32 protein-coding genes and 1 pseudogene (1 of these 33 running past the window's edge) are annotated in these 57,671 nt (G+C 69.8%); 12 read left to right on the top strand and 21 right to left on the bottom strand.

The annotated features are described in order from the left end of the window. On the top strand, positions 1–982 hold the 3' portion of the coding sequence (locus ACJ8AN_RS32875) for a M4 family metallopeptidase (RefSeq protein WP_407759500.1). 1,229 nt of this gene lie to the left of the window's left edge; only the last 982 of its 2,211 coding nucleotides appear in the window; the start codon falls outside the window, past its left edge; the stop codon is at positions 980–982. A 75-nt stretch (positions 983–1,057) separates the two neighbouring features. On the opposite strand, the gene ACJ8AN_RS32870 is transcribed toward ACJ8AN_RS32875, so the two are convergent. Next, positions 1,058–2,020 (bottom strand): hypothetical protein, encoded by a 963-nt coding sequence (locus ACJ8AN_RS32870; RefSeq protein ID WP_407759499.1) that lies wholly within the window; start codon positions 2,018–2,020, stop codon positions 1,058–1,060. A 114-nt stretch (positions 2,021–2,134) separates the two neighbouring features. Continuing rightward, positions 2,135–2,899 (bottom strand): thioesterase II family protein, encoded by a 765-nt coding sequence (locus ACJ8AN_RS32865; RefSeq protein ID WP_407759498.1) that lies wholly within the window; start codon positions 2,897–2,899, stop codon positions 2,135–2,137. Between the two features lie 160 nt (positions 2,900–3,059). On the opposite strand from ACJ8AN_RS32865, the gene ACJ8AN_RS32860 reads away from it, so the two are divergent. Continuing rightward, a complete protein-coding gene (locus ACJ8AN_RS32860; protein WP_407759497.1) occupies positions 3,060–3,239 on the top strand; it encodes an SDR family NAD(P)-dependent oxidoreductase in 180 nt (59 codons plus the stop codon). Positions 3,240–3,328: 89 nt separating this feature from the next. On the opposite strand, the gene ACJ8AN_RS32855 is transcribed toward ACJ8AN_RS32860, so the two are convergent. From ACJ8AN_RS32855 to ACJ8AN_RS32835, 5 genes are all read right to left on the bottom strand, one after another. Beyond that, complete coding sequence (locus ACJ8AN_RS32855; RefSeq protein ID WP_407759496.1) at positions 3,329–4,063, bottom strand: hypothetical protein; 735 nt, start codon at positions 4,061–4,063, stop codon at positions 3,329–3,331. Positions 4,064–4,351: 288 nt separating this feature from the next. Continuing rightward, the gene (pbpC, locus tag ACJ8AN_RS32850; RefSeq protein ID WP_407759495.1) at positions 4,352–6,715 is read right to left on the bottom strand and encodes a penicillin-binding protein 1C; all 2,364 of its coding nucleotides are present in this window, start codon (positions 6,713–6,715) and stop codon (positions 4,352–4,354) included. Further along, positions 6,705–12,446, bottom strand: a complete 5,742-nt coding sequence (locus ACJ8AN_RS32845) for an alpha-2-macroglobulin (RefSeq protein WP_407759494.1) — start codon at positions 12,444–12,446, stop codon at positions 6,705–6,707. The genes pbpC and ACJ8AN_RS32845 overlap by 11 nt, the downstream gene beginning before the upstream one ends. An 8-nt stretch (positions 12,447–12,454) precedes the next feature. Further along, positions 12,455–17,785, bottom strand: coding sequence for a hypothetical protein (locus ACJ8AN_RS32840; protein ID WP_407759493.1), 5,331 nt, complete (start codon positions 17,783–17,785; stop codon positions 12,455–12,457). Between the two features lie 176 nt (positions 17,786–17,961). Next, a complete protein-coding gene (locus tag ACJ8AN_RS32835) occupies positions 17,962–18,978 on the bottom strand; it encodes a zinc-binding alcohol dehydrogenase family protein (RefSeq protein WP_407759492.1) in 1,017 nt (338 codons plus the stop codon). 266 nt (positions 18,979–19,244) lie between these two features. Here ACJ8AN_RS32835 and ACJ8AN_RS32830 point away from each other — a divergent pair, with 266 nt between their 5' ends. Continuing rightward, a complete protein-coding gene (locus ACJ8AN_RS32830) occupies positions 19,245–19,931 on the top strand; it encodes an HAD family hydrolase (RefSeq protein WP_407759491.1) in 687 nt (228 codons plus the stop codon). Between the two features lie 6 nt (positions 19,932–19,937). On the opposite strand, the gene ACJ8AN_RS32825 is transcribed toward ACJ8AN_RS32830, so the two are convergent. The 3 genes from ACJ8AN_RS32825 to ACJ8AN_RS32815 form a co-directional block, all read right to left on the bottom strand. Continuing rightward, positions 19,938–20,921, bottom strand: a complete 984-nt coding sequence (locus ACJ8AN_RS32825; protein WP_407759490.1) for a hypothetical protein — start codon at positions 20,919–20,921, stop codon at positions 19,938–19,940. Position 20,922: 1 nt separating this feature from the next. Beyond that, positions 20,923–21,918 (bottom strand): fatty acid desaturase, encoded by a 996-nt coding sequence (locus ACJ8AN_RS32820; protein WP_407759489.1) that lies wholly within the window; start codon positions 21,916–21,918, stop codon positions 20,923–20,925. A gap of 86 nt (positions 21,919–22,004) precedes the next feature. Then, complete coding sequence (locus ACJ8AN_RS32815; protein ID WP_407759488.1) at positions 22,005–23,186, bottom strand: vWA domain-containing protein; 1,182 nt, start codon at positions 23,184–23,186, stop codon at positions 22,005–22,007. 57 nt (positions 23,187–23,243) lie between these two features. On the opposite strand from ACJ8AN_RS32815, the gene ACJ8AN_RS32810 reads away from it, so the two are divergent. The 5 genes from ACJ8AN_RS32810 to ACJ8AN_RS32790 all read left to right on the top strand — a co-directional run bounded on the left by ACJ8AN_RS32810 (position 23,244) and on the right by ACJ8AN_RS32790 (position 28,851). Then, positions 23,244–24,305, top strand: coding sequence for a patatin-like phospholipase family protein (locus ACJ8AN_RS32810; RefSeq protein ID WP_407759487.1), 1,062 nt, complete (start codon positions 23,244–23,246; stop codon positions 24,303–24,305). Positions 24,306–24,487: 182 nt separating this feature from the next. Beyond that, positions 24,488–25,840, top strand: coding sequence for an SPFH domain-containing protein (locus ACJ8AN_RS32805; RefSeq protein ID WP_407759486.1), 1,353 nt, complete (start codon positions 24,488–24,490; stop codon positions 25,838–25,840). A 3-nt stretch (positions 25,841–25,843) separates the two neighbouring features. Further along, on the top strand, positions 25,844–27,247 hold the full coding sequence (locus ACJ8AN_RS32800) for a hypothetical protein (RefSeq protein WP_407759485.1): 1,404 nt from the start codon (positions 25,844–25,846) through the stop codon (positions 27,245–27,247). Positions 27,248–27,361: 114 nt separating this feature from the next. Then, positions 27,362–28,003 (top strand): type IV pilin protein, encoded by a 642-nt coding sequence (locus tag ACJ8AN_RS32795; RefSeq protein ID WP_407759484.1) that lies wholly within the window; start codon positions 27,362–27,364, stop codon positions 28,001–28,003. Beyond that, complete coding sequence (locus ACJ8AN_RS32790; RefSeq protein WP_407759483.1) at positions 28,000–28,851, top strand: hypothetical protein; 852 nt, start codon at positions 28,000–28,002, stop codon at positions 28,849–28,851. The genes ACJ8AN_RS32795 and ACJ8AN_RS32790 overlap by 4 nt, the downstream gene beginning before the upstream one ends. A gap of 7 nt (positions 28,852–28,858) precedes the next feature. On the opposite strand, the gene ACJ8AN_RS32785 is transcribed toward ACJ8AN_RS32790, so the two are convergent. After that, complete coding sequence (locus ACJ8AN_RS32785) at positions 28,859–39,355, bottom strand: amino acid adenylation domain-containing protein (RefSeq protein WP_407759482.1); 10,497 nt, start codon at positions 39,353–39,355, stop codon at positions 28,859–28,861. A 161-nt stretch (positions 39,356–39,516) separates the two neighbouring features. Between ACJ8AN_RS32785 and ACJ8AN_RS32780 the strand changes: the two genes are divergently transcribed. Both ACJ8AN_RS32780 and ACJ8AN_RS32775 read left to right on the top strand, forming a co-directional pair. Then, a complete protein-coding gene (locus tag ACJ8AN_RS32780) occupies positions 39,517–40,875 on the top strand; it encodes an MFS transporter (protein WP_407759481.1) in 1,359 nt (452 codons plus the stop codon). Positions 40,876–41,112: 237 nt separating this feature from the next. After that, positions 41,113–41,709 carry a dihydrofolate reductase family protein gene (locus tag ACJ8AN_RS32775; protein ID WP_407759480.1) on the top strand — a complete coding sequence of 199 codons (597 nt, stop codon included), beginning with the start codon at positions 41,113–41,115 and terminating at the stop codon, positions 41,707–41,709. Positions 41,710–41,966: 257 nt separating this feature from the next. Here ACJ8AN_RS32775 and ACJ8AN_RS32770 read toward each other — a convergent pair whose 3' ends face one another. The 8 genes from ACJ8AN_RS32770 to ACJ8AN_RS32735 form a co-directional block, all read right to left on the bottom strand. Then, positions 41,967–42,722 (bottom strand): DUF5953 family protein, encoded by a 756-nt coding sequence (locus ACJ8AN_RS32770; protein ID WP_407759479.1) that lies wholly within the window; start codon positions 42,720–42,722, stop codon positions 41,967–41,969. After that, positions 42,719–43,627 carry a DUF6310 domain-containing protein gene (locus ACJ8AN_RS32765; protein WP_407759478.1) on the bottom strand — a complete coding sequence of 303 codons (909 nt, stop codon included), beginning with the start codon at positions 43,625–43,627 and terminating at the stop codon, positions 42,719–42,721. The genes ACJ8AN_RS32770 and ACJ8AN_RS32765 overlap by 4 nt, the downstream gene beginning before the upstream one ends. A 105-nt stretch (positions 43,628–43,732) precedes the next feature. Then, on the bottom strand, positions 43,733–44,113 hold the full coding sequence (locus ACJ8AN_RS32760) for a hypothetical protein (protein ID WP_407759477.1): 381 nt from the start codon (positions 44,111–44,113) through the stop codon (positions 43,733–43,735). A gap of 141 nt (positions 44,114–44,254) precedes the next feature. Continuing rightward, complete coding sequence (locus tag ACJ8AN_RS32755; protein WP_407759476.1) at positions 44,255–46,153, bottom strand: serine hydrolase; 1,899 nt, start codon at positions 46,151–46,153, stop codon at positions 44,255–44,257. 75 nt (positions 46,154–46,228) lie between these two features. Continuing rightward, on the bottom strand, positions 46,229–46,981 hold the full coding sequence (locus tag ACJ8AN_RS32750; protein WP_407759475.1) for a polysaccharide lyase: 753 nt from the start codon (positions 46,979–46,981) through the stop codon (positions 46,229–46,231). Between the two features lie 237 nt (positions 46,982–47,218). After that, positions 47,219–48,076: a TauD/TfdA dioxygenase family protein gene (locus tag ACJ8AN_RS32745; RefSeq protein WP_407759474.1), complete on the bottom strand. Its 858-nt coding sequence runs from the start codon at positions 48,074–48,076 to the stop codon at positions 47,219–47,221. Between the two features lie 10 nt (positions 48,077–48,086). After that, on the bottom strand, positions 48,087–49,136 hold the full coding sequence (locus ACJ8AN_RS32740; protein WP_407759473.1) for a pyridoxal-phosphate dependent enzyme: 1,050 nt from the start codon (positions 49,134–49,136) through the stop codon (positions 48,087–48,089). A 24-nt stretch (positions 49,137–49,160) separates the two neighbouring features. Continuing rightward, positions 49,161–49,988 (bottom strand): GNAT family N-acetyltransferase, encoded by an 828-nt coding sequence (locus ACJ8AN_RS32735; protein WP_407759472.1) that lies wholly within the window; start codon positions 49,986–49,988, stop codon positions 49,161–49,163. Positions 49,989–50,181: 193 nt separating this feature from the next. On the opposite strand from ACJ8AN_RS32735, the gene ACJ8AN_RS32730 reads away from it, so the two are divergent. Further along, the gene (locus ACJ8AN_RS32730) at positions 50,182–50,769 is read left to right on the top strand and encodes an AMP-binding protein (RefSeq protein ID WP_407759471.1); all 588 of its coding nucleotides are present in this window, start codon (positions 50,182–50,184) and stop codon (positions 50,767–50,769) included. Between the two features lie 186 nt (positions 50,770–50,955). Here ACJ8AN_RS32730 and ACJ8AN_RS32725 read toward each other — a convergent pair. Together ACJ8AN_RS32725 and ACJ8AN_RS32720 are read right to left on the bottom strand one after the other, a co-directional pair. Next, positions 50,956–51,249, bottom strand: a pseudogene (locus ACJ8AN_RS32725) (transposase); the annotation flags it as partial. Between the two features lie 551 nt (positions 51,250–51,800). Beyond that, the gene (locus ACJ8AN_RS32720; protein ID WP_407759470.1) at positions 51,801–56,015 is read right to left on the bottom strand and encodes an NACHT domain-containing protein; all 4,215 of its coding nucleotides are present in this window, start codon (positions 56,013–56,015) and stop codon (positions 51,801–51,803) included. Positions 56,016–57,449: 1,434 nt separating this feature from the next. Here ACJ8AN_RS32720 and ACJ8AN_RS32715 point away from each other — a divergent pair. Then, positions 57,450–57,671: hypothetical protein (locus ACJ8AN_RS32715; protein WP_407759469.1), on the top strand; the 222-nt coding region annotated here is incomplete at its 3' end.

Raw genomic sequence — 57,671 nt, 5'->3', positions numbered from 1 at the left:
GAAGGACGGCGCCTCGCTCGACTTCTACGCGGACTACGGCGGCCAGGACGTGCACTACAGCTCGGGCATCAGCAACCTGGTGTTCTCGATGCTGAGCAAGGGCGGTACGCACCCGCGCGGCAAGTCGAGCAACGTGGTGCCCGCCATCGGCCCCGAGAAGGCCGGCCGCATCTTCTACAAGGCCAACTCGGAGCTCTTCACCGCCTCCACCACCTTCGAGCAGGCCAAGACGTACACGGTGCAGGCCGCCGAGGCGCTCTATGGCACCGGCTCGGCCGAGGCCGCCGCCGTCACCGAGGCCTGGAAGGCCGTGGGCGTGCCGCCGCCTCCTCCCGTCGTCACCGCGCTCACCAACGACGTGGCGGTGAGCAACGTCTCGGGCAGCTCCGGCAACAAGAAGTACTACTCGCTCGAGGTGCCCGCCGGTCAGCCGAGCGTGTCCTTCGAGATCAGCGGTGGCACGGGTGACGCGGACCTCTACGTGCGCTACGGCGCCGTCCCGAGCTCCAGCACCTACGACTGCCGCCCGTACAAGGCCGGCAACGCCGAGGTCTGCTCCTTCACCAACCCGCAGGCGGGCACCTGGTACGTGATGCTCAATGCCTACTCGGCCTACTCGGGCGTGACGCTCAAGGGCTCCTACTCGGGCACGGGCGGTGGCGGCGGCGGCGGCACGGGCACGCCCGTTACCGAGACGGCCAGCGGCAACGTGGCCAAGAAGGGCTCCGTCAACTACGGCCCCTACAGCGTGCTGGCCGGCACCACCCTCTCGGTGAGCATGACGGGCTCGGGCAACCCCGACCTGTACGTGCGCTTCGGCTCGTCGGCCACCACCCGCAAGTTCGACTGCAAGTCGATCAACTCCGGCGCCACCGAGTCGTGCTCGCTGACCGTGCCCGCGGGCCAGAGCTCCGCGTACGTGCTGGTGAGCGGCACCACCGCGGGCTCGTACAACCTGACCGTCAACTACACCAAGCCGTAGTTCCGGCGGGCTTCAGGGTTTGAAAGGCGGGCGGCTCTCCTCGTGGGGGCCGCCCGTCGTGTTTGTGGGCCGGTGTCAGCCGCCGTGCTGGAGCCGCACGTTGCCGGGCAGCTGGCGCAGCAGGTTGAGCAGCCGCAGCGACGAGTGGACGCTGCCCTGGATTTCCCACGGGTCTATCTTGTCCCCGCCGTTGGTGAACTGGGGCGAGAGCACGAAGACACGCACCCGCGCGGCCTCCATCATCGCGTGGAAGCGTGGGTCTCTCACGAGGCCCCCGCTCAGCCGCAGCTGGGGCGCGGGCTGGAAGTAGTCCAGGTCCAACGACACCCAATCCGCCTGCGCCACGCCGGGCCGGGCGAGCACCCGGGCCCAGTGCAGCTCCGAGGTGTCCACGAACCAGGGCACGAGCGTGGAGAAGCCCACGTCCCGGCCCGTCATCGTGGCCGTCGCTTCGGCCTTGGCGGTGGTGAAGAAGATGGCCTGCTCCTCGAGCACCGGCGCCGAGTCCTCCGGCCGCTTCAGCCCCTCGAAGAGCCTCCACCAGGTGGCGGCCTGCGGAGGCACGCGCGCCTCCAGGAAGCTGTCTTTGCACCAGTCCGAGTGCCGGTCCGCGTGGAAGAGGTGGCGCGGCAGCTCCCCCGTCGTCCGGTAGTGGTACAGGGCCACGTCGAGCATGTGGTGGTCTCTCAGCACGTAGTCGGCCTGGCCGCCGCGGCCGCGCATCACGAGGACGTTGCCCCGCATCACCGAGTCCACCTCGCACGGGGTGAGCGCGCTCCGCCACGCGTGCTCCTCGAAGGTGAGCTGCTGGCGCTCGTACGGCTTCTCGCCTGCTTCACCCACCACGTCCTCGGGGCCGCTCCAGCGGTGGATGCGCTGCTCGAAACGCGCCGCCTCGCCGTCCCCGAGCACCTCGCGCGCTACCTCGCGGATGTCACTCCGGGTGCCCTCGCCCGGAAGCACCGGGGCGAGCGCGCGCAGCTGGAACGCGTAGGCCGCGTCGGTGGGCTTCTTCCACTCCGTATACCGGGTGAGCACGTGCGAGTCCCTCGAAGGCCGCCTGCCTGGTGACCAGCGAGGCTCGGCGGCGCGGGCGTTGGATGACCGGAAACACCCCCGCCGTCACGGAAATTGCGGCGCTCCCCCGCGGCGTCACGCCACGGACTGGAGGTCCTCGACGATGGCCTGGTGCAGCCGGCGCCGCTCGGCCGTGAGGAAGAAGTGGTTGCCCGGCAGCATGCGCAGGCGGAACTCCCCGGTGGTCTGCTCGCGCCACGACTCCGCCTCGTCCTGGCTCACCTCGGGATCATCGAAGGCGCCGAAGGACGAGATGGGCACCTCCAGGGGCGGCTCGGGCTGGTACTGGTAGCTCTCGCCCACGAGCAGATCCGCTCGCAGCGCGGGCAGCACCGTCTGCCGCACGTCCTCGCTTTCGAGCACCTCGCGCGGGGTGCCGTAGCGGATGGCGAGCTGCTCCAGGAATTCCGTGTCCGACAGGTGGGTGATGGGCTCGGGGGGACGTTGCCGCAGGTGCAGCGCCGGGCAGGCCGAGAGGAAGAGGCGGGACGGCATGGGGGCCGCGTTGCGGCGCAGCCAGCGCGTCAGCTCGAAGGCGGTGATGCCGCCGAAGCTGTGCCCGAAGAAGGCGAAGGGGCCGTCCTTGAGAAAGGGGCGCACCATGGTCCCCACCTTCTCGAGCAGCTCGCGGAACTGGGTGATGGGGGCTTCGTTGTTGCGGGTGGCGCGGCCCGGGAACTCGATGGGGCAGACCTCGATGGAGTCGGGCAGCTGCGTGGTCCACAAGCGGAAGGTGGAGGCATCGCCTCCCGCGAAGTGGAAGCAGAACAGGCGCAGGCTCGCGTGGGGGCGCGGTTCGGGGCAGGTGACCCAGCGGCGATAGACGGGCGGTACGGGCATGCGGGTGATGGCCATGCTGCGGAGGGAAGGTGGGTCGCGTCAATCCCCTGAACGCGCCTCTGTCATCTCACCCGGCTACGATTTTCGTGCGGCACCGGAGGCCAGGCTGTTCTCGCCCTGGCGCCCCTCCACCCGCCGTATGGGAAGGGGAAGCGACATCATGGGAATGCTGAAAAACAAGGTGATCCTGGTGACGGGCGCCAGCTCGGGAATCGGCTGGGCCACGGCGCTCGCGCTGGCCGACGAGGGAGCCCGTGTCGTCGCGAGCGCACGGCGGGAGGCCCGGGGCCGTGAGCTCCTCGCCCGAATCCAGGAACGCGGGGCGAGGCCACGTGGGTGAACGCGGACATGACGAGGCGGGCCGGCTGAGCCCGGTTCGGGCCGCGGACCTGGAAGGCGCGGGCGAGCCGCGACGCGGGCCCCCCCGATTCAATCCCAGGCGGAGAGCCGGTCGAAGTCCTCGGAGGTGTAGTGGATGCTGTCCAGGCCATTGGTCAGCCATGCGCCCTCGAGGCCGAAATGCTCGCGCATGCTGCGCCAGGCCTGCACGTCCGTGAGGCTGGGGGCGAGCGCTCCGCCGATGTCGCTCTTCGAGTCCTCGGTGGTGTACATGCGGTCTCCCGGCGTGCGGTCGAACATGAAGGGGTGGTTGTGCAGGTGCGCGATGGGCTCGAAGCCCTGGGCCGCGTCCGCCGCCACCCGGTCACTCACCTCGTGCCGCAGCTTGCCGCCCACGCTGTCACCTCCCGAGAGGTACACGCGGATGCGGCCGTGGCCCCGCAGGATGTAGGCGCCCAGCTCGGTGGGGTGCTCGAGCATGGGGTAGCGATGCGCCTGGCGCTGGAAGAGCCGCCACTCCAGACACGTCGCGCGGCCCTGCTTCCCGGCCTTCCCCTCGAGGACGAGCCCGCTGTTCTCCGCCTCGCGCCGCATGGGCTTGCCCACCAGGGCGGCGTGCACGGCGTTCTGCCGCTGGAGCAGGGCGCGCTGTTGCAGGCCCTCCTCTCCGAGCCGGGCCACGAGCGCCGCGCGGTACTGCTGGCGCTCGGCGTCCAGGGGGGCGGGGGCCCACCACTCGGGCGAGTCGGTGAGCTCGAAGAACTCATTGAGCTCGCCCGGTTTGGGGCCCTCCACCGCGATGACCTCGGGGGATGCGTCGAGCACGCATGCCGCTGCTTCACGGTCCGGGGTGGTACCCGCTCGCGGGGTATGGCAGGCGGAGATCAGGAAGGCGCCAAGAATGCAGGGAATCACTCGCATGGTCCGCCAACCTAAGCCAAGTGGGGAAAGTTCTGTCAGGGTGCTCTCGGCGCAAAGAACGAGGCACCTTCCGGTCGCGTTTCGTCCCGACTGGTACGACCATCGGACCAGTTGCGGGAAAACGCGCCCGGAGCCTCCCCCCTGACAGGACTTACCCAATCTGGCTTGGCTTCTGTGGACGTGAAAGATCCGTCAGTCTTCCACCACCACCGTCACCGGCTGGCTCACCTGGCGGCGGTGCACCATGGCCGCCGTGATGACGTGCTGTCCGGGCCGCAGGCTCCAGCGGAACTCGTGCGGATAGGTCACCGTCGCCACGGGCACCCCGTCCACCAGCCACACGATGGGCTCAGTGCTCGGCGTCACGTCCGCCGCCAGCCGCAGCGTCGAGGCCGAGGCTGGCGTGCCCGGGTCATACAGCAGCCGCACCAGGCCCTTCGGCTCGCGGATGGCCACCTTCGGCTCCACCTCCTCGGGTCGGCTCGGGCACAGCGGGCTCTCCCGCAGCGGCGCGATGTCCAGATGCTGCTTGCGCGCCCACTGCTCGTAGTCCTCCGGCAGCGCCAGCATGACGCGCGTCACCACCTCGCGCGCCGGGCACGTCGGGCCCGCGAGCAAGCCATTGCGCCGGTCCAGCTTCACGGGCGCGTGGAAGGGACAGGTCTGGGTGGGCGCCGTCCCGGGGACGAACCACTCGCTCTTGCGGTGGGGGCAGTCCGGCCCGGCCAGCCGGCCCGACAATGGGCAGACATCGACGGCCAGCGCTCCCGCGGGCGGAGGAAAGCTGTCGAGCACCGGCCGGTAGGGACGCCACTCGGGCATCACCGACTCCAGAATCTCGTGCACCGCCCCGGCCGCCCCGAGCAGCCCACCCACGCCGTTCATCCGCCTCCAGTCGTGGTTGCCCACCCACACCACCACGAGCAGCCGGTCGCTGAAGGCCGCTGCCCACGCGTCCCGATAGCCCTGGCTGGTGCCTGTCTTCACCGCCACGGCGTAGGGGTAGTCGAGGACACTGCCCGCCGGAAACGTCGGCCGCCGAGCCAGCGGATCCGCGAGGATGTGGCGCACCAGTTGCGCCGCCTCGCGCGTCATCAGCCGCTGCGGGGCCGCCATCGGCTCGTCGGTGAAGCGCCGCAGCGGGCGCGTCTCTCCCTCGTGGGCGAGCACCATGTACAGCCCCGCCAGTTCCTCCAGCGTGACGTGCAGGTTGCCCACCGCCAGCCCGAGTCCGTACCGGTCCGGCTCGTACGAGATGCTTCCCACGCCCGCCTTCTCCAAGAAGCGCAGCGTGGGCTCCACGCCCACCTGCTCCAGCACGCGCAGGGCGGGAATGTTGCGCGAGTTGCCCAGCGCCTCGCGCAGCAGCATGGGCCCGAGGAAGGAGTGGTTGATGTTCTCCGGCACGTAGCTCCGGCCGTTCTCCATCCGCACATCCATGGGCGTATCCGCCAGCCCGGTGGCGGCGGTGACGATGCCCTTCTCCAGCGCCAGGCCGTAGATGAAGGGCTTGAGCGTGGAGCCCGGCGAGCGCCGCTGCTTCACGAAGTCGATGGCACCCCGGTGCTCGGCGCTGAAGAAGTCCCGCGAGCCCACGTACGCGAGGAGGTCGCCCGTCTCCGTGTCCACCACCACCGCGGCCGTGTTGCCCGCCCCCGAGCCGTCCAACTGATTCAGGTTGCGCCGGAGGATGTGCGCCACCTTCGACTGAATCTCCAAATCCAACGTCGCCGTGGAGATGGGTTGAGAGCGATTGCGCGCCAGTTCGCTCCACTCCAGCACCGCGTGCAGGGCCTCGGACATGCGCTGGGGCCGGCGCACCATGCCCAGGTCGGCGTGGAGCGCCTGGTCCAATTCCTCCCGCGTGATGATTCCCTGGGAATGCATCGCGCGGAGGATGCGGTGGCTGCGTTTGAGGGCTCGCCGCAGGCCATCCCGCGTGTATGGGTTCATCCGTCCGGGAAGCTGGGGCAGTCCCGCGAGGAAGGCGGCCTGCGCCCACGACAGGTCCTCCACCGGCTTGGCGAAATACAGGCGCGAGGCTCGCGCCACGCCGTGCACCCGGTTGCCATAGGGCGCGATGGCCAGGTACTGGCGCAGCACCTTCTCGTGGCCGTGCCCGTGCACGAGCAGCAGGGCCTCCACCGCCTCGCGCACCTTGCGCCACGTGGTGCGCTCGCCGGGCGTCTGCATCCGCGCCACCTGCATGGCCAGCGTGGATGCTCCGGAGATGACGCGCAGGTTGAGCACATTCTGCTTCAGCGCCCGCCCCACCGAGGGCAGGTACACGCCCGGGTGCTCGTAGAAGTGCCGGTCCTCGGTGGCGAGCGTGGCCTGGACGATGCGCTCGGGCAGCACGTAGGGCACCGGCCAGTAGCCGAGCTCCCCGCCCGCTCCGGGCACCTCGCCCAGGTACTCGCCCCGCCGGTCCAGCACGAGGCGTGAGGGCTCGTAGCCCAGCAGCCCGTCCTGGAGGCTGGAGGCGAACCACGCGCCCGCCGCGAGCACCACGGCGAGCGCCGCCACCACCCTCCAGCGTGTCCTCCTACTTCTCATGCTCTCCCTTCACCCGGAGGCGCAGGCCCTCGCCGCGGCCGCGCACCGACTCGCGGTACATCAGCTCGGCATAGGGCGCCGGGTGCACGAAGGAGCCCTCGGTGGCGGCGCGCACCCGGAAGTGGAAGGAGTGCGTGCCGCGCGGCATGCGCAGGAAGTAGTAGCGCACCTCGTTGTCCAGCCGCTGCACGTACGCCGGCTGCAGCGAGTCCGACTGCGACGGCCTCGCGTCCGACGAGGCATTGGCCAGCTCCGGGTTGAGCGGCTCGAGCCCCGCGGCGAAGGGCACCACCAGCGCCACGTGCACCCGCTCCTCCTCGGTGACGATGCGCGTGTGCAGCTCGAGGATGTCGCCCACCTTCAGCTCCTGCGCGTCTCCGGCCTTGTCGTCGAAGCGCGTCTCCTCGGAGCCATCCGCGTGCAGCCAGGTGGCGCTGCGCGACACGATGAAGCCCTGCTTGAGCGGGGCCACCTTGTCGCCCGGCGTGGCCGGCACGTACCTCGCCTCCACGCGCATGCCCACCGGCCCGCCCTTCACCGTGCCGGTCAGCGCCGCGTCACTGGCCACCTCGGTGCGAGCCGTCTTCGCGTCCTTGCCCACCTTGAGCGTGGCGCCGGACGACAGCGTCACCGTGGTGTCCGGCACCGCGGACTTCGCCTTCTGCAGGTACAGCGCGAGCGCGCTGATGGCCCGGCGGTTCTCGAAGGTGCTGCCGAAGCCCGTCTCCGCGTTCGCGTACGACAGGAGCGCGTCGCGCAACTGGTCCAACCGCGGGTCCGCCGGGTCGAGCATCACCAGCGTCTCGAAGACGACCGCCACGCTGGAGGGCCGCGAGCTGAGGAAGCCATAGGTGCCCCAATACTCGCGCCGCCACTTGAGGCCCTCGAAGACGGGCTTGCCGCGGTTGAGCTTGATGATGACGCTGTCCCACAGCTCCTTGCGCAGCACCTCGAGCTGGGCGCGGTACACGGTGGGCTGGGTGTTCATGGTGGCCGCCAGGTCCGCGAGGCTCTGGATGTCCAGGCGCTCGCGCAGCTGGAAGAGGTCGATGAGGTAGTGCTCGTCCAGCGCGCCCACGCGGGTGAGGGCCCGCAGCGCCGCCGTCTGCTGGCTGTAGCGCCACTCCTGCACCAGGCCGGGGTAGTCGCTGCGCAGCACGCGCTTGAGCGCCTCCACCGCGCGCGTCAGCTTCTTCTCGTCCACCTTCAGGCCCGCGCGCCGCACCGCGTCCAGGAACTCCACCGCCTGCGCCGTCACCTGCACGTCGCCCGGCCCTCCCGGCCAGAAGGCGAACAGTCCCTGCTCGTCCTGGTACAGGTCCATCTCGTCCTGGAGCCGCTGCACGTTGCCGTTGAGCTGCTTGCCGAACGGCGTCTGGATGCTCAGCTCGCGCAGCACCGCGGCTTGCGCCACGTCCGGGTAGAGCTGCGACAGCTTCTGCTCGAGACACCCGTGCGGGTACTCGCCCAGGTACTCCAGGCCGGAGATCAGCTCCAGCACGCCGGGGATGGCCGTGATGAAGACCTCCTGCGACGCGGTGCCCGGGCGCGCGGGCTCGGGCAGCGGCTTGAGCGAGACATTGCCCGCGTTGAGCGTGTCGAAGTACGCGAAGTGCTCCACCGTGCGGTCCGGCAGCACGGGCAGCTGCACCTCGAAGGCATCGCCGGCCTTGTCCGCCTTGCGCTCGATGTCCACGCGCACCTTGAGGGACTGCGGCTCGGAGACGTCCGCGCTCTTCACGGTGATGGGGGTGACGAAGCTCATGGCCCGGTTGGCCTGCAGCTCCACGTTCTGGGCCAGGGGCTGGAGCTCCGCCGGGCCCGACAGCTTGATCTGCACCGAGCCGGGTCCTCCGTTGCCCTCCACCACGCGGCCCACCGCGCCGCCCCAGAAGCGGTCTCCCTGGCGCACGAAGCGCGGCAGTTGCGGCTGCACCAGCACCGGCAGCCGCACGCGCAGCACCGTCTGCTTGTAGCCGAAGCGCTGGAGCCCCGAGATGGCCACCGCGCGCACGCGGAAGTTGGTCAGGTCGTCCGACAGCGGCACCTGCACCGTCAGCTTGCCGGACGCCGGCACCTGGAGCGTCGCCTTGTAGAAGGGCACCGTCTGGAAGTTCTTGCGCACCACGCGCTTGCTCCCGCCCTCCGACTCCTCCTCCTCGCTGCCGTCACCACCCGGGTCCTCCTCCTGCTCGAAGACCTTGCCCAGCACGCTGTTGCGCGTGTCGCGCAGCGTGGTGCCCCGCGTGTTCTCCTTGATGAGCTCGTCGAGCGGGTTGAGCGTCGCCTCGGGCGCGAGCGACAGCACGGCCTCGTCCACCAGCCACAGCGTCACCTCGCCAGCCAGCGGCTTGCCCTGGTCGTCCTTGAGCGTCAGCTCCACGGGAATCGTGGCTCCGGGGCGCGCCGTCTCCGGGTGCTTGATTTCCACAGCCACCTGGTTGCTCACCGGCTCCACCTTCACGTCCACCGACGCCCCGAGCGTCTGCGGCCGGTAGCGCGAGTCATCCTTCTCGCCCTCGCCGAGCCGTCCACGCATGAGCAGCACGTGCACCGGGATGTTGGGCACGTGCTGGGGACGGACGGCCAGGTCGTGCACCGCCTTGCCTCCGGACACGTCGTGCCAGGTGTACGTGTTGCCGCCCGGCTCCTCGACCACCACCAGCGCGCGGCCCTCCTGGAAGGGGCTCTGGATGATGAGGTGCGCCGTCTCGCCCGGCTTGTACGCGCTCTTGTCCGGGACGAAGCCGAAGACGCCCTGGCGCGACTTCTGCCAGGCCACCGGCGTCTGGCCTCCCACGTACAGGTCCGCCGACAGCGTCTGCACGCGGCCCAGCTTGTCGCGCGCCACCAGCTCCACCACGTACACGCCCGCCTCCTTCAGCTCGAAGGGCGGCGCGATGGGCTTCTCCTCGGTGGTGACCGTCTTCTCCGCGAGCTTCACGTCCTCCTGCTCGGTGACGTACTTGGCCTCGCCGGTGGCGAAGTGCGTCTCACGCAGCTGGCTGTGCCAGATGCGCTTGTAGAGGCGCACCAGCACCTCCTGGCCCTTCACCGCCTTGTCGTCCACGCCCACCGCGACGAGCTCTGGCGCGAGCGTGAAGGGCTTGTCCGAGTAGCGCGGCAGCGTCATGCCCAGCACGAAGGGCGGCAGCGCCTTCACCTCCTGCGACGCGGAGACGGGCTGGTTGTCCGCGCCCGTGACGGTGGTCTCGAAGCGGTAGATGCGCGCCGAGCCATCCAGGTCCAACGCCGGGTTGACGCTCATCTCGTCGGCGCCGTTGTCGTCCAGCGTCGCGTTGCGCGTCATGGCCTCGGGGGCGCGGCTCTGTCCCTCGCGGGCGAACTGGGTGCTGGAGGCGAAGAGGTAACCCTCGCGGCCCTTGGGCACGTAGTAGTAGGGCCGGCGCGTCACCGTCCACGAGATGGGCTGCCCGGCCACGTTGCCGCCCGCGTAGTAGCGCGCCACCGCCTTCACCTTGAAGGGCCCATCCAGCCGCGCCGTGACGGGGCTCGACAGCTGCACCTCGAAGGTGGGGATGCGGTAGGCCTCCACCTTGAAGTTGCGGCTCGCGAGCGTCCGCCCCGTGCGCACCTCCGTGAGCACCGCCTGGAAGTCGCCCGTGGGTGCGTCCTTCTCCTGGAACTCGGCGGAGAAGCCATACAGCGCCGTGAAGGCCAGCGGCAGGTTCCACGTCTGGTCTCCCGGCCCCTGCACGCGCAGCGCGTACTTCTTCGCGTCCTCGGGGGCCACGAAGTCTCCGCCCACCTCGTTGCGCAGGAAGCCCTTGATGTAGACCTTCTCGCCCGGCTTGTAGATGGGGCGCTCGGTGAAGATGAAGCCCCGCAGGCCGTCGTTGGGCGGCGGCGGCGTCTGCTGCGACAGCCACGTCAGCCAGCCCGAGGACGGCGCCCAGTGGTTGTTGGCGAACGACGCCGGGGGCTCGCGCGGGTCCAACACGAGCAGATCCTCGCCGTTCTGCACGGTGACGCGCTGGAGGCTCACCCAGTCCGACTGCGGGCCGAGCGTCGCCCGGCCTCCCGCGTCCGTGGTGAGCTCCTGCTTGAAGGGCTCCTCGAGATAAGAGCCCTTGCGCTTCGGATCCGGCACGCGGCGCTGACCCTCGAGGATGATGCGCGCCCCGCGCACCTCCTTGGCGTCATCCAGCGTGCGCACGAAGAAGACGGCCTTGTCCCGCTCCTCCACCGTGCTCAGCGACAGGTTCGTCAGCTGCACGCGGACGTAGGAGCGCTCGGGCGCGCCAGTGAGCCGCCGCATGCCCACGAGGTACGTGCCCGGTCTCATCTTGCCCACCACCGGGTTGAGCAGCGGCGCCAGGTCCAGGCCGAAGGTGGTGGTGCTGCTCTTCTTGGGCAGCGGCAGGTCCACCAGCGTGGAGACGAGCGGTGAGCCCAACAGCCGGATGTGCGCCTTCAGCTCGTCCTCGCCGATGTAGCCGGGCGAGGACTTCACCGCGGGCTCCTCGCCGGGGAAGGGCGGCGCGCTCTCCTCGTTGATGACGATGGGCCGGTTGGGGAAGGGCCACAGGCCGGGGTGCAGCGGATCCACCCGGTAGATGCGGAGGTCCGCCCGTGCGTCACCGTAGCCCTGCAGCGGCAGCATGCGCGGGCCCTTGGCCTCCATCAGCGCGGTGCCCTGCGTCCAGCGCAGGAAGGGCTGCTTGAAGTCCAGGTGGAAGAAGACCTGGAGGTCTCCGGGGTCGCGCAGGGGCCGGCCGCTGTCGTCGTGGATGGGCGCGGCGCCGATGCGCATGCGGTAGAGGGTGTCCGGCACGAAGCGGCCTCGCAGCGCCACGCGCGAGCCGTAGGACTGGAAGTGCAGGTCCGCCACCGCGGGCTCCAGCCGCACCAGCTTCTTGAGCGAGGTGAGCGTGAGGCCCTCCACCGGCGCGGAGAAGACGAGCTGCGGCAGATCTCCCTGGTTGCCGCACGCGAGCGCCATGTCCCTCGGCGTGGAGGCACCGCCCGTGAGCGAGAACTGGTTCCCGCCGCACTGCACCTGCTGCAGGTGGAAGGCGGGGCGCGTGGACAGCCGGCCCACCCACAGCACCTTGCCCTCGTCCCCGAGCGCCAGGCTCACGTTGACGCGCAGCTGCTTGCCCTCGGGCACGTCCTCCTCGAGGGTGATGGCGTACACGGCCTGCTCGCGCTGGCTGCCACGCGGCAGCTGCGACAGCGTCCAGTCCTTCAGCACCCGCGTGGGCGAGTCCGCCAGGCCCGGCAGGTCTCTCACCTCCAGCCGCAGCATCTTGCGCAGCGAGTCGAGCGGCAGCGACTGCGGGAAGGTGAGCGTGAAGGTGCGGAAGGGCCTCAGGTCCGTGCTGTCCGGCGACGGCGACAGGGCCGAGGGCGCCGACATCATCGTGGTGAGCACCTTGCGCGCGCCGCCCGCCTCGAAGGAGAAGCGCGCCAGCGCGGGCCAGGGCTCGGCGGGGCGGAACTGGAGCGTCTTGCGGTCCGCCCAGAACCACTGGCCGGGCCACGAGGGCACCACCTTGAGCAGCTTCGCGCCATCATCGGCGCTCTGCTTGCCGGGCCCCACGTTGTCGGGGAAGTAGACGGTGACCGGGTCGAAGCCGCGCAGGAACTGGTCGGGGAGCAGCTTCACTCCACCGCCCTCGGGGCGCTGGCTCTCGTCGGCCGGACGGTAGTCCTGGGCCCGCGCGGGCACGGCCGCGAGCAGCAGGAGCAGGCAGAGAACGGAGTTCACGAGGCGCATCACGGGTTGGCTCCGATGCGATTGAAGAAGTCGCGCAGGTACTCCTCGGGGACGCCGGTCTGGGTGCCGGCGAGTCCCACGAGGACGGGCTTGAAGGGGAGGGGACGCTCCAGCGTGGCCGGAGCGTGGATGGCGAGCAGGTACGTGCCCTTGTCCAGGGCGAGGAATTGCTGGCAGCCCTCGCCGAGCACGTGCTGGGTGGTGTCGAGCACGCTGCACTGGAGCAGCTCGGCGGGCACCTGGAGGCCCAGGCCCACGTTGCCGGGCGCGGCGGTGGTGAAGCGGAAGTAGTGCGTCTGGCCGGGGGACACCCAGCTCTCGTCCTTGGACACGCCCTCGGCCAGCTCCTTCACCGGCTCGTGCGTCCAGGTGACATTGCCGGAGAGGGGTTGGCCCGCGAAGCCGCGCACCACCAGGCGGTAGGTGCCGGCCTCGAGCAGCCGGTCCAGGGTGCAGCCGCGCTCCAGGCCCGCCACCGCGAGCACCGTGGTGTCGCGGGCGAGGCCGCACACCCCCGAGTCGCCGCGCAGGTGGACGACGGCATTGGCGGGCACCGTGAGGGTGCGCTCCATCACCTCGCCCGAGAGGCGCAGGGCCTTCGCGGCGGGCAGCTCGGCCACCTTCGCCTTGGAGGCGGGAGGCAGCAGCGCCAGGCCCAGCTCGGCCGCGGGTGCGAGCACCGCGCGCACGCCGCCCGGATTCGTCTCCAGCAGCAGGGTGCCGCTGCGGCCCGGGGCCACCTGGAGCTCACAGCCCTCCAGCCGCGTCCCGTCGTCGAGTGACACCACGCACCGCTCCGCCCCCATCACCTTCAACTGGCGCGGGCTGTCCGAGCGGCCGAAGGACAGCAGCTGCTGGCCGGGCACGCGCGAGGTGGCCTCGTGGAGCGTCGCCAGGGCCATGGCCGGCTTCGCCGCCTCCACCGCGACGACCTCCGTCTGTACGCGGGGCTCGGCCGGAGACCAGAGGAACACCGCGCCGCCCGTGCCGCTCAGGATGCAGCGCGAGAGCTTGTCCTCGGGCGAGCACAGGTCCACCGCCGTGCCCTTGTCGTCCACCAGCACGGCCCAGGCGTCCTGGGGCAGGGAGAGCTGCACGCGCACCGGCTCGGCGGGCATCACCATGCGGAGGGCGGGCCCGCCATTCCACGTCAGGTCCTGCAGGCCGGGCGTCAGCGGCACGGACGAGGTGGGCACCAGCACGGCGAGCCGCGTGACGGTGGCCTCGCCCTTCTCGTCCGCGGGCGTCCACCAGCGCGCGAGCGACTCTTGAGTGGGGCCGGTGGCCGCGAAGCACACGGAGTTGCGCTGCTGCGACACGCCTCCCTCCAGCCGGCACGCCGGGTAGGCCGGGTCGCCGAAGGGCACGCTCACGCGCAGCAGGTGCAGGGCGTCGCGCTTGGAGCGCTGGCGCTGGAGCGAGATGTTCCGCGAGAGCGGAGCCCGCGACTCCTCGGGATCCTCCAGCGTTTCCACGCGCTCGGAGAGGGAGAGCTTCGTGTCGGCGGTGGCGCCGGGGACGCCGAACACCCAGTCACCGGCTTCCAGCGAGGCCTCGGGGCCGCAGGGGTTGAGCGGACCCTGCTGCGACGCGGGCAGGCAGTAGACGCCGCGGCCCGTCTCGTAACGGCCGGACTTCGGCACCTGGGCCGTCATCGCCTCGTTCGCGGCGATTTTTCCGCCGGAGGGCCGCAGGGGCCGCGCCGCCACGCCGGTGCTCACCTTCGTGGGCTGGCCGAGCGTCCACACGCGCACGCGCCAGGGCGAGGTGCCCGGCTTGAGCAGCACCAGGCACTCGCGCACGTCCATGCGCCGCGACACCACCGCGCCGCGCTCGTCCTCCAGCGCGCACGAGAAGGCCGTCTTGGCGCGCAGGGCCACCTGCTGCAGTGCGTCCGCCGCCACGGGAGGCAGCGAGGCGCGCACCACGCCGGTGCCCACGTCCAGCGTGCCGCCCTCGGCGAGCACCCCGGCGTCGGACACCTGGGCCAGCTCCACCGAGACGCGGCTGGGGCCCGGCTGCTGCGTCTGGCTCTCCAGCACCAGCGTGTAGCTGCCACCGGGGAGCGGCTCGGCGATGGCGCAGTTCCAATCCGCGCCGTGGTCCGAGCTCTCCACCACGAGCTTCCCCGCGCCATCGAAGAGGCGGCAGCGCACGTCCGTGCTGCCGCGCGTGAAGAGGCGCAGCGTGCCGTCCACGGGCAGCACCAGCGGGATGCGGCCGGGCACGTTCACGTCCTTCACCATGGGCGGCGCGAGCACCTCGGTGCGCAGGTACAGCGTGTAGGAAATGGCCACGTCGCCGCGGCTGTGCTCGGCCACCAGCTTGTAGCGCCCGGGCTCGAGCGTGAGGGACTGGCCCGAGGGCGCCTCCGCCACCATCACCGGCTGTGGCACCACGCGCGCGGGGGGCGGGCTCTCGTCCTGGCTCGGCGTGCGGTACTCCTCGGCCTGGGACTCGGAGGACTCTTCCGGGGAGCCCTCTCCGCCTTCGGACTCCGAGTATTCGGAGGACTCCGAGGGCTCGGAGGCTTCAGGGGCCTCCTCCGGCGGCGTCTCCTCCTCGGGAGGAGGAGGAGGCGGCGGCGTGTACGTGTCCTGCGGGGCGATGACCTCCACGGCCTTGAGCGCGCCATCCGCGCCCGCCAGGTAGAGCCGCCCCTGCATGCCGTGGGTGAGCGTGAAGCCCACGTCCATCCGCGCCGGCACCTCGAAGGAGAACTCGTCCTTGCCGTCCTTGCCGAGGTCCGCCCGGTACCACTGGTTGAAGCGCACCGGGTGCACCTTGTTGCCCTGCAGCACCACCGGAGGCACCACGCGCTCCAGGGCCGTGCGGCGCATGGACTCCACCGTGAGCGGCAGTTGCGTCCACAGGTACGTGCCCTTGGCCAGGCGCAGCGTCTGCTCGCAGGGCGTGGGCACCGTCACCACCGGCCAGCCCTTGGAATCGTCCAGGCGGCACTGGAGGCTCGCGCCCGGCGCGGCGGAGGACAGGGTGTAGTCCGCCGCGCGCGGCACCGTGAGCCGCTGCTGGATGAGGTCGCCCGAGTCGACGCGGAAGAACACCTCGCCGTCGGCGGCAACGGCCTCGGCCGTCTTCACGTCACGCCGCTCCAGCAGCACGCCGCCACGGCCCTTGCTCTGGCCCATGGTCCTCGCGGTGAGCAGGTAGTGGCCGGGCCGCAGGTACGTGGACACGAGGCAGTTGCGTCCGCGCCCTCCACCGCTGGCGCTGCCCACCTGGGGCACCACCGGCGTGCGCATGTCGCAACTGGTGGACAGCAGGCCCAGCGTCGTCACGTGGTAGAGGCCCTCCTTCTTCACGTCGAAGGTGAGCGAGTGCGACTCGCCCCGGTCGAAGTCGAACCACGCGGGCTCCGAGGGCTGAAGCACCGGCAGGGGCGTGAACGTCGGCGCGTACGCGTTCAGCGGGGGCAGCGGCGGCGCGGGCGGCGGCGGCCGGTGCAACAGCAGGTTGATGGACGCGGTGCCCGTCTGCGTCAGCGCGAGCGTGCCGCCCGTGGACGGCAGCTGGCAGCGCCCATCGCGCGCCTCCACCCGGTTGCTTCCCACGGTGCACGTGAAGGGCTCGCCGCCGGACGAGCGCACCTCGGCGGCGCCTCCCTGCGCCAGCGGCAGCTCGAGCGGACCCGGCCCATCGAGCACCACCGGCAGGGGCTCGGAGAGGGTGAGGGGCTGCGGGCGCAGGATGAGCCCGCGCATGGAGGTCGTGCTCCGGTTGGCGACGACGTGGTAGCTGGCGCCCTTGTTCAGCTTCACCCCCCGCATCAGGCACGAGGTGCGCGTGGCCGTGTCCTCCTTGGGCTCCTTGCCCTCGGCGGCGAGCGTGAGCCGTTCAATGCCCTCGGTGCCGCCGTACAGCTTCAGCTCGTAGATGCCGGGCGAGGCCGTATAGGGAATCCGGCACGTCTCCGCCTTCGGGTCCGTGTCGAGGAGGCGCTGGCGCCGGGGGCCATCCACCAGGTACAGCTCGCAGCGCGTCCGGCGCTCACCGCTGGTGGCGAAGACGTAGCGCCCGGAGCGCGCCACCTTGAACCAGAGCGTGGTGTTCGAGCCGTTGTAGTTGAACGCGCGGCGGAACGGCCGGTCGGGAGCCACCTCGGGCATGTCGGAGGCGACGGGGGCCCAGGTGCCGTTCTTGTTCCGGTCCGGAGGGGGAATCCACTCCTCCAGCATGCAGGCCAGGGGCGTGCTGTCCGGGTCGAGCGGAATCTCGTGCAGGCCCACCGTGTACTCGCCGGAGGTGGCCACGTCGAAGCGCGGCGTCGCCGAGCCCGAGCCGTAGCTGCCATCCGTGAAGGTGTCATCCGTCTCGAGCGGCGCCCACTGGAGCATCAGCCGCGTGCCGGGCTCGCCGCGCAGGAGGGCCACGTGGCGGCCGTCCTCGCTCACCGTCGTGGCGCACTGGGGCACCAGCGCCTTGTTCTGAATCTGGCAGCCCGTCTCCGAGCCCGAGGTGACGCTGGTGGCCCCGTCGGCGCCAATGCCATGCACGCTCACGCGGCTGGTGGCCTGCGAGCCGCCCTCGCGCGACAGGAAGAGGGCGGTGGGCCCCGAGGGCAGCTCCACGGCGGACAGGCCCCAGGGCGGCAGGGTGACGCTCAGCGAGCGGCCCGCGGGCGTCTTCGGGAAGCCGTACGCCACCGAGAGCGTGTTGTCCTCCTGGCCCTGCGTCCACTCCTTGGGGGCGGTGCCGTAGGTGGTGAGCAGGTAGGTGCCCGCGTCGAGCGTCGTCTCGAGCCACCACTCGTATTGCGGCTGGCCACCGCGCGGTTGCGTGGAGGCGTCCTGCACGGTGACGGGCTCGAGCCACTCGCCGTTGCGCCACAGCCGCACGTCTCCGGCGGTGCGCCCCGAGACGCGCAGGGTGACGGGCTGCCGCTTGTCGAGCTTCAGCCAGTAGGAGGCCTGGTGGCGCGGGGCGAGCGACTGGCGCACCTCGCGGCCCGGCTCCAGCAGCACCACCTGGGCGTTGTCCTCGGTGTAGGCGGTGGCCTTGAGGTCCACCTTGCCGTTGGTGCCCTTGCCCTTGGTCCTGGAGGCCAGGCGCAGCTTGTAGGTGCCCTGGTCCAGCAGCAGATCCAACTCGCAGTTGGAGCTGCCCGCCGAGCCACTCTGGGCGAAGGGGCCGCGCACCTGGTCGACAATCTCGCAGGAGGTGCCCGAGGGCGTGCGCGCGGTGATGACCACGCGCGAGGCGCGGTCGAGCGTGACGAGGGTCTCCTGGTTGCCTCGCGCCGGCACGGAGGCGGGCGAGAGACTGACGGCGTGCAGCACCAGGAGCGAAACCGACAGCGATAGGAGGGGCATGAGGGCCTCTGGCAGAGGCGCCGCGCGGGGATCGGCGCGGCCAGAGGCTCCTCCATAGCAGCAATCGCCGGGCCACCCCAAAGGGGGCGGCTAGGACGGGGAGTGTGGCCGGGGGGACGCGCTGTTGCGGCCTGTAGCCCGCGTTCCTCCCGCCACCCTCGCGTAGCTCCGCGGGCTCAGCGCCACCCGGCGAGGACGAGCTTGCCCATCATCTTCCCGGACTCGACCTTCGCATGCGCCGCGCGCAGGTTGGCGGCGTTGATGGGCGAGAGCGTCTCCGTGAGCGTCGTCTTCAGCTTCCCGGCGTCAATCCACCCGGCCACCTGCGCGAGAATCCGGTGCTGCTCCTCCATGTCCGCCGTCTGGAAGCGGGCGCGGGTGAACATGAGCTCCCACGAGAAGCTCGCGCTCTTGCCCATCAGCTTCCCCAGCTCCACCGGCTTGCTCGACTCGACGATGGAGACGATGCGCCCGAAGGGCTTGATGGCCTCGACCATGGTGTCCCAGTAGCCCGAGGTGTCCACGGTGTTGAAGATGTAGTCGACCTCGGGGTTGCCCGCGTCCCTCAGTTGCTGGGGGATGTTCTCGCGGTGGTTGATGACGTGGTCGGCGCCCATCTTCCGGCACCACTCCTGGGACTCGGGGCGCGAGGCGGTGGCGATGACGCGCAGCCCCGCCAGCTTCGCCAGCTGGATGGCGATGGAGCCCACTCCGCCCGCGCCGTTGATGACGAGCAACGTCCGGCCCGCGTGCTTCCCGCCCGGGTCGATGGCGCACCGGTCGAAGAGGGCCTCGTGGGCGGTGAGGGCCGTGAGGGGCAGGGCGGCCGCCTGCGCGTCATCGAGCGACTTCGGCTTCGGCCCTACAATCCGCTCGTCCACCACGTGCAGCTCGCTGTCGCAACCCGGGCGCACGATGCTTCCCGCGTAGTACACGGCGTCCCCGCGCTTGAAGAGCTTGCAGTCCGGCCCGGTGGCCTCCACCACGCCCGAGGCGTCCCAGCCGAGCACACGCGGCGGATCCTCGATCTTGTCCTTGGGCGAGCGGAGCTTCGTGTCCACCGGGTTCACCGAGACGGCATGGACGCGGACGAGCAGCTCCCGCCCCTGCGGCTTCGGATCCGGCAGCTCCAGGTCGAGGAAGGACTCGGGATTCGAGGCGGGCAGGTAGCGCTTCAGGGCAACGGCCTTCATGGTTTTCACCCCCAATGACAGGAAGGGCCGCGATGGTAGCGGCCGCGAAACGGAGGGATGGTGCTTCGCGCGGCGGAATGTCACGTGCGTGGCGATGGGCGGCGCGGGGGGGCCTCCTGCTCGCCTGCTGGGGAACATGGAGAGCGGGCGTGTGCCCCTTCGTGCGAGGGGGCCCAAGGCTCGGCGGGGCATCCCGCCCCGTGCGCGGACTTTCTTGGTTGGTGACGAGGGTTGGGAGTGCGCACTTTGCAAGCGGAGGCTGTGCGTTGCCCGACAAGGCGATCATCTTCGAGGTGGATGGGACACTGGTGGACACCCACGTGCTGCGCGCCCGTGCCTGGCAGGAGGCGCTGGCCCGGTATGGGCGTCAGGTGCGGCTGCCTCGGATCCTCGCGCAGATGGCCCGGAACGGGGACCGGTTCCTCTCCGTATTCCTCCCCGAGGACGAGTACGAGCGCTACGCCGAGGAGCTGGCGAGCTTCCACCGCGCGCTCTTCCACGAGGAGTATCTCCCCCGGGTGAGGGCCTTCGCCGGCGCCACCGAGCTGCTCGTGCACCTGCGTGAGCAGGGCTGGATGATCGCCCTGGCCTCCACCGCGGATCCCGACGAGCTGGAGCACTACATCGAGCTGCTCGGGGTGGAGGAGCTCATCGACGCGAGCACCACGGACGCGGAGGTGGACCACACCCGCCTCAACGAGGAGATCCCCGCCGAAGCCATCCGCCTGCTGGGGCTCGATGGGACCGACGACACGCTGACCATCGCGGGCCTGCCCTATGACGTCGAGGGCTCCGTGCGCCTGGGCATGCGGAGCATCGGGCTGGTGTGCGGAGGGTACTCGGACGAGGACCTGCGCTCCGCGGGCGCGCTCGCCGTCTTCGGCACGCCGGCGGATCTGCTCACCCGTTATTCCGAGTCCCCCCTCGCGGTGGACGCCGACGTCGACGGGTAGGCGGCCCTACAGCACGCCTTCCTTGACGGCCTGCCACAGCAGCTCGGCGAACAGCTCGTGGGTGCGCTCCGAGTCCACCAGCGGTATCGAGAGGCTCGGGTACCGCATCAACCGGTCGTCGTAGGCCACGTGGGGGGCGCGCTCGCGCAGTACCTCCGCCATCGCCTGGAGATCAACGCCCCGCGACAGGCCCCGCCGTGCGCCGAGCCCGTTGAAGTCGGTGGCGCTCGTGAAGGCCACCCGGACGTCCGGGCCGTACGCCCAGAGGAAGCGCCCCGAGTCCTCGTTCGTCACCTCGAACTGACTCGTGACCGTGCGGAGGCTGGTTCCGTCGAGGACGAGATCAGCCTCCATTCCCTTTTCCACCGTGCGGGTGGTGCGCCGGCCGCGCACCAGCAGGCGGAGCTGCTCCCAGGGAACCCGTACGCGCTCGAGGCGCTCGCCGCGTTCGCCCTCCACGCGCAGCCCGGTGTCCTCCAACTGGAAGCGGCGCACGGAGAGGGGACTGGCGGCCGCGCGGGGCTTCAGCTCGCAGCCCACCGCCGCGAAGCCCTCGGCGCGCAGCTCCCGGACGAGCGTCTCCGCCTCGGTGCCAGACAGCCGCGTCAGGAGGAGGGGGGGTGGCGCGGCCATTCTCATCCGCAGGTCGGCGAGCGACACCGCGCTCAGCTGGGAGAGCCGCCGCAGGGCCTCGTCGTCCCCCGGGCCGGGGAGCCGCGCGAGGCCCACGTACACGGTGCTGCTGCTGTAGAGCGCCCCCCGGGCCGACTCGGTACGGGGGGACTGGGGCTCCCGCGGCGCGAGCCCACCGGGCTTCCCGGTCAGCGCCTTGAGCTCGGCCAGCTCGCGCCGGGCGTCCTCCAACTGCCGCACCAGGGAGTCGCGCTCGCGGGCGTGGTGTGCCCGGAGCTTCTCCAGGTGCTCTCTCACCCGGCGGAGCTCGCTCTGCGCCTGCTCCAGCTTGTCGCGCAGCGCGCGATTCTCATCCATCTCAGGCGGCCTTCGAGATCTCCTCGGCCTGCACCGAGCCATCTCCCGAGCCACCGCTGCGCGTCATGCGGCTGTAGAGCGAGAGGGAGGGATCGAAGAGGAACTTCAGCCACAGCGCCGTCCACGAGCGGTGGTAGTGCAGATTGTCGTAGAACTCGGGGGCGAGCTTGCGCACCTGGGGCAGGCGCGTCCAGGGCACGCGCATCACGTCGTGGTGCTCGTTGTGGTAGCCCACGTTGAAGGCCACCCAGTTGAGCGGCCCGTAGTACGAGTACGTCTCCTGGGGCGCCTTGACGAGGAAGTGCTCTTGAATCCACCGCGCGCCCAGCGGATGCAGGCCGATGGCGAAGATGGACGAGAGGAACATGTAGACGAGGGCGCGAGTCCCGAGCGTGGCCCAGACGCCCGCGATGAAGGCGAGCTGGATGCTCATGTTGGCCACGTACCAGCGGTCGAAGAAGGGCACGCGGCGCAGCCTCGGCACGCGCATGGCCTGGAAGGCCCAGAAGTTGAGCTGCCAGAAGGCCTTGCCCCAGAACGAGTTGCCGATCAGCTTCGCCTCGAAGGGGGTGGCCAGGTCCGCGTCCAGCTCCACGTCGCCTTGGAAGCGGTGGTGGATGAGGTGGTACTTGCGGAACGAGGCCGCCGCGGGGAAGAGGATGGGCAGGTTGGTGAAGAGCTGGAGCACGGCGTTGAGGCGCGGGCTCTTGAAGACGAGGTTGTGGGTGCACTCGTGGATGAGCACCCACAGGCCGTGGTCGATGAAGGCGCCCACCAGCCACGCGGTGGCCAGCAGCGCCCACCACGGCGAACCCCTCAGGGCCCAGGCGATGGCCACCTGTCCCGCGACCAGCAGCACGACGAATGCGGCGGTGATGGGCGTCGGGCCGCAGAGGTCCTTGAGCTCGGGGTGCGCGCGGAGGATGGCGCGGGCCCGCTCGAGGTGGGGCTCTTTCTCGGTGCTACGGGCAAAATCCAGGGGGCGCGACTGACTCAAGACGCTTCCTTTCGACGGACGAGGCGGGGGGCGTGCAGACTGCCACATCCCTCCCGCTCGACGCCATGCGTCATCGCAACTGCCCGTTACTCCAGGGTGAAGCTCTGCTCCTTCGCCTGGGTCTGGACGGACTGGAGGATGGCCTTGTCGAGCGTGTTTCCGCCCTCCGCGGCCTGCTCCTTCTCCTTGCCGGCCAGGTACTGCTGCCGCTCGGCGCTCAGTTGCTGGATGCGCGCCTGCAGCTCCGTGCGCTCCTTCTCCTTGGCCTCGAGCACCGCCTTGCGCTCCTCCACGCTCTTGCCGCGCAGCTCCTCGGGCAGATCCTCCTCCTTGAGGGTCTCGAGCTTCACCTTGCCCTGCTTCGTTCCATCCACCAGGTCCCAGCCCGAGTTGTCATAGAGCCGCGAGGCCTTGGACATGGCGCGCGTCGTGGCGCTCACCGCGTTGGTGCTGGCGTTGGCGTCCTGCGCCACCTGCCGCTTCTTCGCCTCCGCTCCCGAGCGCCCATACCCCAGGTACGTCTTGTTCAGCTCCACGCCCAGCTTCGCGATCTCCTCGTCCTGCGGCGCGGCGATCATCGCCACCGCCCGGTTCTGGTCGATGTTGAAGGGCTGCCCTCCCGCGACCCGCGCCGCCTCCGCCCAGCCGGTGTTCGCGCCCACTTCCGGCGGACCACAGTGGATGGTGTTCACCACGATGCCGTGCTCCTTCGCCGCCCCGAGCGCCGTCTTGAACGCCACCGGCCCCTGCGAGAAGGGCTCGTTGCCCGCGATGTAGATGAGCTTCAGGTCCTTCTTCTCCTTGCTCCACTCGAGCTGCTGCGTCGCCTTCTGGATGACCTGGCCGCAGAACTCGCTGCCCCCGTTCGTCTTCAGGGCGAAGAGCTGCTCGGACACCCGGTCCAGGTCCGTCGTCAGAGGCATCACCTGCCGGATGAAGCCGCCCTCGGACGACAGGCCGTCGTTGCCGTACTCGTAGAGGGCGATCTCCAGCTTCGCCGCCTGCCCGTCTCGCCGGGCATTCTGGAAGGCATTCACCACCGTCCACAGCTGGCGCTTCGTCTGCTCGATGAGCCCGTCCATGCTGCTGCTGGTGTCCAGGAGCAGGGCGATCTGCACCCGGGGGGCGGAGATGGCCGCCTCGAGCGTCCCGGGGGACACGGCGGGACGGCTCTGGGGGGCGGGCTTCTTCGTGGGCGGGTTGGGCTCGGCGGAAGCGGTCGTGGGCAGCGCCAGAAGGCCAAGGCAGAGGAGAGAATGCTTGAGCATGCCCCCTTCAACGAACGTCCTTGGAAAAAGATCTCCTCCTCTATATCCCCCACCGGCATGAGCCCGAGTCTCACCCTCCTGGCCGGCCCCGACGCGCTGCGTCTGATTCGCGAACGCGGCCTGCGCGCGGATGACATCGATGTCCTGCCCGGGGCCTCCGGTGGCCCCAAGTGGCTGGTGCTCGCCGGGCTCGACCGGGTGCTGTTCGGTGAGGTCCTGAGGGAGCGGACCCGCCCGTTGCACCTCATCGGCTCGTCCATTGGGAGCTGGCGGCTGGCATGCCTCGCCCAGAAGGACCCCGTGGCCGCCCTGGCGCGGTTCGCCGAGGCCTATGTCGAGCAGCGCTACCCGCCCAATCCCCCGCCGTCCCTGGTGAGCACCACCAGCCAGGCCATCCTGGACACGCTCCTGGGCCCCGAGGGCGAGGCGCAGATTCTGGGCCACCCGTGGGCGCGGCTGCACGTGATTACCACCCGCTGCCGGGGCCTCACCGCCAGCGAGCAGCGCCACGCGCAGATGGCGGGGCTCGCGCTTGGCGCCCTGTGCAATCTGGTGAGCCGCCGCTCCCTGGGGCTCCAGATGGAGCGCGTCATCTTCCACAGCGCGGGGGATACCAGCCCCTTCACCGGGCTCGCGGACCTGCCTTCCGTCCACCTGCCGCTGACCCGGGAGAATCTGCGCCCGGCGCTCCTGGCCTCGGGCTCCATTCCCCTCGTGCTCAGCGGGGTGCGCATTCCCGGGGCGGGGGAGGGGATTTATCGGGATGGCGGGGTGCTCGACTACCACCCCGACCTGGAGTTCGGCCCGGGCGAGGGCCTGGTGCTCTATCCGCACTTCTACCCGTACGTGGTGCCCGGCTGGTTCGACAAGTCGCTGCGCTGGCGGCGGGCGGGTCCGGCCAACTTCCGCCGGGCCCTGCTCCTCTCTCCGTCTCCCGAGCTCGTCGCGCGCCTGCCGAATGGGAAGATTCCGGACCGGGACGACTTCGTCCGGATGCCCGACGCCGAGCGGGTGCGCGCCTGGCGTCAGGTGTTGGCGGAAGGGGAGCGGATGGGAGACGAGCTGCGTGAGCTGCTCGCCACCGGGAAGCTCGCCGAGCGCCTCCAGCCGCTCGGGTGAGCTTCGTGGATGTACTGCCGCACCCCGTGTGCGGCCATGGGTCCCCCCAACCACGCGGTGCGTCCGCGTAGCCACGCATTCGTGCCTCTCGGAGAGGTCCGCTCCGGCCCTTCCCTCTGCGCGTGCCCGCCCGCCTGCCCGGCATCCCTTCTGCAATGCCCTCCGTGCGGAGAGGGCACTCAATGAGCAACGAAGCGCAGAACGAGCCGAAGCAGAGCGAGTCGAAGCAGAACGAGTCGAAGCAGACCGAGCAGAAGCGGGGCGAGGTCCTGATGAAGATGGTGTCGCTGGCCGGTGAGGCCGCGCGCGGGATGGTCAGCCGCGTCCGCTGGCTCATCTACACCCAGCGGGGCCGCCGGGTGGTGGCCGGGCTGGCGGTGACGGGCGTGATGGCCGGGGTGATTGTCTCCCAGCCCGTCTGCATGATCGAACCGGGCGAGGTCGGCATCCGCGTCAACCGGCTCACCGGCACCGTCTCCGAGCTGCACGAGGGCTGGTCCCTGCTGGTTCCCCAGGTGCACCGGCTCAGCCGCTACAGCCTCAAGGACCAGACCTTCCAGCCCTCCCGCAGCGCCCGCGCCACCGACGCGGCTCCCTTCCAGTCCATCGAGGGCCTGTCCATCGGTGTCGAGGTCAACATCCGCTACACGCTCGACGCCGAGCACATCCGCACCCTCGCCGCCCGGCTCCCGGAGAACGTGGGCCAGGACATCATCGAGCCCGCCATCGACGGTGTGATCCGCCGCCACTTCGCCCAGCACACCGTGCGGGAAATCTTCTCCACCCACCGCGTCCAGATTCAGAAGGACCTCACCGAGGAGCTCACGCCCCTGCTCGCCGCCGATGGCGTCATCCTCCGCTCGGTCACCCTGGGCAACGTGGACCTGCCCCAGCAGTACCGCTCCGGCATGGAGGCGCTGCTCGCCGAGGAGCTGAGCTCGGAGAAGATGCGCTACACGCTCGAGCTCAAGGACAAGCAGGTGAAGCAGTCCGCCCTCGAGGCCGAGGCCGACAAGGTCCGCCGCGAGAAAGCCGCCGAGGCCGCCGGCAACGAGGAGATCATCGCCGCCCGCGCCAAGGCCGAGGCCATGCGCCACATCCTCCCCTTCAAGGAGAAGGAGATAGAGCAGCGCCGGCTCGAGGCCGAGGCCGCCAAGGTCTCCCGCCTCACCCAGGCCACCGCCGAGGCCGAGGCCCACCGCATCGAGGCCGCCGGCGAGGCCGATGCCCGCCGCAAGCTCGCCGAGTCCGAGGCCTACCGCGTCGAGGTCACCGGCAAGGCCACCTCCGCCCAGCTCGCCCGCGATGCCGAGCTCATCACCCGCAACCCGCTCCTCATCCAGAAGACGCTCGCCGACAAGCTGTCCGACAAGATCCAGGTCATCATCGCGCCTCCCCAGGCCGGTGGCTTCATCGCCGGCAACCTGCTCGGGCAGCCCCAGACGGCCGCGTACGCGAAGGCGCCGAAGTCCCAGGGCTCGCCCTCGTCCGAGGTCATGGCCAGCACCGAGGAGCAGTCCTCGCAGGAGGAGTAACCCATGCTCGCCACGCTCGTCGCCATTGCCCTCGTGGTGCAGGACCAGGCGCCCCTGCGCGCCGCTTCGCAGGACTCCGCTCCCCGCCAGGCCAATCTCTCTCAAGGGGAATGGCTCGAGGTCCGCGGGGAACGGCAGGGCTTCATCCAGGTGTATGACCATCGCCGCGAGCGGCCCGGCTACGTGCGCGAGGGCCAGGTGCGCGTCTACCCCCTGGACGAGACGAGCGTGCCCCGGCTCCAGGCCGTGGTGGAATTCCTCGAGGACTCGCCCGGCTCGGAGGCGCTGGGCATCGGCTACGCGGCGGCGCTGCTGCGCGCGGCACCCGCCTCGCAGGTGGGGCCGGAGCTCTTCGATGCGCTCGGCACCATGGCCGACCGGCTCGCCCGGCGCGCCACCTCCAACAAGACCAATGACACCGCCCTGGCCGCGCACCTCGACGTGGCCGCGAGCTATGGCGTGAAGCTCGTCAGCTTCGAGCGCGAGGGCCGCACCCGCGTCTGCTACGACGGCGAGGCCTTCCGCCGCGTGCTGGCGCTCGGTGGCACTCCCGCGATGAGGCTCCGCGCGGCGCTCGCGCTCACGCGGCCCGAGTGCATCGACCCGGCGCTCGGCCCCGTGGAGCAGCAGTCCGTCAATGAGTGGCGCGCCTCCGTGCTGGAGCAGGTGGACGCGGCGAAGCTGCCGGCGTACCTGGCCAACCGGCTCCACCTGCGCCGGGCCGAGGTGCTCTCCTCCCTGGCCTACCAGTTCTCCCGCCGCGGCGAGGTGCGGCGCGGCGCGAAGGCCAGCGAGCGCTCCGTGGAGGAGCTGGCGCTCGTGCTGAAGGCCGAGCTGGCCGAGGAGGACAAGCCGCTCTACACGGCCGCCGCGGTGCGGGTGGGCGCCTCGCGTCACGCCTCCGAGCCCACCCCCGAGCTGCCGGGCTCCGGGCCCGTGCTCGAGCTCACCCCGGGCCAGCCGGGAGAGACGTGCCTGCGCCTGAAGGACGCCCAGAATCCCAAGGCCGTGCTCTCCGAGCGCTGCACCTACGGGCTGGTGTGGCCAGGCTCCGTGCGGCGCTCGGCCCAGGGCTCGGCGGTGGCCGTGGCGGTGCAGATGCTCGAGAGCTGGACCGAGCTGTGGGTCTTCCACCAGGAGGGCGGCGCGTGGGTGCTGGACGCGGTGGCTCCCGCCGCCACCGAGCCCGTGCTGGGCTACGTGGAGCTCGCCGGCTTCTCCCCGGACGGCTCGCGCGTGCTGGTGGCCCGCGAGGCCCTCGTGGAGGGACGGGTGAAGTCCTCCTTCCAGGTGCTCAAGCGCGAGACGCTGGTGCCGGAGAAGAGCGCCGAGAGCCCCGAGGCCATCGGCTCCTTCAACCGCTGGAGCTCCGCCGACTGGCGCGGCCGCACCGTGGCCGTACGGTGACGGCGCACCCGGGGTGAAGGCTCCGCCCGGTTCCCCGCTCAGCGAGGGGCCGGGCTCTGCCTGTTCATGCGCTGGAGATGATACTTTTCCGCCCGTTCTTCACGGGGTTTCTCCATGCGCCGTTCGTTTCCCAGGCAGGGTCGTGGCTTCTCGCTCATCGAGCTGATGATCGTCGTGGCCATCATCGGCATCCTCGCCGCGGTGGCCATTCCCAACTTCATCAAGTTCCAGGCGCGCGCCAAGCAGGCCGAGGCCAAGTCCAACCTGCGCACCTGGTTCGTCACCCAGCGGGCCTTCCTGCAGGAGAAGGGACAGTATTCGGAGTCCCACGGCACCATCGGTTTCACGCCCGAGCGCGGCAACCGCTACGCCTACTACTTCTCCCAGACGCAGACGTGCGAGCAGCGCAAGGCCGATGGCACCGTCACCCGGCCCGACCTCGCCAACTGCATCACCGTGGACGAGGGGAAGTTCAAGGTGCCCACCGCCACGCCCAAGCCCATGCCCGTCTCCTTCAGCTGGGCCCCGGGCAACGGCGAGGACCCCAAGGCTCCGGGCCTCTCGGGCACCTGCCCCGGCTGCAACATCGACGCGTTCGCCGTGGGCGACCTCGACAACGAGCGGGGCGGCCTGGACACCTGGCACATCGCCACCAAGGACGCCCAGCTGAGCACGCCCCCGTGTGGCAATGACGAGGTCATCGCCGTGGCGGGCGCGCCCTTCAACACCTTCAACGACGTCGACTGCGACTCGTGAAGGCCGGGGAGCAGCCCTCGGCGCGTGAGCTGGAATTGCACGCCGCGGGGGCTCCCCCCGTGCCCCGGTTGCTGCTGCGCTCTGGCGGCGAGGCCCTCGCCATGATGGTGCGCCGCGGCTTCCAACCCACCGTGGCCCCGTTGGAGCTGCCGTTTCCGCCGGACCTCGAGGGCGAGGCGGCCGAGCGGCTCGCCGAACACCTCGGCCACTACGCCTTCCGGCTCTTCCTCCGGGGCGCCATCCTGCGGCGCGGGAGCTTCTCGCCCACCGAGGCCACGCGCTACCTGGGCGCCACGCAGGCCGCGAAGGTGGCCGAGGAGCTGGTGGCGCTCGGGCTGGCCGAGCGCGAGGACGGCGGCCGCTACCGGCTGCGCTACCCGGCCCACAACTTCGGCCCCACGCTGGAGTGGTACGTGGCGCGCGAGCTGCGCGGGCGGCTCGGCTTCGACGTGGCCGTGGGGGTGAAGTTCCACGCGCCCGAGGTGGGCGGAGACCTGGATGTGGTGGCCGCGGCGGAGGGAAAGCTCCTCTACCTGGAGATGAAGTCCTCGCCGCCCAAGCACCTGGCGGCCGACGAGGTGGGGGCCTTCTTCCGGCGCGTGCGCGCGCTGCGCCCGCACCTGGCCCTCTTCGTCATGGACACCGCGCTGCGCCTGTCCGACAAGGTGCTGCCGCTGCTGCAGGCCGAGCTGAGCACCCAGCCCCCTTCACCGCCCCGGCGCGTGGTGCGCGAGGTGTGGGCCCTCACTCCGCACCTCTATGTCGTCAACGCGCGGCAGGATCTGATGGGCAACATCGCCGTCGCCATCGCCGAGGGGCTGCGTGCGCTTTCGCCGCCTCCGCCGTGAGCCGGCCTCATCCCCGGTTGCTCGTGCGCTCGTGCACCCGCTCCAGGTGCGCGTCCATGCGCCGCGCGACGTCCCGCACCGAGGGCTCGCGCAGGAGCGTCACGTGCGTGGCCGGTAGCACCTCCACGGAGATGGGCCCGTGCGTCACCTCGCGCCAGAGCGCTTCCCAACGAGGCTCGAGCCCTTCCCCTGGCTGGCCGGCGCGGAGGCTCAGCACGGGCGCATGGATGCGTCCCCGGGGCTCGTAGCGCGCGAACGCGTTGGCGAGCGCGGCGGAGGTCGCGATGAGCGCTCGCACCGTGGAGACGGTGGCACTCGCCGGGGCAACATTCACCCGCTTCATCTCGGCGAGCACCGCCGCCTGCTGCTCCTCTGGACTCAGGCGCGAGAGCGTCTCGCGCAGCCCGGGAATGGGCGCCTCGCCCCGCTCCTCGCGGTACTGGTTGATCCACACATCCAGCAGCTCCGTCTCGGCTGTCTCCGGGGCGACCTCCTTGCTCACGAGCTGCGGCGCCGAGCCGTCGAGGTCCACCAGCAGCGCTACCTCCTCTCCGGACTCCTCCAGCCGCCGGGCGAGCTCGAAGGCGATGGGCACTCCCGCGGAGAAGCCTCCCAGGAGGTAGGGGCCATGGGGCCGCACCTCGCGGAGGCCCTCGAGGTAGAGCGAGACCATGTCCTCGATGCGCTCCAGCGGCCGCTGGCCCTCGTCCAGACCGATGGCCTGCAGGCCGTAGACGGGCTGGAGGCGGGCCAGGTGGCGGACCGTCCGCGCATACCCCAGGACGCGGCCGTTCGCCGGGTGCACCAGGAACAGCGGTGCGCGGTCCGGCTGTCCCCGCTGGAGCAGCACGCACGGCGACCAGCGGGCGGTGGTGTCCGCTTCCCCCAGGTGCTCGGCGAGCTGCGCGACCGTCGGGTGCTGGAGCAGCGCGGAGAGTGGCAGCGTGCGGCCCAGCTCTCGCTCCATCCGCGCGAGCACCCGCATCATCAACAGCGAGTGTCCGCCGATCTCGAAGAAGTTGTCGTCCACTCCGACGGCCTGCACTCCCAGCACGTCCTCCCAGATGCGAGCCAGCATCACCTCGAGGGTGCTGCGCGGCGCGGTGTAGCCCTCCTCGGGCATGCCCGTCTCCGGGGCCGGAAGGGCCTTGCGATCCACCTTGCCGTTGGCGTTGAGCGCGAGCCCGTCCACGATGACGAACCGGGCAGGCACCATGTACGCGGGCAGCCGCTGCTCCAGGAGCGCGCGCAGTGAGGCCGGCGTGGGCCTCGGCTCCTCGGCCTCGGGCACCACGTAGGCGGCGAGGTAGCGCTCCCCACGCGCGTCGTACCGGTCCACCACCACGGCCTGCCTCACGCGCGGGCAGGCACTGACGGCCGCTTCCACTTCGCCCAGCTCGATGCGGAAGCCGCGAATCTTCACCTGATGGTCGAGCCGGCCGCAGAACTCCAGGCTCCCATCGCGCAGCCACTTCGCGCGGTCTCCGGTGCGGTAGAGACGCTCGCCGCCGCTCGTGCCGAAGGGGTTGGGGATGAACCGCTCCGCCGTCAGCTCCGGCCGGTGCGCATAGCCTCGCGTCACGCCCGCGCCGCCGATGTATAGGTCTCCCGGCACGCCCACGGGCACGGGCGCGAGCTCACCGTCGAGCACGTAGACGCGGACATTGTCGATGGGTGTTCCGATGGGCGGCAGCCGCTCCTCGCGGGCGCGCTCCCGTCCTCGCGGGCCGTAGAGCGTAGTGGTCACCGTGGCCTCGGTGGGCCCGTACGTGTTGCACCAGGCTACCCGCTCGCCCACTGCGCCGTTCCATTGCGCGAGCGCCCGGGGCTGCACCGCCTCGCCCGCGACGGCGACCAGCCGGAGGCTCTCGGGCAGCACCGCCTCACCTCGCGCCAGTGCATCGCTCCAGACGTGCCACCACGCGGTGGGGACCTCGGCCACCGTCACCCGCTGCCGCTCGAGCAGCTGTGTGAAGGCGGCCAGCGAGTCCGGCACGTGCCACGGCATGAGCACCACGGCCGCTCCGCTGAACCACGTGGGGAACAGCTCCTCCACCGAGCCGTCGAACGAGAGGGAGAAGAACTGGAGGAAGCGGTCCTCCGCTCGCAGCTCGAACGCGCGTACCACCGCGGTGCAGTGGTTCACCACCCCGCGGTGCTGCACGAGCACCCCCTTGGGCCGGCCCGTCGAGCCGGACGTGAAGATGACATACGCGAGGTTGTCCGGGCCGGCACCGCTCTCCGGCGCGTGCTCCGGCTCCGTGGCGAGCGTCTCGTCGTCCAGGAAGACGCGCGTGGCCCCGTGCGCCGGAAGGTGTCCCTCGAGCCTCCGCTGCGTGAGCAGGAGCGAGAGCCGCGAGTCCTCCACCAATACGCCCAGCCGCTCGGGCGGATACGACGGATCCAACGGCACATAGGCGGCGCCCGCCTTCAGGATGCCGAGCAGGCCGATGACCATCTCCAGCGAGCGCTCGGCGCACAGGCCCACGAGGACCTCGGGACCCGCGCCCCGCTCGCGCAGACGCCAGGCCACCTGGTTGGCCCTCCGGTCCAGCTCCGCGTACGTGAGCGACGTCTCCTGGAACACCGCCGCCGTGGCACCGGGCGTGCGGGCCACCTGCGCGGCGAACAGCTCGTGCAGGCTCGTCCCCGAGGGGAAGTCGTGGGACGGGCCACTCCACTCGACGAGCAGCTTCCGCCGCTCCTCGTCACTGAGCAGCGGCAGCGTGGCGATGCGCGCACCGGGCCGCTTAGCGAGTCCCTCGAGCAGCCGCTGCCAGTGCTCCATCATCCGCGTAACGGTGGGGGCCTCGAAGAGCTCGGTGCTGAAGGTGAACGTGCCTCCGAGCCCTCCGTCCCTGTCGGGGTGCAGGGTGATGACCAGCTCCGCCTGAGTCGTGTCGGGCTCCACCGAGACGGTACCGACGGACAGCCCCGGCAGCTCGAGCCCGGACTCCGGGAGGTTCTGGAGCATGAAGGCCACGGGCGTGAACGGCGCGCGGCTCGGGTCTCGGGCCGGAGCGAGCGTCTGGACGAGCTTGTCGAAGGGCACCGCCTGGTGCTCGTAGGCCGCGAGGCAGCTCTCGCGCACCCGCCGCAGCACCTCGGGGAAGGTGGGGTCCCCCGAGAGGTCCGCCCGGAGGATGAGCGTGTTGAGGAACGGGCCGACGAGCTTCTCGAATTCGGGGATGACGCGGCCCGCAACGGGCGTGGAGACCGCCACGTCCTCCTGCCCGCAGTACCTCCCGAGCAGGACGGAGAACGCGGAGAGGAGCACCATGAAGAGCGAGGCCTCTTCCTTCCGGGCAATCGCCTCGAGCGCCGCCGTCGTCTCGCGGGAGATGCGCAGCGGCAGGGTCGCGCCCTTCCAGCCGAGCACCGCCGGCCGGGGGAGATCCGCCGGGAGCTCCAGGGGTGTGAGGCCCTCGAGCCGCTGCTTCCAGAAGGCGAGCAAGTCCTCCAATCGCTCGCCCTGGAGGTCCCGCCGCTGCCAGGCCGCGTAGTCGGCGTAGCGCAGGGGCAGGGGAGGGAGCGCGGCGGGCTGGCCCGTGGCGTGCGCCCGGTAGAGGACTCCCAGCTCGGAGGCGACGAGCCCGGCCGACCACCCGTCGCAGATGGCGTGGTGCAGCACCAGCAGGAGGACGTGCCGCTCCGGGGCGAGCCGGATCAGCTCCGCGCGCAGCAGCGGGCCCTGGGACAGTTCGAAGGGCCGGTGCATCTCCCGCGCGAGGACGCGCTCCAGCGCCAACCGCCGGTCGGACTCCTCCTGGCCGGAGAGGTCCTCCACGCTCGGGGCGAACGGAGCCGCCGGCAGCAGCTTCGGGCGGGGGAGTCCTCCCTCGGTCACGAAGACGGTCCGGAGGGGCTCGTGGCGCTCGCGCAACCCGACGAGTGCGGCCGTGAGCGTCGGCACGTCCAGCGGCCCGTCGAGCCGCCAGGCCAGGGGAATGTTGTACGCGGGGCTCTCCGGCTCCATCTGCTGCAGGAACCAGAGCTGCTCCTGCGCGAAGGAGAGCGGCAGCTCCGTGGCCGCCGTGATGGGTTGAATGGGCTCGACGCGCGCCTGCCCGCCGAGCAGCTCCGCCTGCTGCGCGATGGTGGAGGCCTCGAAAACAGCGCGCAGGCCCAGCTCCACCCCGAGCACCGAGCGCACACGCGACACCAGCCGTGTCGCGAGCAGCGAGTGTCCTCCGAGCGAGAAGAAGTCATCGTGGATGCCCACGCGCTCGACGTGGAGCAGCTCCGCCCAGAGGCCGACGAGTACCTCCTCGGTGCGGTTGCGGGGCGCGGCGTACTCCCGGGCCGCGAGCGCGCTGGCGTCCGGCGCCGGCAGCGCCTTGCGATCCACCTTGCCGTTGACCGTCAGCGGCAGCGCCGGCAGCACGACGTACGCCGCCGGGACCATGTACTCGGGGAGCTTCTCCTCGGAGTACGCGCGCAGCTCGCTCACGCTCGGCACGGGCTCGCCCGGGGCCACGTAGGCCACCAGGCGTTTGTCTCCGGGGACGTCCTCGCGCACCACCACCGCGGCTTCCTTTACCCCCGGGTGCGCCCGCAGCACCGCCTCCACCTCGCCGGGCTCCACGCGGTAGCCGCGCAGCTTCACCTGCGTGTCCCGCCGCCCGAGGAACTCCAGCACCCCGTCCTTCCTCCACCTCGCCTGGTCCCCCGTCCGGTACAGCCGCGCTCCCGGCTCTCCGCCAAATGGGTCCGGGATGAAGCGCTCCGCCGTCAGGGCAGGATTGACGAGGTACCCGCGCGCGAGCCCGTCCCCACCGATGTACAGCTCTCCCGTCACCCCCACCGGCACCGGCTGCATCCCCGCGTCGAGGATGTACACGCTCGTGTTCCCGATGGGCCCGCCGATGGGCACCGCCTCGCCCACCTGCTCCGGCCGCGTCATGCGGTGGCAGCTCGTGAACGTGGTGCTCTCCGTGGGCCCGTAGCACGCCGTCACCGGGCACCCCAGCTCCTCCAGCACCCGCCGCACGTGCGGCGCCGACACCACGTCGCCTCCCGTCAGCAGCTGATGCAGCCCCCGCAGGGACTCGATGTTGGCCTCCACCATCTGCGTGAAGAGTCCCGCCGTCAGGTGCAGCGTCGTCACTCCGTGCCGCTTCAACACCTCTTCCAGCTCCCGCACGTCCCCGGGCGCCTGCGGCGGGTACACCACCAGCCGCCCGCCGTTCAGCAGGCAGCCCCAGACCTCCAGCGTCGACGCGTCGAACGAGATGGGGGCAATCAGCAGGAACGTCTCGCGCTCGCTCAGCTCCGCGTAGTCCACGCCCCTCACCAGCCGCGCCACCGTGTAGTGCTCGATGCACACGCCCTTCGGCCTGCCCGTCGAGCCCGAGGTGAAGTCGATGTACGCGAGGTTCCTCGGGCCCGCGCCGCTCTGGAGTGCCTCCACCGGCTCGCTCGCGACAGGCGCCTCCTCGATGAAGAGCACCTCCATGCCCTCCACCGGCAACTGGCCCACCAGGGCCCGTGTCGTCACCAGCACCCGGGGCCGGGCGTCCTCCAACATCATCGTCAGGCGCTCGCGCGGATACGCCGGGTCCAACGGCACGTAGGCCCCGCCCGCCTTCAGGATGCCCAGCAGCGAGACGATCAGCTCCACCGACCGCTCCAGGCACAACCCCACGCGCTCGTCCGGCCCCACGCCCATGCGCCGCAGCAGGTGCGCGAGCTGGTTGGCCCGCTCGTCGAGCCGCCGGTACGTCAGCGTCTCCTCGCCGAACTCCACCGCCACCGCGTCCGGCCCGCGCGCCGCCTCCTGCTCGAAGAGCTCGTGGATGCACGACTGCTTCGGGAAGGGCACCCGCGTGTCGTTCCACTCCACCAGCACGCGCCGCCGCTCGGCCTCGGTGAGCAGGCAGACAGTGGAGAGCGGGGCCTCGGGTTTGCCCGCCAAGGCCTCGACGAGCACGCGGAAGTGCTCCGCCATCCGCTCCATCAGCTCCGCGTCGAAGAGCGCCGCGTCATAGGTGAGCGCGCCCTGGAGCCCCTCGGGCGTCTCGGTCAGGCGCAGGGCCAGCTCGAACTTGGCGTGCTCCGACGTTGTTTCTCGCGGCTCGACGCGCACGCCGGGCAGCTCCAGGCCGATATCGGGGGGCGTCGTGTCGAGCGCGATGCTCACCCGGGCCAGCGGCTGGCGCGACGGGTCTCTCGAGGTCGAGGACCCGAGCACCTCGACGAGCCTCTCGAACGGAGCCTCCTGGTGCGCGAAGGCCTCCAGGCACGTCTCGCGCACGCGCCTGAGCAGCTCTGAGAACGCCGGGTCCCCCGCGAGGTTCATGCGCAGCACCACGGTGTTGACGAAGAACCCGATGATGCCCTCCAGCTCGGGCAGCTCCCGGCCCGCTACCGGCACCGTGAGGGCGAAGTCCTCCTGCTGCGCGTAACGGCCGAGCAGTGTCGCGAACACCGCGGTGAGGCTCATGAAGAGCGTCGTGCCCTCGCGCCGTGAGAGGGCCCGGAGGCTGTCGCTCAGTGGCCTCGGGAGGTGCACCGGCACGGAGACGGCTCGGGAGCTCCCGTTCCTCGGGCGCTGCTGGCGGAGCGGAAGGTCGATGGGCTCGAGCCCTCGCAGGCGCTCCCGCCAGTAGCCGAGCAGCGTGTCGAAGCCAGGACCTTCGAGGCGGCGGCGCTGCCACGCCGCGTAGTCGGCATACCGGAAGGGCAGGGACGGCAGCGCGGGCGCCGTGCCCTTCGTGAAGGCCGAGTAGAGCGCCGACAGCTCCCGCAGGAGCACGGGCAGCGACCAGCCGTCCACCGCGATGTGATGCACGTTCAGGTACAGCGCGTGCTCCTCCGGCCCGAAGCGGAACAGCGTCGCTCGGAAGGGCAGCTCGGTGGCCAGGTCGAAGGGGCGCTCTCCTCCTTGCCGCGCCAGCAGGTCGAGCAGGGCGGCTCGCTCCGGCCCGGACAGGGTGGGGCTCTCCCCCCGGACCAGGTGGAAGGACTCCACCGGGGCGAGGTACCCCACCGGGCGGCCCTCGTGCTCGCGGAACAGCGTGCGCAGGCAGTCGTGGCGCTCGATCAGCGTCCTCAGGGCCCGCTCCAGCGCCGCCTCGTCGAGCCCTCCCGAGAGCCGGAAGAGCACCGGGACGTCATAGGTGGACACCCCCGGCTCCCAGCGGTGCAGGAACCACAGCCGCTCCTGCGCGAAGGAGACGGGCAGCGACTCTTCCCGTGGGAGCGCCGTGAGTGGCGGCGTTTCGAGGCGATGGCCCGCGCGCAGGGCGTCCGTGACGGCGGCGGAGAAGCCCGCCAGCGTGGGCGCCTCGAACAGGCGCGGGATGGGGAGGTCCACTCCCAACAACTGCCGGACGCGCGCGATGATCTGCGCGGCCAGCAGCGAGTGCCCTCCGAGCGCGAAGAAGTCGCTCTCCAGGCCGAGCCGCTCGACCTTGAAGAGCCCGGCCCAGATGCCCGCCACCACCTCCTCGATGGGCGTGCGCGGGGCGAGGAGGGTGCTCTCGTTCAGATGCGCCGAGACGTCCGGCGCGGGCAGGGCCCGGCGGTCCAGCTTGCCGTTCTGGTTGAGTGGCAGCACCGCCAGCGGCACGAAGAACGCCGGGACCATGTAGTCGGGCAGGGTCTTCTTCAGGAAGGCGCGCAGGTCCGAGGTGGGGAAGCCAGGGGACTCGATACCCTCACCCCGTCCCTCTCCCGGAGGGCGAGGGGTATTGGGCACGACGTAGGCCACGAGCCGCTTGTCTCCCGGCGTGTCCTCTCGCACCACCACCGCGGCTTCGCGCACGGACTCGTGCTGCTGGATGGCTGTTTCGATCTCTCCCAGCTCGATTCGGAAGCCGCGGATCTTCACCTGGAGATCGATTCGGCCGAGGTACTCGAGGTCCCCCTCCGGCAACCAGCGCGCCCGATCTCCCGTTTTGTAGAGCCGGGAATGCGGCTCGCTCGAGAACGGGTCCGGCAGGAAGCGCTCCGCCGTCAGCGCCGGCCGCTCCAGATAGCCTCGCGAGACGCCCGCGCCTCCCACGTGGATTTCCCCGGCCACTCCCGTGGGCACCGGTTGCAGGTGCTCGTCCAACACGTAGATGGACAGGTCGGGGATTTGACGGCCCGTGACGCTCGACCAGGCACGCTCCAGGTCCGCACGGCCCACCGGCCGGTAGGTGACGTGCACCGTCGTCTCGGTGATGCCGTACATGTTCACGAGCTGGGGCCGCTCGTCGCCGTGCCGCTCCCACCACGGCCGGAGCGCTCCGATATCGAGCGCCTCGCCTCCAAAGATGACGTAGCGCAGCGCGAGCCGGGCGCGCTCGGCCTCATCGAATGACTCCTCCGCCCGCATCAACTGGCGGAACGCCGAGGGCGTCTGGTTGAGCACCGTCACGCGCTCGTCGAGCAGCAGCCGGTAGAAGTCCTCCGGCGAGCGGCTCACCCAGTAGGGCACCACCACCGTGCGCCCGCCGTAGAGCAGCGCTCCCCAGATTTCCCACACCGAGAAGTCGAAGGCATACGAGTGGAACACCGTCCACACGTCCTCCGGGCCGAACCGGTACCACGCCTGCGTGGCCTCGAAGAGCCGCACCACGTTGTGGTGGGTGACCCGCGCGCCCTTCGGTTTGCCCGTCGAGCCCGAGGTGTAGATGACATACGCGAGGCCCTGGGGCCCTCCCTCCCGGGGAAGTTTCCCGGCCGGCGCCGCGGCGAGCTCCGCCGCGTCCGCGTCGAGCCGCAGCACCTGGAGGCCCGCCGTGGGCACGAGGCCCGCGTGGCGCTCCTGCGTGACGAGCACGGGCGCACGCGAGTCCTCCAGCATGAAGGCGAGCCGCTCCCTCGGATAGTCCGGATCCAACGGCAGGTAGGCGCCTCCCGCCTTGAGGATGCCGAGGATGCCGACGACGGTGTCCAGCGAGCGCTCGACGCACAGGCCCACCAGCACCTCGGGCCCCACGCCCCGCTGGCGCAGCGCGTGGGCGAGCTGGTTCGCCCGCGTGTCGAGCTCGCGATAGGTGAGCGAGCGGCCCTCGCACGAGACCGCCAGTGCCTCGGGTGTCTGGTCCGCCCGGGCCTCGAAGAGCTCATGCACACAGGCGTGCGCGGGGTACGTCTGCGTGGCCGCGCCCCACTCGGTGAGGATGCGCCGCCGCTCCGGCTCGGCCAGCAGGGGCAGCCGTTCCACGGGGCACGAGGGATTCGCGGCGAGGCCCTCCAGCAGCGTCTGGAAGTGGCCCACCATCCGCTCGGCGGTGCTCGCGTCGAAGAGGTCCGCGTTGTACTCGAGGAACCCTTCAATCCGTCCCCGCACCTCGCCCAGCGTCAGGAAGAGCTCCGCGCGGGAGACGGGCCGGTGGAGGATGAATTCCTCGTCCTTCAGCCCCTCGGCGAGCGCCAGGCGCGCCTCGGGGGTGTTCTGCCAGGTGAAGCGCGCCTGCGCGAGCGGCGGGCGGCTCATGTCCCTCACGCGCGCGAGCCGCTCCACGAGCAGCTCGAAGGGCATGTCCTGGTGCGCGAGGGCCTCGGTGCTCACCCGGCGCGCCTGCTCGAGCAGCTTCGAGAACGGCGGGTTGCCCGACAGGTCCAACCGCAGCACGAGCGTGTTGACGAAGAAGCCGATGAGGGACTCGAGCTCCTCCTGCGTCCGGCCCGCCGTGGCCGAGCCGATGGCGATGTCCCGCTGTCCGCTGTAGCGGCGCAGCAACACGGCGAACGCGGACAGGAGCGTCACGAAGAGGGTGCTGCCCTCCTGGCGCGAGAGCCCGCGAAGGCGCTCGGACAGCGCCTCGGAGAGGACGACCGGCACGGCGCCGCCGCGGAACGTCTGCACCGCCGGGCGCGGCCTGTCCACCGGTAGCTCCAGCGGCTCGAGCCCCCGCAGCCGCTCCTCCCACCACGCGTGCAGGGACTCCAGCGTCTCGCCCGTGAGCAGCTCCTGCTGCCAGAGGGCGAAGTCCGCGTACTGCAGGGGCAGGGGCTCCAGCGTGGCGGGGCGCTGGCTCGCGAAGCCCTGGTACAGGGTGCGCAGCTCGCGCGCGAGCACGCCCATGGACCAGCCGTCGGTGACGATGTGGTGCGCGGTGAGGAGGAAGAGGTGCCGCCCGGGCCCCAGGCGCAGCACGAGCGCACGCAGCAGCGGCGCGCGCGTCAGCTCGAAGGGCGCCTGCACCTCGGACTGGGCGAGCCGGCGCGCTTCCTCCTCGCGCAGCGAGGGCTCCACTGTCTCGAGGTCCACCTGCCGCAGCAGGAAGGGCACCTCGTCGGCGAGGTGCTGGTAGGGCGTCCCGTCCTCGGCTTCCCGGAAGCAGGTGCGGAGGATTTCATGCCGCCGCGGCAGCTCGGCGAGCGCCTTCTCCAGGGCGCCGGTATCGAGCGGCCCCACGAGCCGCCACGACGAGGCCATGTTGTAGACGGAGTTCTCCGGCTGGATCCGTGAGAAGAGCCACAACCCCCGCTGCGCGAAGGAGAGGGGAAGCCGCTCGTCCCCGTCCTGGAGCGGAGCGGTCGAGGTGTCCTTCTTCGTCGTCTCGTTCATGGCGGTGGCGTGACGGGCGGGGCTGGGGAGCGCACCGCGGACCCGGCTTCGTTTCACCCGGAGTGGGCCCGTGTTGGTGCGCCCGCGGTTCCTGTGTTGTAGTTGTATTCGGGTTCTAACATATTGAGAACAGAGGCCTGTGGGTGGATGGAGGCACGCGCGTGAGGCAGTCGCGCCTGAGCGGGATGCGGGGCTTCACGGCCATCTGGCTGGGCCAGCTCGTGTCCGTGCTGGCCACGCAGATGACGGCCTTTGGCGTGACGCTCTGGGCCTACGAGAAGACGGGCAGTGCCACGGCGCTCGGGCTGACCCAGGTCTTCTACATGACGCCCTTCCTGCTCATCTCCCCGCTGGCCGGCGCGCTGGTGGACCGTCACGATCGCAAGCGGATGATGATGGTGAGCGACCTGGGAGCGGGCCTGGGGACGGTGGCGCTGCTGGTACTTCAAGCGCTCGGCCGCCTGGAGCTCTGGCACCTCTACGCGGCCAACGCGGTGATGGGCACGTTCCAGGCCTTCCAGTGGCCGGCGTACTCGGCCGCCATCACCACCCTGGTGCCCAAGGCACAGTACGGCCGGGCCAACGGGATGATGTCGCTGGTGGAAGTGGGGCCGGGCATCCTCGCGCCGCTGCTCGCCGGGGCCCTGCTGTCCTTCATCGGGCTCACCGGGATTCTCGTCACCGACGTCGTCACCTTCGTGCTGGCCGTGGGCGTGTTGCTGCTCGTGCACGTGCCGGACCCCGAGGCCACCGGGGAAGGACAGCGGGCGCGGGGCGCGCTGTGGCGGGAGTCGCTCCACGGGTTCCGCTACATCCTCGAGCGGCCGGGCCTGTTGGGGCTGCAGCTCGTCTTCTTCGGCGGCAACCTGATGTACAGCCTGGGCTTCACCGTGCTCGCGCCGATGATTCTCGAGCGCACGCACCACGACGAGCTCGTCTTCGGCACGGCGCAGTCGGTGGGGGCGGTGGGCGGAGTGGTGGGGGGCGTGTTGATGAGCGCCTGGGGAGGGCCGAAGCGCCGGGTGCACGGGGTGCTGCTGGGCTGGGTGCTCTCGGGAGTGCTGGGGCAGGCGCTGCTCGGGCTGGGACAGGGGCTGCCCGTGTGGGCCGTGGGGATGTTCCTGGGCGGAGTGTTGGGCCCGGTGGTCAATGGCTCCAACCAGGCGCTGTGGCAGGCCAAGGTGATGCCGGACGTGCAGGGGAGGGTGTTCGCCACGAGGCGGTTCATCGCCGCGCTCACCGTGCCGCTGGCGCCGCTCCTCGCGGGCCCGCTGACGGATCGGGTGCTGGAGCCCGGGATGCGCGAGGGCGGCGCGCTGGCGGGAGTGTTCGGCCGGTGGGTGGGCACGGGCCCGGGCGCGGGCATGGCGTTGCTCTTCGTCCTGAGTGGACTGCTCGCGGCGCTGGTGGGCGCGGCGGGCTACCTGTTCCCCGCGCTGCGCGGCGTGGAGGAACTGCTGCCCGACCATGATGCCGTACCGGAGCGAGCCGGTGCGGCGGTGGAGCCCGGCGCGGCGTAGGCGGGTCCGTGGGTGCACCGGACGGCTTGAGGCCTATCCTCCAGGGTGTTCTACCTGGGGAAAGGCCGCTGTCATGGCGAAGAGCTTGTTGGGCCTGGCCGTGCTGCCCGAGAGTCTGGCTACACTTGCCTGAGCGCCCGCCAGCTGTTTGCGCTCCGGCCTGTGCCTCCTCTCCCCTTTCGTAGTAACCGTGCGATCCCCTGAACGCAGTCTCCACCTCTCGAAAGGAACATCGCCATGTCGAAGGTTGTCGCAATCATGTCCATGTCGCTCGACGGCTACGTCGCCGACCTCAACGATGGCGTGGCCGAAGTGTTCGACTGGTACTTCACCTCGGGGGACGTCGAAATCCAGACCGGAGGGTCGGACCCCATGACGTTCAAGGTGTCCGGGCCGAGCGCCGAGCACCTTCGCGAGCTCACGTCCGGACTTGGTGCCATGCTCACCGGCCGACGCACTTTCGACGTCGCCCAGGGCTGGGGCGGAAATCACGCTTGGGGTCCCGCATTCGTCCTGACCCACCACATCCCCGCCGGATGGCCGCGACCCAACTCGACTGTCCACTTCGTGACCGACGGCATCGAAAGCGCCGTGAACCAGGCCAAAGCCGCCGCCGCCGGGAAGTCCGTTGGGGTCCACGGCGCTGACACCATCCAGCAGTGCCTGAATGCTGGCCTCCTCGACGAAATCCACGTCGACATCGCGGCGGTTCTTCTTGGCTCCGGAGTTCGACTCTTTGACCACCTCTCCGGCATGCCAGCCGTCCTTGGCAACCCGACGGTGATCCCGGGCGTCGGCGTTACACACCTGCGCTACCCAGTACGCAAGGCGTAGTCCTACCCTCATCGTCGAGTCAGACGATTCGTGAGCTGAGGTGGAGCTTTCAGCGTGGCAAGCGTCGGCCATTGCTCCCGGCGCCCTTGGCTTTGTCGTGGTGGGCACTGAGATGGAACTGGGGCAACTCACCTGCCCCTGTACCCTCAAGCTGTGGGAAGCGCAGGGCCCCCGCACCGTCACCCTCGGGAACGTCACCTTCCCGGTGAGCCAGCAGGCGGCGCCCTGAGCACGGCCACTGCGAGCCGTGCCGAGCCTCAAGGGGTGGAGCGCCCGCCGATCTCCGGGAAGCGCTCGTAGGCCCGTTTAAGCGCGTCCAGGTGCGCGGGGTTGTCCAGGTCGAGCGGCACATCGGTGAGTTGCACGACCCACCCACCCGTCGCGGTACGCCGTGAGCGTGACAACAGCTCCGCGTCGCGGGCCGGGTCCGGAAACCCGATGGCTTCTGCGGCAGCGGGCGACCAGTAGTTCAGCCACCCAAGGTAATAGGGAATCGCTGGCGAGCGGATGTGTTCGAGGAGTTTGAGGGCAGGCAGCCCCCGGCGTGGGGACGGCGGCCCTTCCAGCGAGGGGGCCGTCTGATAAGCGATGTCCAGCGCAGCGTCATCCGGCGTCGCATGTCCCCAGAACGCGCAAGCGCCCTCCGCTACGCGGTCCAGCATCTCCCCCGCTGCCGCGATAACAGCCGCGTCTAGCGGCAACTCCGCATGGACGTCGAGCAGCGACTGACCGCCCGGACCGAGGCGTCCCGCTCTCCCCCTTCCCGAAACCGTCACGGGGTAACTCTCGTCTCCATTGCACAGGAGCGGGAGCTTTCCGCGTGTTGTCGCCTCAACGAGCCAAGCGTCGCGTTGCGATAACTCGATGGGGCGCCCTCCTTTGCCCACTTCCCATTTCAGGCGCAAGCCGGGCAGCGCCCGTTCCATACCACGGACCACAGCGAGTGTGCGGCCGTCATTGGCCGCGAGCGCTGGCGCGTAGACGGTCAGATCGAGGCGTTTCTGAGTGGTCATCGTTTGCATCCTGTGACGACGATGTTGAGGAATCGATCAGCTCGCAGCAGCGCGTCTTTGTGTGCTTGGGTGCTCACCCCGATCACGTAGCCATATCCGCATGCCGCCGCCGCGTCTCGCTCCTTTTCTATCTGCTCCAACTCCTTCTCAATCTCCCGCCTCCGGATGAAATCAGGGTATGTGTCAAATCGATGGGTCTTGATTTCCCAAAGCACACGCCCGCCGACTTGCAGCGCATCGAAGCTCACTCCGTCCACGAGCACATCCATTCCGGGATAACGGTTGGGCGGAAACTGATCGGCGCACTTGTTATGCGCGTCATCCTTGCCCTCGTGCGGCACTGGGATGGGTTCGCACCTGCGGCGGCGGTCTCGCTCCGTGACTTCGACTGGCCCAATGGGAGGGAAATCTGGCCCTTTTGGCTCCGGCTTGGGCCTTTTTTTCGGCGCGGGCTTCGACGGGGCGGGCGCTGTTTCAGGTACGGGCCTTACCTCGGGGCGGCCCATATCCAGCGCATACGCATCCAGGACCTCTTTGAGGGCGAAGCCCACCACGACAACGCCCGCGACGATCACCGCTCCCACGACGAACTCCGGTGCCGCCAGCACGCAGACGCCGAGCCCCACGCCAGCGGCACCAGCGGAGGCGACCGCGCATCGTCCCGTGGTGTCGTGAAATTCGATCCGCTCATGGTCGAGGGCATGAAAGCACCGCTCCGCCAGCAGGGGCCAGGGCTCGGAAGCTTCGCGGACGGCGCAACGCCCCCCGTCCGTCCAGGGCAGCGTCGCCGCTCGCTGGAGGTTGGCGAGCCTCGGGTCGTGGGCCGCTGGCTGTGATGGGGTGGGCGCTGACGTAGCGCAGGCTGAGACATAGAGCAGAAGTGCGATGCGCGCTCGGAGACGCATGGCCGGGTCCTCCATTAGAGCTACTCACATACAAGCCGCACCAAGCTACGGACAACCAATCCTCGTGCAGGTCGGCCCTTGAATCTCAAGCAGGGTCAGCAACCCTCAGGCCAGCGCGCTCACCAGCAGCAACCTGTCCCGCCTCTCGGGCGAGCTCACCCTCACCCACGACAGGCCCATCCCGAAGCGCAAATCCTTCACATCCCGGAACGTCTCTTCCGTGCGAAACCTCTTGCCGTACAGCCCTACCACGAAGGCCGCCGTGGCCTCCGTCAGGCTCGTCGCCAGGCACCACGGCTCCTTCATCCCCTTTTTCTTCACGCACACCACCGCGGGCACAGGCGCCTCGTCCTGTGTCACCTTGGCCCCCATCAACCGCAGCGCCCTTCCCGTTTCGGGCACCCACTCCCCCGCGCTCTTCTTCTCCCCCTTCTCGTCCATGACTTGAATGCACTGGCGGAAGCGCACCACGTAGTCGAACTTCAACTGCTCCAGCAGTACAAGGAGCGGGTGGCTCGCTGGTATCGCTCCGCCGGTAAACCCCTGCTCAAAATCGTCATCGTCGAGTCAGACGATTCGTGCGAGGAGAGGTGTTGAACCGAGTCCTTGGACACCTTCCTTGGGGCTTCACGGGGCTGGCTTCCCCTTCGAGCGGAAGCCAGCCGCGTCCGCCGCGGTGAAGGCCGTGTCCGGGAGGTCGACATTGAAGCGGACTTCCTGGACCTGGGTCGTCACCTCTCCCAGTGCGCCCCGCGCTGTCGTACGGAACGGGACCACCTCGCCGTCCACGTTGCGGTAATCCTCGTACGTCGTCGACTCGCCATTGGCCTCCCGCCGGAGCACCAGGCCGGTCCGGGCCGAGACGTGGAGCACCACGGTGCTTCCGTCGCTCGCGGTGAGTTGCAGCACGTACATGTCCTCCTCGCCGACGCGGCTCCGCTTCTGGAGGGTGATGTCTTTGTAGAGGCGTCGCAGGTCGAGCAGCGGGTAGAGGGTGGCGTCGCGCCGGGCGCGCTCGTCCTCGGCCGCGCCGTTGGTCGAGTCCTGGCCGAACGTCGTCTGCTGACCGCCGTGGGCCCCATCGAAGAAGACGCGCACCCGGCCCAGCCGCTTGCCGAGGGCGGTGAATACCTCGTCCTCGACACGCATGGCGGGGGCCTTGGCCAGGAGCGTGACGTCGGACCGCACTCCCTGGTTTTCGTAGGAGCGCTGCGCACGCGCCTTCATGGACGTGTGCCGCTGGAGATTCCGCACGCCGCCAGCGGCCTGCACCATGCGCTCGAGCAGCTCGTCCACCGGCGGAAGGTCACCGGCCATCGTCGGCGTGGCGCCGGGTTTCTCGGCGGCGGACGGCGTGGCGGGGGGCGGGGTGCTCGCGGGCGGCGGGGTCTCGTCGAGCAGCACTGGCCAGAGCAGGCTCCCGGCGTTCCCAATCCGGGTCAGCCAGGTATGCGACGTGTTGGCCAGCAGGACGAAGCCCACGCGGCGCTCCGGGATGAAGCTCACCAGCGCGCTGATCCCCTGAGAGCCGCCGTTGTGCTCGACCACCCGGTGACCGTTCCAGTCGTAGCTCGTCCAGCCCAGCGCGTACGACCAGGCGGCGTTGCCCCGGATGTGCGGGTGGGTGAGGTCGCGCAACGTTTCCTCGGTGACGAGCCGTTTTCCTTCAATGCTTCCGCCCCCGGTGAGCAGGCGCAGCCATTGCGTCATGTCGCGCGCCGTGGACGCCATGCTCCCCGCGGGCGCCAGCACCTCGAGGCTTTCGGGCGTTGGCACCGCCTTCCACGTCCTGGCCCCCTCGTCGTAGACGTAGCCGAGGGCATGATCCTCCGCCTTGACGTGCAGCGCCGAGGTGAAGCTCGACTTCATGCCCAGCGCGTCGAAAATCCGGGTCTGGATGACGCGCTCCCAGGTGGAGTGGTTCGCCCTGGCGATGAGCTCGCCGGCGGCGGTGTACATCGCGTTCGAGTACTGGAACTCCGCGCGGAGCCGGGCGGCGGGCTTCGCCGAGAGCGCGGCGCGCAGGTACTCCTCCCGCGTCAGCACTCCGAACTCGGCCGCGAGGTCGGCGTAGCTCTTGAGGCCCGTCCGGTGCGAGAGCATGTCGCGCAAGGTCACGAGCGCGTCGGCCTCGGGATCCCCGAGCTTGAAGTAGGGCAGGTACCGGTGCGGCGAGTCGTCCAGCGACAGCACGCCCTCGTCCTGGCTGATCCCCGCCGCCATCGAGGTGAACGCCTTCGTGCACGAGCCGATGGGAAAGACCGTGTCGACAGTCGCCGGGAGCTGCCGGTCGACATCGCGCAGACCGAACGCGTCGAGCAGGATGACCTCATCATCCTTGACGACGGCGAACGCCAGCCCCGGGATGTGCAATTGCTTCCGCTGGTCCTCGAGGAGCTCCCCGACCTTCGCCAGGCGGGCCTTGTCCACGGTGCTCGCGGGGGTGGGCGAGGGGGCCGCGGCGAGCGGCGTGCCCCAGGGCAGTATGACCAACGCCGCCACGGCCGCGATGAGGGGAGTGCGCATGCGCGCAGGATAGCCGGGAGTCAGTTCCTCGCGCCGTCCGCGATGTTCATGCGGTACGAAGGCAGGCCGGACAGGTCAGTAGGCTCCGGCGCTCGCGGTCGTGGCGGCCGGGGGGAGCACGTCCGCCAGGTCCGTGGCCACGGTGAAGCCGTCGTGGAACAGCACGCCCTCGGGCGCGATGGTCGAGTTCCGGTAGAGGCCCTGCTTCACATAGACGCCCTGGCCCGGGTACAGCGTGGCCAGGGGGGTGGGCGCAACGACCTGCTGGCCGTTGTGGTACAGCTCCACGAAGCCCACGTTCGGATCGGCGCTCCACTTCACGTGGACCACGAAGTCGTTCCAGACGCCGCGCTGCAGCGGGGCCTTCCACACGTCCTGCGCCTGCTCCCCGCCCACGCGCATCCTCATCTCCTCGCCTATGACGTAGAACTCCATCGGCGGCGAGCCATTGAGGCCGGTGTGGTGCCACTGGCTGAAGACCTGCCACGTGTTCTCGCTGGGGTAGCTCTCGTCGAAGAGCGTGCTCCAGCTGTAGTACCGCTCGGCCCCTTCGCCCCTGCCGTCCATGAGCGTGCCGTCCACGTAGACCAATTCATTGCGGTTGCCGCTGGCCTGGATGGGCTTGTCGCCCTGGTTCACCTGCACGCGCAGGGCGTAGCTGCCCTCGCGCACCCGGTCGGCCTCCACGAGGAGCCGGTTGCTGTTGACGCTCTCCTCCTTGTTCCACTGCGAGGCGTTACCCGTCTCGAAATCGCCCTTCCACAGCACACTCGCGCTCGCCACCGTGGGGAGCATCAGGAGACCGGAGAGCAGCCAGGACTTCTTCAAACGGTGTTCCTTTCGTTCGAGTTGGATAGGGGGACAACTCGCGGCGCCGGGACCTTCCGCCCTGCTCGTCTGCCTTCCCTCGATGCATGCCGCCTGCCTGCCCTCCAATGGAGGCTGGGAGCCTCGGGCAACTCCTCCGGAAGGCCGGAAGCTCGAGTCCCCGGCGATGGTCGCGGCCGTCGAGCCCTTCCTGGGACGCTGACCGGCCCGGCGAAGCCGGGGCTCCCTCCTTCTCAGTCAGTTCCTCGCGCCGTCCGCGATGTTCATGCGGTACATCAACCGCTCGCGAGGGTAATAGTCCGCGACGGCGAGGTGCTGGGTGCAGCGGTTGTCCCAGATGACCAGATCGTTCTTGCTCCAGCGGTGCCGGTAGATGAACTCGCTCGTCTCGATGTGGCGATAGAGGAAGTCGAGCAGCGCCTGGCTCTCCGCCTTCGACAGCCCCCGGATGTGGGTCACGTAGGGCGCCGACACGTAGAGGGCCTTCCTCCCCGTCACCGGGTGCGTCTTCACCAGCGGGTGCTCGACGGGCTCGTGGTGCGCGAAGTGCTTGTCCGCGTCGATGCCGTTCTTGCTGAGGCTGCGCTGGAGGCTCGCGTAGTCCGGGCCGAATGCCTTGCGCGTGTCGTGCACCGCGCCGAGCCGCTCGAAGAGCTCGCGCATCGGTGGCGAGAGCGCCTCGTAGGCCTGGTACATGCTGGAGAAGAGCGTGTCCCCTCCAAGCTCCGGCAATATCCTCGAATGCAGCACCGTGCCGAGTGGCGGCCGTGCCCAGCCGCTGTTGTCGGTGTGCCAGGTATTGAGCCCCGGCGGCCGCTGCGCGTCATTGTGCAGGCGCATGCACTCGGGGTGGCCCTCCAGCGTGAAGGGGAGCAGGTGCTCGTGCACCAGCAGCTCCCCGAAGCGCTGGCAGAAGCGCTTCATCTGCGCCACGGTGATTTCCTGCGCCGGAAAGATGAGCACGCTGTGGTCGTGGAAGGCCTTCTCGATGGCCTTCCAGCCCTCCTCCTCGAGCTCCCGCGAGAGATCCACGCCGCTGATGCGGGCGCCGAGCGCCGGGCTGAGCGGCTCGATTCGAAGTGTCTCGTTTGTCATTGCGTTCCTCTCAAGCCGCGGGTGCTACGACCCGCCCGCTCACGTTGGGGGCCGTGGGCGTCCGCAACACAGACGCCAGCGTTTCGGGATGGATGACCCCGCCGCTGACGATGCAGCACGGGTTCTTCCAGCCGTACACGCCCGAATACTGGCGCGCCGCCGCGAGCGCGGCCGCCCCGGCTCCCTCGGCGATGAGCTTCTCGGAGAGCGCCAGGAAAGAGACCGCCTCGGCGATCTGCTCGGGGGTCACCGTGAGCGCGCCGCTCAGCAGCTCCTTCAGCCGGTGGAACTGCGCCGGGATGACGAAGCTCGAGCCGATTCCATCGACGAAGGAGCCCCGGTACGCGACCTCCACCGGCTGGCCCCGTTGCAGCGACGCCGAGAGCGGCGCACCCGAGGCGACCTCCACCGCGTAGACGCGGACCCCGGCCTTGAGCTGCCGCACCAGGCTCGCGAGGCTGTAGGCCAGGTTGCCCCCGCCGAAGGGGACGAGGAGGGCGTCCACCTCGGGCAGCTCCTCCAGGATTTCCAGGGCGAGCGTCGCGTTTCCCAGGCTGACGAAGGCATCCGTCTCGGAGGCGAGGAAGTACCCGGGCAGCCCGGGGAAGCTCCCCGTGACCATCGTCTCCCGCCACCTCGCGTAGGGCACCTGGAGGAGCGTGGCCTCGGGGTTGTAGCGGGCAACCTGCTCGAGCTTGTAGGGGGCGGCGGAGGAGGGGACGACGATGGTGCAGCGCAGGCCCAGCAGGGCCGTGGCGTAGGCCAGCCCCTGCGCGAAGTTGCCGGTGCTCCCCGTCACGATGCCGTCCTGCTCGATGCGGCGCCATACGCCGGGGCGGTGGTGGCGATAGCCGAGCAGTGCGCCGAGCGCGCCCCGGAGCTTGAAGGAGCCCGTGCGCTGCAGGTTCTCGCACTTGAGGGAGACCTCGCCCTGGCCCCTGGCGTCGAGGTCCATCCGGCAGCGCAGCAGCGGCGTCCTCCGCACGTGGGGGGTGAGGAGTTGGCGCAACCGGGACACGTTGGCGGGTGAGAGGTGTTCGGCGAGCTCATCGTGAGCCATGGGCGGCGCTCCTCTGTCTCCGCGTCAGCGCGACAGCGTGAAGACCCGGTAGCCGTGCTCCTGGCGCAGGCCGGCCTGGGTGGCGGCTCGCGCCGACTCGAGCTTCCCCGCGAAGAACGTGGCGACCGGCCTCAGCCCCAGTTGCCCTGCGTGCTTCATCAACTGCCGGGTGACGACCGTCGTGAGCCCCCGGCGGCGGTGCTCCGGCTGCGTGAAGAGGCCGCACTCCACCAGCCCGCCGCCCACGACACCGTGCGCCTCGGCCACGAGCCGCCCCTCGTACAGCAGGCCGAACCCGAAGTGGTGCGTGAGGTAGGCCCGCTCGGAGCCGAAGATGCCGTGCACCATCTCCTTCCAGTTCACCTGCGCGAACAGGCCGTCGTCGATCCGGACCAGTTCATAGGGCTCGGGAACCTCGACGCTCTGGCTTCGCGCGTCCTGCGGAGTCATTCCGCCGAACTGCAGGCGCTCGGCCGCGACGAAGCCATGCGCGGAGGCCCGCGCCTCGACCTCCTGTGGCGCCGAGCAGACGAGGGTGATGGGGGGCCTCGAGGCGAGGAACGCCAGGGCTTCCTCCAGGAACCGTGGGGACAGCTCTCCCGCGAGGAAACAGAAGGGCGCGCCCGTGGCGATCAGGCATGCGCGGGCGCGCCCGCCCTCCCACGAGGCGAAGGCCTGCCCGGGGATGTGGCCCTCGAGGACGGCGTGAACGAAGGCGAGGTTCGGAAAGGACGGCGCGAACAGCGGCGCGACCCGAGGCGCGTCCTCGGCCTCGAGCGGACACAGCGCCGTGGCCCCTGTCCCGAGCGTGGGCGCGGCGAGCTTGGGGCGAGAAGCGACAGCCGTGTCCATGCCAGGGCCTCCTCGAGCGGCTCCGAAAACAGGGAGAACGGAGAAGCGCTATATGACAGTAATTCTCAAAAAGCGAGAGAGGCTCACGAGGAGGGGTGGGCCCGTCGTCCGCCCCTCCGCTCCCTCTCATCCCATGATAAAAACCTCGCTGCAAAACAGGATTAGCCCGCCCCTTCCCCCCCGAGGAGCACGCATGTCCGGCCCCGAGACGTCCACCCCCCGCCTTCCGGCGGAGCCGTCGCCCCATGTCCTCGGGAGCGAGGCCGAGCGGCACCAGGTGCTGGTGGCCTTCAACGCCACGGCCGCCGACTACCCCGCGGACACCTGCCTGCACACGCTCGTGGAGCGCCAGGCCGCCCTGCGCCCCGAGGCCATCGCCGTGGAGTTCTCCGGCCAGCGCCTCACCTACGCCCAGCTCGACGCCCGCGCCAACCGGCTCGCCCACCTGCTGCGGCGCCACGGCGTCGGGCCCGACGTCCCCGTCGCCCTCTGTTTCGAGCGCTCCCTGGAGCTCATCGTCTCGCTGCTCGCCATCCTCAAGGCCGGCGGCGCCTATGTGCCGCTGGATGCCTCCTACCCCGAGCAGCGGCTGGCCTTCATGCTCGAGGACTCCCGCCCTCGCGTCCTGCTCACCACCCGCGCCCTGGCCCCGAGGCTCTCCGCCGCCTCGCACCTGCCCCGCGTCTTCGTGGAGGAGGTGGACCTCGACGGCCTGCCCACGGCTCCGCCCGAATCGGGCGTCCCCACGCGTGGTGTCAGACTCGACTTTCGCCATTTTTAGGCCCGGAGAGAGCCGCAGTTCATGCGGCTTTCGGCTGAGGCGGGGAAGTGGAGTCCTCTGTGTCTTCTTCAGGTGCTGTCCCCCTCTCTTCTGGCAGTCAGCTCGAGTGCGGAAAAGACGGAAGAGGATGGGCAGTGCCCAGACTCGTCCGGAGAAGGGCACGGGCACCAACACGGCCAGCACCACCCAGACATGGCCGAAGGTGAGCAGGCGCGTTTTCCGGGTAGAGCGCACCGCGTCGACGTGGACGCCCAGCCCGAACACCTTGGGCCCCTTGTGCGTGCACAGAGTGTCATCGAGCACCAGGCGCAGCGGCCCCGGTGCGAGCGCCACCAGCTTGAGCAGCAGCAGGTGCCCCACCTCGTCCAGGCACCAGCGGGCGCGGGAGAAGAAGCGGTGGAAGGCGGCGTGGTGCAGGGTGCCGGAGACACCTGCCACCACCAGCGCCTCGGTGACGGCGTGCACTCCGCTGGTACGCACCCAGCCTGCAAACAGGGTGAGGAAGCGGCGAAACGAGGGTCGTGTGAAGGCGGGCTGACGAGCAGAAGTATCGGCAGCAGCGTGTTCAAAGAGGGGGCGGTCATCGGTGTACTGGACGGGAAAAGTCTTGGTCGACTACTCAACCATTCCCGTTGGCCGCCCTCCTCCTGCGCTCGCGCCCTCCTCGCTTACCCGCCTGCTCTCCTCAAAATGGCGAAAGTCGAGTTTGACACCTTCGGTGGACGCGGGGGGGCGGCGGTGAGGGCGGCCCTGCTCGGACCGGGGCAGGGGCTGCCGGTGTGGGCCGTGGGGCTGTTCGTGGGCGGAGTGCTGGGCCCGGTGGTCAATGGCTCCAACCAGGCGCTCTGGCAGGCCAAGGTGATGCCGGATGTGCAGGGGAGGGTGTTCGCCTCGAGGCTGTTGATCGCCGCGTTCACCGTGCTGCTGGCTCCGCTCCTCGTGGGCCCGCTCACGGACCGGGTGCTGGAGCCGGGATGGGCGAGGGCGGTGAGCCGGCGGGGATTTTCGGCCCGCCTCTTCCCGCTCGGCCGTCACCGCCGCCTGCGCGCCGGTGGCGCTTCCCTCTCGACCCGGAACGCCGCATCCAGGACGAAGGAGCGAACCCGGACGTTCCCCTGGGAGAGCTCCCGCGCCTGTTCTTCGAGCAGCTGCCGGGCACGGTCCTGTGTGCTCACGCGTCCTTCGCTGGGATGCGCACGCGTTTCATCCCAGTGCGTGCAGGCGTACCAACCGACGAGGTAGATGCCATGCTGGCAGGCGTTTTCCGCGAGGTAGCGCCCCACGAGTTGCTCCCGCATGGCCGTCCACAGCTCCGCGTTCCAACAGCCCTTGACCTCGATGATGACGCTGATGGCCTCGTCGCGCCCCTCGGCTCCAGGAGCAATCGCCTGAACCAGCAGGTCCGTGCGCTGTCCGGCGCGCAATGGCTCCGTGGGACGGATTTCCACCTCGCGGTTCACGACGATGCGCCGGCCCGAGAGATCCTGCATGAGGTGACGCTTGATCCAATCCGAGAGCTGGTTCTCCTTCTTGGGCTTGAACCGGACCGGCTCTCCCTCCTCCTTCCACTCGTTCCAGAGGAACTCGAGCGCGGGTGTCTCCCCATGGAGGTCCCTCTGAAGGCGGCCGAGCGATTCCAGCAGGACCTCGAGGAGCTGCGCCTCGCTCTGAACGATGCGTGCCTGGGGCGAGCCCACGAGTGCCAGCAGCTCCCTGGGCCCCGGAGGCTGCCAGGTCTCCGCTCGGAAGTGCCCCTGCGCTTTGATGAGCGCCAGGCGCAGCATCTCGTGGCCGGGCAACTCCTGGTTCAGCCGCTCGAGAGCCAGACACGCCTCCCGGGACGCCTGGTTGTGCAACGCTCCCCAGATGCTGCCCTGGATGGAGTGCAGATCGCGGGGCGATTCTTCCAGGTCCCACGGGCGAGCCGCTCCCCGCTGAGGACGGGGGCCCCCGTGATGCTCGATCCACAGGTAGAGCTCCACGAGCTGCGCTGGAGAGAAAACGCCGAACGCGATGGCGGCGTCCACTCCGTGGGCCTTGAGTGCTTCCATCACGGCCCTGCCGAAGGCCACATCCCGCTGAAGGAGCGGCCAGACGCTTCCCCAGGTCCTCTCCGGGGCCCGCCAGAGCAGGATTCTGGCTATCTCGACCTTGAGCTGCCGGGGCACGTTCTGCTTCGAGGTGAGGATCGACTCCGCATGGGATTGGACCTCGGGGAAGTCATGGTCCATCAGCACCCAGAGCAGGTGCCGGAAGAGGTCCACCGGCAGGAACGGGAGCTTGAACGTCTCCAGGGCCACGGAAAGCAGGACGTCGTCCCAGCACCCCATCAGGTTTTCGAGAAAGGGATGAGTCCCACGGCCGAGGTCCTCGGCGGCCAGCTTGCGCCGGAAACTCCTCTTCACGTCGACGGGCGCGTGCCGGGAGGCCAGCGCCACGACGTTGCGGCGAAGAGCGTTCTCCTTGTCCGACTCCCAGCGAGGCGCGGCCAGGATCAGCGACGCCCAGCTGCTCCAGACGGATTCGGGGAAGCTGTCCAGGAGCGCGGGCGCCATCCGGGCCAGCAACATGAAGGCCGCGTACCCGCTCCAGTCCTCCCAGGGAATCTGCCCTCCTCGCCGCAGCCAGGGCTCTCCCGCTGGCGGGAGTGTGCGAAGGAACCGAGACCCGGCTCGCGCGAGCCGTTCCTGCATCGTCACGGGGAGGGTGTGCCAGTGCTGGGACTGGGCGAAGAGATCGAACACGTCCTTTTTGGGTCCGGACAGGACATCGACAAGCTCGGGCCAGCACTGCGCGTCGCCACCCTCCACCCGCAGAAGCAGCTGTTCACACCTCTGGCGCAGTTGTTCCTCCGGCCCCTCCTCCTGCCTGGCCCGCGGTCCGGGGTTTCCCTGCTGCGAGCCCGCGTCTCCTGACTCCAGGTGCCACGAGAATGCATGGGAAATGGGCGCATGCTGCTCCGCGGCCTTGATGGCCGCAGCTCTGTGGGTGGGGTCCTCCCCCGAGAAGAACCCAGCCGCCAGCTCCGCCCAGCCTGCTTGATCCTCTGGCGACACGGCCTGCTGCGCTCGCTGCAATAGCGGATGGAAGTCTCGCGGGAAGAGCAGCGAAGGATCTACCTGCTTCAACAGCCGCAGATCCTCGGGCTCCGGTCGCGTCGCGGCGAGTGCATCGATGAGCCGCCAGCGTTCTTCCTCATCTCGACGCTCCCATCCATTGGGGGCGCTCTTTCCATCCCCGTCATTGGGGAGGACATCCTTGAAGCATTTCACCTGGGACCACACGGCGGAACAGAAGGGCTCGAAGACGCCAGCGGTCTCCAGATGCTCCCACGCCTTCTGGAGCAGGTCCTCACAGACTTCCTCGAAGGCCAGGCTGTAACGCCCGGGTTTGTTCCTAGTGGCGGGCTCCGCGAGCTTGCGCAGGGCCAGCGGCAGATCCGCGATCGGCATGCGCTTTTCCCAGGCGGACTGGAACCGTCCCCCCAGGTAGGAATGCCGGGGACGGTTCAGCAGCATGTCGAGGGCCTGCTCGGTGGAGACATGCCGGGGCCAGAGCACGGTCAGAGCCGCCTCCTGAAGGTGCTCTCCGGCTTCTCCACCTTCCACCGACAGCGCCAACGGCAGGAGCCGCACCTGGGCTGCCTCATCCGCGAGAGACTCCAGCGCCTGGATGGCGCGGATGCGCTCATTCGCCCCGAACTTCGCGTCCAACGCGATGTCAGCGCAGTCGGGCGCCAGGGAGCGCTCCCCACATGCTCCGGCGATGTCCAGGGCCAGGGTGAGGACGCGCTCCGCGGAAGGCGGCCCGCGGAGATAGCGGCGGAGCTGCCCTCCCAGGCCTGGATGCGCCAGCTTGTGAAAGTGGCTCCGGGCGCTCCAGCCTCCTCCCAGGGACGTGCCTCGCTCGAGCGTGCCCATGAGCGCGTCGATGAGCCGTTCGCGAAGCGGGTGACTCGCAGCGAGGGCATCGCTCCGGAGGAGGACCCAGGGATCCGTCTCCAGGAGGAAGTCGCGGAAGTCTTCATCCTGAGAGGCCAGCCAGGCCGCCACTTCCTGGAGCTGGGGCACGATGAGCTGGCCCGCGTCCTCCGGATGACGGAACAGGCTCGCGAGCTGCTCGCGCGGGACCTTGCGACGCTTCAGGAAGAGGGCAGCCAGGAACTCCGCATAGGTGCGATGGGCCCAGCCCGCGAGCCGGGGTCCCGCCGTGCCGAACAGCCCCGAGTTGAGAGTCTCCTGGATCGCCCCTTCCGTGATGGGCACGCGCCGCCCATGGCCTTCCTCTTCCTCTTCGCCTCCCGTCAGCTCCTCGAGCCGGACGCTGTTGGGGAGATCCTCACCGGGAGCGTGCTGGCCGAGCCAGATCACATCCCTATTGGACAGCAGCGTCAGCGCCGCGAGACGCGAGGCGACGGCCAGCCGGGCTGCTGGACCGAGGAGGCCTCGCTGCCCGGACTCCGCTCGGGATTCATCGTTCTCCTGCGCCAGGAGGCCGCAGCCCTCGAAGTAGAGGGGCCACCGCTCCGCGGGGAGCCGTCCCTGTTTGAAGGCCCTCAGCAAGAACTCCAGGGTCACGGGCCGGATGGCGAGCGCGGTGGCATCTCGCTGGGCGACTTCCTGGAGGAACTTCGCCGCATCCACATCCCTGGCGCGGGCAAGTTGTTCGACATCCCGCCTGCGCAGGGGAGCGAGCTCGACCGCCGCAAATCCTCCCCCCGTCCACAGCTCGCGCAGCCCATTTTCGAAGCTGCGCGGCCAATGGGCAGGGCGGCAGGCGATGAAGAGGAACAGCCGCTCGACCGGGAGCTCCCGGAACTCGTTCAGGAGTACCTTGCTCAGCGTCTCGATGCGCAGGTGGCACTCATCGAAGCCGTCCAGGACGAGGTAGAGCGGAAGGTCTCCCTGCTTCCACTTCGCAACCCCGTCTCCTTCGAAGAGGGCCCTGACCAGCCGCCCCTCATCTCCGAACGCCGCCAGGTCACGCCAGAGAAGCTGCGCGCCCACCCGGCGGCAGTGGTCCTGGATGGACTGCTTCTCCTGCTCCAGGGTGGTCGTCTTGCCCATGCCGGGCTCGCCGAGCAGCGCCACGCAGTGCGTGGAGAGCAGCGCCGTCAAGGAGACGAGCTTCGAGGTCGCCTCCCCGCCGTCCGCCGGGTCTCTCAGGTATCCCTCGTGGGAGAGCGGCAGGGCTTCACCACGAGGGATCCAGAAGCGCTGCCAGGGAATATGGAGGTGAGTTGCCACGCGCCTGCCCGAGATGAGGAGCGCGTCACGATAGCCCAGTTCGGGGCGGCGGGTGGGGCGGACTGGGGAGTCCTTCCCTGGCGCCCACTGATGACACGTGTTGGGTGGGGATGTGCTTCCAAGCTCCTACGTGCTGGAAAACGCGAAGTGCTGCTGGGGCATGGAAGTGATTGGGTCCTGGTGTTGACTAATTATATGGCGTGTATATTTTAGAGGCCTTTTTCTGAGATCCCAATTCAAGGAGGTGCTCAGGTGTAAGGCCATGTAAATCATGGGATGGGTGAAGATGTGCACTGCCAGGGGAGTGTCTCGGCGCTCCGCGACTCGCAATCCGTTACGTCGAGTTCGCTCTCCAAGAACGGGAGACGTGTATTCCATGGAGAGAGGTGAAGAGGCTAATGCATGAGCGCAGGTGTTCCGGGTTGCACGCGTGCAAATGACGCGTGCTCCTTGAACGCGTTCAAGGAGCGCACGTGCTGAGTGCACGCGTGCACATGTGCATGGGGCTCGAGCGTCTTCCTTGAATACATGCAAGGAGCGCATGGGGGAGGCGGGGATGCGGCTCGCGCCGACCTCGTTTTGCGCGCAAAACTCGGGCTTTGTGCGCAAAGTGCGGGCCTGAGGCCCTTCAGCGGGTAGGGCCGTGTAGGCCGCTCGGCACTCCTGATTGCAATCAATTGCGAAAAACGAAGGGCGCCTGCCGCTCGAGCAGGCGCCCTCCACACGGAAGTGCCTCGGCACTCCGCGACTCGCACTCAAAAGATATCCGATTCATGCAGGAGCGCAAGGGTGTTGGTGCATGCATGCACGAGTGCGGGCGGGTTGCCGTGGTGTAGGTCGAAATTGCACATGCGGACGGTGTCAACAACGCTTCATCTCTATTGAAGGCATACGAAAAGATGAGTCCAGAAACTCGAGAGACTTGGGTGTTGGTTTTGTATTGGGTTGTTCGAGGCGGCGCGGTGGTATTTCCATTCGTATGGGGGATGTATGAGATTTTGTCGAAGAAGCCGTGATGAAAGGGTTTCGGGGAGCTGAGGGCCGATTGTCGTTTTGACAGAAGTCAAGGCAGCAGTCCGGCCTCCCCCGGGCTCTGCCCTTACGCGTAAGGGCAGGGCCTTTGTTCTACTTATGTATGAGTGGGCAACCCAGGATCTGTCCGCGGGGTTGCCACGTGGCAAGATTTTCGGGGTCGGTCGCGCGGCGTGAGACCTCCGCTCAGGTGACGCGGGAGGTGCTGCGCACGGGCATGACTCCTGACGTGGTGCCCCCTCGTTCTCTCTTGATACCGTGGTGGCCCGGTTCTGATGACGCAGGGCGGGGGGCGAAAGTGAGCGGCGCAGCGGCCCAACTGCTGGAGCACCGGGGCGAGCCCATGATAAGACTTCACCGCAAAACAGGATTAGCCCGCCCCTTCCCCCCCGAGGAGCACGCATGTCCGGCCCCGAGACGTCCACCCCCCGCCTTCCAGCGGAGCCGTCGCCCCATGTCCTCGGGAGCGAGGCCGAGCGGCACCAGGTGCTGGTGGCCTTCAACGCCACGGCCGCCGACTACCCCGCGGACACCTGCCTGCACACGCTCGTGGAGCGCCAGGCCGCCCTGCGCCCCGAGGCCATCGCCGTGGAGTTCTCCGGCCAGCGCCTCACCTACGCCCAG

The organism is Archangium sp., assembly GCF_045802675.1.
Lineage (GTDB): Bacteria > Myxococcota > Myxococcia > Myxococcales > Myxococcaceae > Archangium.
Note: the sequence above shows the minus strand (reverse complement) of the source record. Positions and strands in the feature narration are given on the sequence as shown.

What these genes read in the sequence shown, in the direction of transcription:
- ACJ8AN_RS32865 (WP_407759498.1), bottom strand. Translation starts at nt 2,899, where the DNA reads ATGCCCGTACCGCCCGTCTATCGCCGCTGGGTCACCTGCCCCGAACCG.
- ACJ8AN_RS32860 (WP_407759497.1), top strand. Translation starts at nt 3,060, where the DNA reads ATGGGAATGCTGAAAAACAAGGTGATCCTGGTGACGGGCGCCAGCTCG.
- pbpC (WP_407759495.1), bottom strand. Translation starts at nt 6,715, where the DNA reads ATGAGAAGTAGGAGGACACGCTGGAGGGTGGTGGCGGCGCTCGCCGTG.
- ACJ8AN_RS32840 (WP_407759493.1), bottom strand. Translation starts at nt 17,785, where the DNA reads ATGCCCCTCCTATCGCTGTCGGTTTCGCTCCTGGTGCTGCACGCCGTC.
- ACJ8AN_RS32835 (WP_407759492.1), bottom strand. Translation starts at nt 18,978, where the DNA reads ATGAAGGCCGTTGCCCTGAAGCGCTACCTGCCCGCCTCGAATCCCGAG.
- ACJ8AN_RS32825 (WP_407759490.1), bottom strand. Translation starts at nt 20,921, where the DNA reads ATGGATGAGAATCGCGCGCTGCGCGACAAGCTGGAGCAGGCGCAGAGC.
- ACJ8AN_RS32815 (WP_407759488.1), bottom strand. Translation starts at nt 23,186, where the DNA reads ATGCTCAAGCATTCTCTCCTCTGCCTTGGCCTTCTGGCGCTGCCCACG.
- ACJ8AN_RS32810 (WP_407759487.1), top strand. Translation starts at nt 23,244, where the DNA reads ATGAGCCCGAGTCTCACCCTCCTGGCCGGCCCCGACGCGCTGCGTCTG.
- ACJ8AN_RS32805 (WP_407759486.1), top strand. Translation starts at nt 24,488, where the DNA reads ATGAGCAACGAAGCGCAGAACGAGCCGAAGCAGAGCGAGTCGAAGCAG.
- ACJ8AN_RS32800 (WP_407759485.1), top strand. Translation starts at nt 25,844, where the DNA reads ATGCTCGCCACGCTCGTCGCCATTGCCCTCGTGGTGCAGGACCAGGCG.
- ACJ8AN_RS32795 (WP_407759484.1), top strand. Translation starts at nt 27,362, where the DNA reads ATGCGCCGTTCGTTTCCCAGGCAGGGTCGTGGCTTCTCGCTCATCGAG.
- ACJ8AN_RS32785 (WP_407759482.1), bottom strand. Translation starts at nt 39,355, where the DNA reads ATGAACGAGACGACGAAGAAGGACACCTCGACCGCTCCGCTCCAGGAC.
- ACJ8AN_RS32775 (WP_407759480.1), top strand. Translation starts at nt 41,113, where the DNA reads ATGTCGAAGGTTGTCGCAATCATGTCCATGTCGCTCGACGGCTACGTC.
- ACJ8AN_RS32770 (WP_407759479.1), bottom strand. Translation starts at nt 42,722, where the DNA reads ATGACCACTCAGAAACGCCTCGATCTGACCGTCTACGCGCCAGCGCTC.
- ACJ8AN_RS32765 (WP_407759478.1), bottom strand. Translation starts at nt 43,627, where the DNA reads ATGCGTCTCCGAGCGCGCATCGCACTTCTGCTCTATGTCTCAGCCTGC.
- ACJ8AN_RS32755 (WP_407759476.1), bottom strand. Translation starts at nt 46,153, where the DNA reads ATGCGCACTCCCCTCATCGCGGCCGTGGCGGCGTTGGTCATACTGCCC.
- ACJ8AN_RS32745 (WP_407759474.1), bottom strand. Translation starts at nt 48,076, where the DNA reads ATGACAAACGAGACACTTCGAATCGAGCCGCTCAGCCCGGCGCTCGGC.
- ACJ8AN_RS32740 (WP_407759473.1), bottom strand. Translation starts at nt 49,136, where the DNA reads ATGGCTCACGATGAGCTCGCCGAACACCTCTCACCCGCCAACGTGTCC.
- ACJ8AN_RS32735 (WP_407759472.1), bottom strand. Translation starts at nt 49,988, where the DNA reads ATGGACACGGCTGTCGCTTCTCGCCCCAAGCTCGCCGCGCCCACGCTC.
- ACJ8AN_RS32730 (WP_407759471.1), top strand. Translation starts at nt 50,182, where the DNA reads ATGTCCGGCCCCGAGACGTCCACCCCCCGCCTTCCGGCGGAGCCGTCG.